The sequence below is a fragment of the Ruegeria sp. YTSC002 genome (assembly GCF_059609845.1).
In genome coordinates this window covers 1-56673 of the sequence record NZ_JBXWML010000013.1, presented here as the reverse complement: position 1 = coordinate 56673, position 56673 = coordinate 1, and the positions used below count along the sequence as shown (strand labels likewise).

At 58.8% G+C, this 56673-nt stretch carries 53 protein-coding genes and 4 tRNA genes (1 of these 57 only partly in view); 31 read left to right on the top strand and 26 right to left on the bottom strand.

Translation table 11 applies throughout. The features are described 5' to 3' along the window. Together AC2FFD_RS19280 and AC2FFD_RS19275 are read left to right on the top strand one after the other, a co-directional pair. Positions 1-667 carry the 3' portion of an ABC transporter permease gene (locus tag AC2FFD_RS19280; RefSeq protein WP_496873868.1) on the top strand. 1748 nt of this gene lie to the left of the window's left edge, so the window shows 667 of its 2415 coding nt (coding positions 1749-2415); the start codon falls outside the window, past its left edge; it ends in the stop codon at positions 665-667. Beyond that, positions 657-1697, top strand: a complete 1041-nt coding sequence (locus tag AC2FFD_RS19275; protein ID WP_496873867.1) for a lipocalin-like domain-containing protein — start codon at positions 657-659, stop codon at positions 1695-1697. Before AC2FFD_RS19280 ends, AC2FFD_RS19275 begins: the two co-directional genes overlap by 11 nt. Positions 1698-1791: 94 nt before the next feature. Here AC2FFD_RS19275 and AC2FFD_RS19270 read toward each other — a convergent pair whose 3' ends face one another. From AC2FFD_RS19270 to AC2FFD_RS19255, 4 genes are all read right to left on the bottom strand, one after another. Then, positions 1792-2223, bottom strand: coding sequence for a universal stress protein (locus AC2FFD_RS19270; protein ID WP_170344175.1), 432 nt, complete (start codon positions 2221-2223; stop codon positions 1792-1794). After that, the gene (locus AC2FFD_RS19265; RefSeq protein WP_170344174.1) at positions 2220-4829 is read right to left on the bottom strand and encodes a TRAP transporter permease; all 2610 of its coding nucleotides are present in this window, start codon (positions 4827-4829) and stop codon (positions 2220-2222) included. Before AC2FFD_RS19265 ends, AC2FFD_RS19270 begins: the two co-directional genes overlap by 4 nt. A 98-nt stretch (positions 4830-4927) precedes the next feature. Continuing rightward, entirely contained in the window at positions 4928-5896 is a 969-nt protein-coding gene (locus AC2FFD_RS19260; protein WP_170344173.1) for a TAXI family TRAP transporter solute-binding subunit, read from the bottom strand. A gap of 616 nt (positions 5897-6512) precedes the next feature. Then, positions 6513-6598, bottom strand: a tRNA-Leu gene (locus AC2FFD_RS19255). 147 nt (positions 6599-6745) lie between these two features. Between AC2FFD_RS19255 and AC2FFD_RS19250 the strand changes: the two genes are divergently transcribed. Then, positions 6746-7324, top strand: a complete 579-nt coding sequence (locus AC2FFD_RS19250; RefSeq protein ID WP_152458071.1) for a YqaA family protein — start codon at positions 6746-6748, stop codon at positions 7322-7324. Beyond that, the gene (locus tag AC2FFD_RS19245; RefSeq protein WP_496873866.1) at positions 7321-7791 is read left to right on the top strand and encodes a disulfide bond formation protein B; all 471 of its coding nucleotides are present in this window, start codon (positions 7321-7323) and stop codon (positions 7789-7791) included. The genes AC2FFD_RS19250 and AC2FFD_RS19245 overlap by 4 nt, the downstream gene beginning before the upstream one ends. On the opposite strand, the gene AC2FFD_RS19240 is transcribed toward AC2FFD_RS19245, so the two are convergent. After that, positions 7788-8375: an HNH endonuclease gene (locus tag AC2FFD_RS19240; protein WP_170344171.1), complete on the bottom strand. Its 588-nt coding sequence runs from the start codon at positions 8373-8375 to the stop codon at positions 7788-7790. The two genes, AC2FFD_RS19245 and AC2FFD_RS19240, sit on opposite strands and share 4 nt — an antisense overlap. A 213-nt stretch (positions 8376-8588) precedes the next feature. Here AC2FFD_RS19240 and AC2FFD_RS19235 point away from each other — a divergent pair, with 213 nt between their 5' ends. Together AC2FFD_RS19235 and AC2FFD_RS19230 are read left to right on the top strand one after the other, a co-directional pair. Further along, positions 8589-9194 (top strand): rRNA large subunit pseudouridine synthase E, encoded by a 606-nt coding sequence (locus AC2FFD_RS19235; RefSeq protein ID WP_496873890.1) that lies wholly within the window; start codon positions 8589-8591, stop codon positions 9192-9194. Between the two features lie 32 nt (positions 9195-9226). After that, on the top strand, positions 9227-9652 hold the full coding sequence (locus tag AC2FFD_RS19230) for a VOC family protein (RefSeq protein WP_496873865.1): 426 nt from the start codon (positions 9227-9229) through the stop codon (positions 9650-9652). A 40-nt stretch (positions 9653-9692) separates the two neighbouring features. On the opposite strand, the gene AC2FFD_RS19225 is transcribed toward AC2FFD_RS19230, so the two are convergent. Continuing rightward, on the bottom strand, positions 9693-10358 hold the full coding sequence (locus tag AC2FFD_RS19225) for an alpha/beta hydrolase (protein ID WP_170344169.1): 666 nt from the start codon (positions 10356-10358) through the stop codon (positions 9693-9695). Further along, entirely contained in the window at positions 10355-10987 is a 633-nt protein-coding gene (locus AC2FFD_RS19220; protein ID WP_496873864.1) for a DNA-3-methyladenine glycosylase family protein, read from the bottom strand. The genes AC2FFD_RS19225 and AC2FFD_RS19220 overlap by 4 nt, the downstream gene beginning before the upstream one ends. Positions 10988-11084: 97 nt before the next feature. Between AC2FFD_RS19220 and AC2FFD_RS19215 the strand changes: the two genes are divergently transcribed. Further along, positions 11085-12311 (top strand): MFS transporter, encoded by a 1227-nt coding sequence (locus tag AC2FFD_RS19215; protein ID WP_480684242.1) that lies wholly within the window; start codon positions 11085-11087, stop codon positions 12309-12311. On the opposite strand, the gene AC2FFD_RS19210 is transcribed toward AC2FFD_RS19215, so the two are convergent. From AC2FFD_RS19210 to cysS, 3 genes are read right to left on the bottom strand one after another with little or no spacing between them, the layout of a single operon-like run. Further along, complete coding sequence (locus AC2FFD_RS19210; RefSeq protein ID WP_257600848.1) at positions 12312-13088, bottom strand: phytoene/squalene synthase family protein; 777 nt, start codon at positions 13086-13088, stop codon at positions 12312-12314. It lies immediately after the preceding gene. Between the two features lie 2 nt (positions 13089-13090). Further along, entirely contained in the window at positions 13091-14725 is a 1635-nt protein-coding gene (cimA, locus tag AC2FFD_RS19205; protein WP_170344166.1) for a citramalate synthase, read from the bottom strand. Then, the gene (cysS, locus tag AC2FFD_RS19200; RefSeq protein ID WP_496873863.1) at positions 14725-16122 is read right to left on the bottom strand and encodes a cysteine--tRNA ligase; all 1398 of its coding nucleotides are present in this window, start codon (positions 16120-16122) and stop codon (positions 14725-14727) included. The genes cimA and cysS overlap by 1 nt, the downstream gene beginning before the upstream one ends. Positions 16123-16340: 218 nt before the next feature. On the opposite strand from cysS, the gene AC2FFD_RS19195 reads away from it, so the two are divergent. Both AC2FFD_RS19195 and AC2FFD_RS19190 read left to right on the top strand, forming a co-directional pair. Beyond that, positions 16341-16685 carry an MmcQ/YjbR family DNA-binding protein gene (locus tag AC2FFD_RS19195; protein WP_170344164.1) on the top strand — a complete coding sequence of 115 codons (345 nt, stop codon included), beginning with the start codon at positions 16341-16343 and terminating at the stop codon, positions 16683-16685. Between the two features lie 56 nt (positions 16686-16741). Beyond that, a complete protein-coding gene (locus AC2FFD_RS19190; protein WP_496873862.1) occupies positions 16742-17929 on the top strand; it encodes a pyridoxal phosphate-dependent aminotransferase in 1188 nt (395 codons plus the stop codon). An 8-nt stretch (positions 17930-17937) separates the two neighbouring features. Here AC2FFD_RS19190 and AC2FFD_RS19185 read toward each other — a convergent pair whose 3' ends face one another. Then, complete coding sequence (locus AC2FFD_RS19185; protein WP_257600797.1) at positions 17938-18468, bottom strand: outer membrane protein; 531 nt, start codon at positions 18466-18468, stop codon at positions 17938-17940. A gap of 400 nt (positions 18469-18868) precedes the next feature. On the opposite strand from AC2FFD_RS19185, the gene AC2FFD_RS19180 reads away from it, so the two are divergent. After that, complete coding sequence (locus AC2FFD_RS19180) at positions 18869-20413, top strand: trimethylamine methyltransferase family protein (RefSeq protein WP_496873861.1); 1545 nt, start codon at positions 18869-18871, stop codon at positions 20411-20413. A 45-nt stretch (positions 20414-20458) separates the two neighbouring features. Here AC2FFD_RS19180 and AC2FFD_RS19175 read toward each other — a convergent pair whose 3' ends face one another. Beyond that, on the bottom strand, positions 20459-20704 hold the full coding sequence (locus AC2FFD_RS19175) for an EF-hand domain-containing protein (protein WP_117868858.1): 246 nt from the start codon (positions 20702-20704) through the stop codon (positions 20459-20461). 539 nt (positions 20705-21243) lie between these two features. Continuing rightward, a complete protein-coding gene (locus tag AC2FFD_RS19170) occupies positions 21244-24864 on the bottom strand; it encodes a vitamin B12-dependent ribonucleotide reductase (RefSeq protein WP_496873860.1) in 3621 nt (1206 codons plus the stop codon). A 542-nt stretch (positions 24865-25406) separates the two neighbouring features. On the opposite strand from AC2FFD_RS19170, the gene AC2FFD_RS19165 reads away from it, so the two are divergent. Further along, positions 25407-25841 carry a hypothetical protein gene (locus AC2FFD_RS19165; protein WP_496873859.1) on the top strand — a complete coding sequence of 145 codons (435 nt, stop codon included), beginning with the start codon at positions 25407-25409 and terminating at the stop codon, positions 25839-25841. Positions 25842-25852: 11 nt separating this feature from the next. On the opposite strand, the gene AC2FFD_RS19160 is transcribed toward AC2FFD_RS19165, so the two are convergent. The 4 genes from AC2FFD_RS19160 to pdxH all read right to left on the bottom strand — a co-directional run bounded on the left by AC2FFD_RS19160 (position 25853) and on the right by pdxH (position 27700). After that, positions 25853-25929 (bottom strand) — tRNA-Pro (locus tag AC2FFD_RS19160). Positions 25930-25972: 43 nt separating this feature from the next. Next, positions 25973-26440 (bottom strand): DUF192 domain-containing protein, encoded by a 468-nt coding sequence (locus tag AC2FFD_RS19155; protein ID WP_496873858.1) that lies wholly within the window; start codon positions 26438-26440, stop codon positions 25973-25975. A 5-nt stretch (positions 26441-26445) separates the two neighbouring features. After that, complete coding sequence (locus AC2FFD_RS19150) at positions 26446-26952, bottom strand: cold-shock protein (RefSeq protein ID WP_174818371.1); 507 nt, start codon at positions 26950-26952, stop codon at positions 26446-26448. 142 nt (positions 26953-27094) lie between these two features. Then, positions 27095-27700 carry a pyridoxamine 5'-phosphate oxidase gene (pdxH, locus tag AC2FFD_RS19145; protein ID WP_170344157.1) on the bottom strand — a complete coding sequence of 202 codons (606 nt, stop codon included), beginning with the start codon at positions 27698-27700 and terminating at the stop codon, positions 27095-27097. A gap of 135 nt (positions 27701-27835) precedes the next feature. On the opposite strand from pdxH, the gene fabI reads away from it, so the two are divergent. The 5 genes from fabI (at position 27836) to trpE (ending at position 33798) form a co-directional block, all read left to right on the top strand. After that, a complete protein-coding gene (fabI, locus tag AC2FFD_RS19140) occupies positions 27836-28642 on the top strand; it encodes an enoyl-ACP reductase FabI (RefSeq protein WP_170344156.1) in 807 nt (268 codons plus the stop codon). Between the two features lie 4 nt (positions 28643-28646). Then, positions 28647-29156, top strand: a complete 510-nt coding sequence (gpt, locus tag AC2FFD_RS19135) for a xanthine phosphoribosyltransferase (RefSeq protein ID WP_170344155.1) — start codon at positions 28647-28649, stop codon at positions 29154-29156. Positions 29157-29177: 21 nt separating this feature from the next. Next, the gene (locus tag AC2FFD_RS19130; protein WP_496873857.1) at positions 29178-30353 is read left to right on the top strand and encodes an aminotransferase; all 1176 of its coding nucleotides are present in this window, start codon (positions 29178-29180) and stop codon (positions 30351-30353) included. Positions 30354-30433: 80 nt separating this feature from the next. Continuing rightward, positions 30434-32275, top strand: coding sequence for a peptidylprolyl isomerase (locus tag AC2FFD_RS19125; protein ID WP_496873856.1), 1842 nt, complete (start codon positions 30434-30436; stop codon positions 32273-32275). 11 nt (positions 32276-32286) lie between these two features. Continuing rightward, positions 32287-33798: an anthranilate synthase component I gene (gene trpE / locus AC2FFD_RS19120; protein WP_480684224.1), complete on the top strand. Its 1512-nt coding sequence runs from the start codon at positions 32287-32289 to the stop codon at positions 33796-33798. Between the two features lie 60 nt (positions 33799-33858). On the opposite strand, the gene AC2FFD_RS19115 is transcribed toward trpE, so the two are convergent. Then, positions 33859-35292: a divergent polysaccharide deacetylase family protein gene (locus tag AC2FFD_RS19115; protein ID WP_496873855.1), complete on the bottom strand. Its 1434-nt coding sequence runs from the start codon at positions 35290-35292 to the stop codon at positions 33859-33861. 198 nt (positions 35293-35490) lie between these two features. Here AC2FFD_RS19115 and AC2FFD_RS19110 point away from each other — a divergent pair, with 198 nt between their 5' ends. The 6 genes from AC2FFD_RS19110 (at position 35491) to lexA (ending at position 40316) form a co-directional block, all read left to right on the top strand. Continuing rightward, positions 35491-36072 (top strand): anthranilate synthase component II, encoded by a 582-nt coding sequence (locus AC2FFD_RS19110; protein ID WP_170344150.1) that lies wholly within the window; start codon positions 35491-35493, stop codon positions 36070-36072. Continuing rightward, a complete protein-coding gene (trpD, locus tag AC2FFD_RS19105) occupies positions 36069-37088 on the top strand; it encodes an anthranilate phosphoribosyltransferase (RefSeq protein ID WP_170344149.1) in 1020 nt (339 codons plus the stop codon). The genes AC2FFD_RS19110 and trpD overlap by 4 nt, the downstream gene beginning before the upstream one ends. Beyond that, the gene (gene trpC, locus AC2FFD_RS19100; RefSeq protein ID WP_257600809.1) at positions 37085-37897 is read left to right on the top strand and encodes an indole-3-glycerol phosphate synthase TrpC; all 813 of its coding nucleotides are present in this window, start codon (positions 37085-37087) and stop codon (positions 37895-37897) included. Before trpD ends, trpC begins: the two co-directional genes overlap by 4 nt. Continuing rightward, the gene (gene moaC / locus AC2FFD_RS19095) at positions 37897-38370 is read left to right on the top strand and encodes a cyclic pyranopterin monophosphate synthase MoaC (protein ID WP_425078324.1); all 474 of its coding nucleotides are present in this window, start codon (positions 37897-37899) and stop codon (positions 38368-38370) included. The genes trpC and moaC overlap by 1 nt, the downstream gene beginning before the upstream one ends. Next, entirely contained in the window at positions 38367-39539 is a 1173-nt protein-coding gene (locus AC2FFD_RS19090; protein ID WP_496873854.1) for a molybdopterin molybdotransferase MoeA, read from the top strand. The genes moaC and AC2FFD_RS19090 overlap by 4 nt, the downstream gene beginning before the upstream one ends. Before the next feature lie 78 nt (positions 39540-39617). After that, positions 39618-40316, top strand: a complete 699-nt coding sequence (gene lexA / locus AC2FFD_RS19085; protein WP_152458099.1) for a transcriptional repressor LexA — start codon at positions 39618-39620, stop codon at positions 40314-40316. Here the strand turns inward: lexA and AC2FFD_RS19080 are convergent. After that, on the bottom strand, positions 40310-42358 hold the full coding sequence (locus tag AC2FFD_RS19080; RefSeq protein ID WP_496873853.1) for a ComEC/Rec2 family competence protein: 2049 nt from the start codon (positions 42356-42358) through the stop codon (positions 40310-40312). The genes lexA and AC2FFD_RS19080 overlap by 7 nt on opposite strands. A gap of 78 nt (positions 42359-42436) precedes the next feature. Between AC2FFD_RS19080 and gltX the strand changes: the two genes are divergently transcribed. Together gltX and gltA are read left to right on the top strand one after the other, a co-directional pair. Continuing rightward, positions 42437-43837 carry a glutamate--tRNA ligase gene (gene gltX, locus AC2FFD_RS19075; RefSeq protein WP_496873852.1) on the top strand — a complete coding sequence of 467 codons (1401 nt, stop codon included), beginning with the start codon at positions 42437-42439 and terminating at the stop codon, positions 43835-43837. A 121-nt stretch (positions 43838-43958) separates the two neighbouring features. Then, on the top strand, positions 43959-45254 hold the full coding sequence (gene gltA / locus AC2FFD_RS19070; RefSeq protein ID WP_171115733.1) for a citrate synthase: 1296 nt from the start codon (positions 43959-43961) through the stop codon (positions 45252-45254). A 136-nt stretch (positions 45255-45390) separates the two neighbouring features. Here the strand turns inward: gltA and AC2FFD_RS19065 are convergent, their stop codons facing one another. Then, entirely contained in the window at positions 45391-46458 is a 1068-nt protein-coding gene (locus AC2FFD_RS19065) for a PA0069 family radical SAM protein (RefSeq protein ID WP_425078329.1), read from the bottom strand. A gap of 270 nt (positions 46459-46728) precedes the next feature. Here AC2FFD_RS19065 and AC2FFD_RS19060 point away from each other — a divergent pair, with 270 nt between their 5' ends. From AC2FFD_RS19060 to AC2FFD_RS19050, 3 genes are all read left to right on the top strand, one after another. Next, entirely contained in the window at positions 46729-47427 is a 699-nt protein-coding gene (locus tag AC2FFD_RS19060) for a corrinoid protein (RefSeq protein WP_152458104.1), read from the top strand. A 146-nt stretch (positions 47428-47573) separates the two neighbouring features. Continuing rightward, entirely contained in the window at positions 47574-48611 is a 1038-nt protein-coding gene (locus tag AC2FFD_RS19055; RefSeq protein ID WP_496873851.1) for a Hint domain-containing protein, read from the top strand. A 77-nt stretch (positions 48612-48688) separates the two neighbouring features. Beyond that, positions 48689-49348 carry a DUF1638 domain-containing protein gene (locus AC2FFD_RS19050; RefSeq protein WP_170344139.1) on the top strand — a complete coding sequence of 220 codons (660 nt, stop codon included), beginning with the start codon at positions 48689-48691 and terminating at the stop codon, positions 49346-49348. 2 nt (positions 49349-49350) lie between these two features. Here AC2FFD_RS19050 and AC2FFD_RS19045 read toward each other — a convergent pair whose 3' ends face one another. Beyond that, positions 49351-49761 (bottom strand): SufE family protein, encoded by a 411-nt coding sequence (locus tag AC2FFD_RS19045; RefSeq protein WP_496873850.1) that lies wholly within the window; start codon positions 49759-49761, stop codon positions 49351-49353. 139 nt (positions 49762-49900) lie between these two features. Between AC2FFD_RS19045 and AC2FFD_RS19040 the strand changes: the two genes are divergently transcribed. Then, complete coding sequence (locus AC2FFD_RS19040; protein ID WP_170344137.1) at positions 49901-50431, top strand: hypothetical protein; 531 nt, start codon at positions 49901-49903, stop codon at positions 50429-50431. 6 nt (positions 50432-50437) lie between these two features. Here AC2FFD_RS19040 and rnd read toward each other — a convergent pair whose 3' ends face one another. The 3 genes from rnd to purM all read right to left on the bottom strand — a co-directional run bounded on the left by rnd (position 50438) and on the right by purM (position 53349). Continuing rightward, positions 50438-51595, bottom strand: coding sequence for a ribonuclease D (gene rnd / locus AC2FFD_RS19035; RefSeq protein ID WP_170344136.1), 1158 nt, complete (start codon positions 51593-51595; stop codon positions 50438-50440). A gap of 114 nt (positions 51596-51709) precedes the next feature. Further along, positions 51710-52306 (bottom strand): phosphoribosylglycinamide formyltransferase, encoded by a 597-nt coding sequence (purN, locus tag AC2FFD_RS19030; protein WP_496873849.1) that lies wholly within the window; start codon positions 52304-52306, stop codon positions 51710-51712. Beyond that, complete coding sequence (purM, locus tag AC2FFD_RS19025) at positions 52303-53349, bottom strand: phosphoribosylformylglycinamidine cyclo-ligase (protein WP_257598794.1); 1047 nt, start codon at positions 53347-53349, stop codon at positions 52303-52305. The genes purN and purM overlap by 4 nt, the downstream gene beginning before the upstream one ends. A 108-nt stretch (positions 53350-53457) precedes the next feature. On the opposite strand from purM, the gene AC2FFD_RS19020 reads away from it, so the two are divergent. Next, a tRNA-Ile gene (locus AC2FFD_RS19020) sits at positions 53458-53534 on the top strand. A 53-nt stretch (positions 53535-53587) separates the two neighbouring features. Here the strand turns inward: AC2FFD_RS19020 and AC2FFD_RS19015 are convergent. After that, on the bottom strand, positions 53588-54145 hold the full coding sequence (locus AC2FFD_RS19015; RefSeq protein WP_170344133.1) for a hypothetical protein: 558 nt from the start codon (positions 54143-54145) through the stop codon (positions 53588-53590). Positions 54146-54243: 98 nt separating this feature from the next. Further along, on the bottom strand, positions 54244-55563 hold the full coding sequence (locus tag AC2FFD_RS19010) for an ATP-binding protein (protein WP_257598795.1): 1320 nt from the start codon (positions 55561-55563) through the stop codon (positions 54244-54246). Positions 55564-55607: 44 nt separating this feature from the next. On the opposite strand from AC2FFD_RS19010, the gene AC2FFD_RS19005 reads away from it, so the two are divergent. Together AC2FFD_RS19005 and AC2FFD_RS19000 are read left to right on the top strand one after the other, a co-directional pair. After that, a complete protein-coding gene (locus AC2FFD_RS19005; protein ID WP_496873848.1) occupies positions 55608-56522 on the top strand; it encodes an MBL fold metallo-hydrolase in 915 nt (304 codons plus the stop codon). Between the two features lie 76 nt (positions 56523-56598). Further along, positions 56599-56673 (top strand) — tRNA-Asn (locus AC2FFD_RS19000).

The following is a 56673-nucleotide window of genomic DNA, read 5'->3' as shown; positions in this document are numbered from 1 at the left end:
CCCGGATCATGCGTTGGCCATAGCCGGGGTGTATTCGGATTACGGAAACCCGACCGGGCAAGCCATTGTCTCGATGGCCCAGCTTGACCGCATCGCGCCGGGGGCAGAGACCCGACGGTTTGGCATCCGTTTGAACCCCGAACAGGCGACTGAAATGGCGCAAACCTTGCGCGAGCGGTTCGCCCTGCCGCGTCAGGCCGTGGTTCAGCAGGCCGCCATGAAGGCGCAATCATTGGCAATCTTCGAAAAGACCTTTGTCGTGACCTCGGCACTCAACGTTCTGACCCTCGGCGTGGCGGGATTTGCCATACTTACCAGCCTGCTGACCCTGTGGACCCAGCGCTTGCCTCAGATTGCTCCGGTTTGGGCACTGGGGCTGAACCGGGCGCAACTGGCGCGGCTGGAACTGCTGCGCAGCGTGCTGCTCGCGGCTCTGACCGCGTGTCTGGCGTTGCCGCTTGGTCTGATCCTCGCCTGGGTTCTGTTGGCAGTGATCAACGTACAGGCCTTTGGCTGGCGATTGCCGATGTTCGTGTTTCCCTGGGATTGGTTGTGGCTGTTCCTGTTGACCCTGCTGGCCGCCCTGGTTGCCGCGGCCCTGCCCGCGCTGCGCATGGTGCGTCTGCCCCCTGCCGATCTGCTGAAGGTGTTCGCCAATGAACGTTAAAGCCCTTTTGGCCGCTCTTGTGTTTTTGTGCCCATCGCCGCTGTGGGCGCAGGGCTATGCTGGCCTTGGAGGATCAGCCGAAGGATTCGAGATTCCGCAGTCGGGGATCGAGTTCGACTTTCCCAAAGACCACGGGCCACATCCCGCCTATCGGATCGAATGGTGGTATCTGACGGCCAACCTCAAAGGCGAGGACGGGCGTGACTATGGCATCCAATGGACCCTTTTCCGGTCGGCCCTGAAGCCATTTGAAACAGATGGATGGCAAAGCCCGCAGATCTGGATGGGCCATGCGGCTGTCACCACGCCTGACACCCACTATTTTGCCGAACGCCTGTCGCGTGGGGGGATCGGACAGGCAGGTGTTGCGGTACAACCGTTCGAAGCCTGGATCGACGAATGGCGCATGGCCGGACCGGACATGGACACCCTGACCCTGACGGCAAACGGGGCTGATTTCGGGTATGATCTTGCGCTGAGCGCACAAGGCCCGTTGGTGTTTCATGGCCAAGCGGGCTATTCCGTCAAATCCGCCGACGGGCAAGCCAGCTATTACTATTCACAACCCTTCTATTCAGTTGAAGGCATACTGCACCTGCCGGACGGCGATATGCGCGTCACTGGTCAGGGCTGGCTGGACCGGGAATGGTCATCGCAACCCCTGGCCGAGGATCAAACCGGCTGGGACTGGTTTTCGCTCAGCTTCGAAGGCGGAGACAAACTGATGGCCTTTCGCCTGCGCGGTGGTCGCGGCGATTTCACGTCGGCCACATGGATCAATTCAGACGGCAGCACCGATGCCATCCCCGACGGATCCGTCAGGCTAGAGCCGCTTGCGACCGATCAGGTGGCAGGCCGCGACGTCCCGACGCAATGGCGCGTCGTGCTTGCGGACCGAGGCATCGACGTCAAGGTATCCGCCCTGACGCCAGATGCCTGGATGGGGACGCGTTTCGAATACTGGGAAGGCCCGGTTACAGTCACTGGCAGCCACGAAGGCGTTGGTTATCTGGAAATGACAGGCTACTGAAACAGCTGCCGCACAAATGCTTCCTGAATGATCCGACGGCAGCGGACTGCCGTCGGCGTTTCAACACATTTGCGTACTGGATCTGCTTTTCGCGTCAGCGCACCACGTAGACCGAGACGTTGGAATGTCGCACCACACGTGCCGCATTCGGGCCCAGCAGGTAATCCTTCAAATCCGGCTTGTGGGCTCCGATTACGATCAAATCAGAGCCGGCACTTTCGGCCGTCTTCAAAATCTCCTGATAAGCTGTTCCTGTCGCAACCACATGGCGGATGGTTTCATTGCGCTCGGCCCCCAGGGTCGATACGCACAGCGCCGTCAGCTTGGCCTGCGCTTCCTCCAACGCCTTGTCGTGAAAACCGGATTCAAAAAACCCCGACACCCAGCTTTCCCCGAAATCGGGCAGCACCGTCACCACGTCAAGTTGCGCCCCTTCCATATCCGCCAGCGCGGCTGCTTTTTTCAGAACCGGTGCATCAATCTCGCCGTTGCTGATATCAACGGCACACAGAACAGAGCGTGTCATGCGGGCACTCCTTGTCTTGCGGCACGACCGCGTTGCAGGAAAGCGATAAGGCCGAGAAGGATCATCGCCGGGATATAGACCAGTTGCTTCGGAGGCTGGCTGGACGGCAGGCTGACCGAGCTCAGGCGCACAGCCTCGTCACCGTAATAGTCAAAGTTGGCCAGATCATCGGCAACCGGTGAACCAAACATCGGCTCATCTAGTTTCACAAGACCATCCTCTTCGAGCAACAGCAGCCCCATGGCATCGACGCGCGCGTCACCGCCCTCTTCTGATCCGACTGGCACGACAACCGTGGTGTCCACCATCTTGCCGGTATCAAAATCCGGCCCGCTGATCACCATGCGAACCTCGGTTCCGGGTGGAGTTTGGCCGATGGTTTCGACAAACGCCGCAGGCTCGACCGAAGTGTATGGAGGTGCGATGCGATCCATGAAGAAATCCGGCCTGAACAGCGCGAATGCCACGGCGATCAGCGCGATGCTTTCATAGATCCGGCTGCGGGTCAGGAAATACCCCATGGTGCCTGCCGTGAAGACAAGGATCGCTATGGTCGCGAAAATCGCCACTGTGATCCCTTCGACCCATGTCACATCGATCAGCAGAAGATCGGTGTTGAAAATGAAGACGAAGGGCAGCGCCACGGTGCGCAGGCTGTAGAAGAAGGCCGTGAAACCGGTTTTGATCGCATCACCGCCCGACACAGCCGCGGCGGCAAAACTGGCAAGCCCGACCGGAGGTGTCACGTCGGCCATGATCCCGAAGTAGAAAACGAACAGATGGACGGCGATCAGGGGAACGATCAGCCCGCTTTGCGCACCCAGTTCAACAACCACCCCGGCCATCAACGAGCTGACAACGATATAGTTCGCGGTTGTCGGCAAGCCCATGCCCAGGATCAGGCTGAGCAGCCCGACCATGACCAGCATCAGGATCAGATTGCCGCCCGACAGGAACTCGACCAGATCGGCCATCACCTGACCAACACCCGTCAACGTGACGGTTCCCACGATCACGCCCGCGGTTGCCGTGGCAAGCGCAATGCCGATCATGTTGCGTGCCCCGTCGATCAGCCCTTGCCACAGGTCGGCAACACCATCGATGAAAGTGTTGTACAGGTTGCTCTGCCCCCGGAACATCGCCTTCAGCGGCTTCTGCGTCAGCAGGATGACAAACAGCAGCGATGTCGCCCAGAACGCGGACAGGCCCGGTGACTTCTGTTCAATCATCAGGAAATAGACCAGAACGATGATCGGCAGCAGGTAATGCAGACCTGCCTTGTAGATATCGGCGATGACCGGCAGCGTAACCTCTTTTGCGTTCGGGTCATCCGGTTCCAAATCAGGCACCTGGGCCGCCAGATACAGCAGGGCAACATATACCGCGCAGATAATCAGGCTCAGCACCAGACCGGCCGCCGACGGCACCCAGCTTGTCACGGCATCCACCGGGAATTGTGACCCATAGCAAAGACCTGCAAACACCAGGAAGAATGCAAGCATCCCCACCACGGTCCGCGCCAGATGCACATCGCGGTCGCCCAGCGTGGGCATGTTCCGCTTCACCGCCTCAAGGTGCACAATATAGACCAGCGCGATGTAGGAAATCGCGGCTGGCAGGAAGGCGTGGGTGATCACCTCAACGTAAGAAATACCCACATATTCCACCATCAGGAAGGCAGCGGCCCCCATCACCGGCGGCATGATCTGCCCGTTCACGGAACTGGCGACCTCGACCGAGCCGGCTTGTTCGCTGCTGAATCCGACGCGTTTCATCAGTGGGATGGTGAATGTACCCGTGGTGACAACGTTGGCAATCGACGAGCCCGAGATCAGGCCGGTCGCAGCCGAGCCCACGACAGCCGCCTTGGCCGGACCACCGCGCAGGTGGCCAAGCGCCCCAAAGGCCATCTTGATGAAATAGTTCCCTGCCCCGGCTTTATCCAGCAATGCGCCGAACAGCACGAACAGGAAGACGAATTTCGTGGAAACACCCAGTGCGATACCAAACACGCCTTCTGACGTGATCCACATGTGGCTCATCGCCTTTTTCAGGCTCGCGCCCTTCCAGCGGATAACTTCAGGCACCCACTCTGAAGCACCGAAGAAGACATAGGCCAAAAATATCGTCGCAATGATTGCCATGGCCGGGCCAAGCGCACGGCGCGCGGCCTCGAACAGCAGGATCAAGCCAAGCAACGCAACCCATTTGTCGGTGTCGTCGGCCAAACCGCCCGCATTGACGATCTTGTCATAGAAGAAATAGCCGTACAGCGCGACAAACGCGCCCACCAATCCCATGATCCAATCCTGAACCGGGATGAAATCCCGCGGGCTGGATTTCAGCGCGGGATAGGCTGCAAAAGCCAGAAACAGGGCAAAAGCCAGGTGGAATTGCCGTGCATTGTTCACGACGCTTCCGGGCAAGACATAATTCGCCAGGGGCGAAGCCAGAACAACTTGAAATATCGACCAGATCGCGGCCACGACCGCCAGGAAAACGCCCACGTTCCCGACCGGATTGCGCCCTCCTGCGTCAGAAGACGCAACCAGATCCTGAAGCTCTTCTTCGGAAAGCGGACGATTGGATTGAGTGTCGGAATTCATCAAATGTCTCCCCGTCGCGGCCATTTTTCGGCCATCTGAACCCCGTTTCTTACGGGTTTTGTGCAGGGCGCCCTTGGGCACCCTGCGTCAGGTCTGGTTTACTGAATCCAGCCTTTTTCTTTGTAGTACTTCTCGGCACCCGGATGCAGCGGAGCCGACAGGCCGTCCGCAATCATCTCTTCCGGCTTCAGGTTTGCAAATGCCGGGTGCAGCTTTTTGAAATCATCGAAGTTTTCAAAGACCGAGCTGACGACCGCGTAAACCGCATCTTCCGATACATCGGCCGAGGTCACGAAGGTCGCGCCCACACCAAAGGTCGCGGTGTCTTCGTCGGATCCACGGTACATGCCACCGGGAATGGTTGCCTTGCGGTAGAACGAGTTTTCGTTGACCAGCTTGTCCACGGCCTCACCGCTGACGTTCACCAGAACCGAGTCACATGCGGTAGTGGCTTCCTGAATCGAACCCGAGGGGTGGCCAACGGTGTATACCATCGCGTCGATCTGGTTGTCGCACAAGGCTGCTGACTGTTCAGCCGCTTTCAGCTCGGTTGCCAGTTCGAAATCGTCGGTGGTCCAGCCCATTTCGCCCAGCAGGACTTCCATGGTGCCGCGCTGACCGGAACCGGGGTTGCCGATGTTGACGCGCTTGCCCTTCAGGTCTTCAAAGTTGGTGATGCCGGAATCGGCGCGGGCCACGACGGTGAAGGGTTCGGGGTGCACCGAGAACACGGCGCGCAGGCCTTCGAACGGGCCGGCCTCTTCGAATTTCGAGGTGCCGTTATAGGCGTGGTACTGCCAGTCGGACTGGGCCACACCAAACTCCAGTTCGCCTTCGCGGATGGTGTTGATGTTGTAAACCGAACCACCGGTCGATTCGACCGAGCAGCGCACGCCGTGCTCTTTCCGGCCTTTGTTGACCAGACGACAGATCGCGCCGCCGGTCGGATAGTAAACGCCGGTGACACCGCCGGTACCGATTGTAATGAACTCTTCGGCATATGCCGCCGGAGCCAGAAGGGCTGCGGTGACGAAGGCGCCGACGCTCAGTTTGCTGCTGTTTTTCATCTGTTAACTCCCACTTTTTTTGTCTGGCAGTTGGAAATCAAGTTTGATCACCTGCTCAGGGAAGCGTGCCGATAATACAAACCGGCCCGCATCGCAACGGCTACAAATCTTTGAATTTCCCAATTTCTCCCAACCCTTTCGAGGTTTCATTCAGATACCCACAATGTCAAGGCCGGCACCGGTCGGACCTGCGCCAATTCGCATATATGAGCACAAATCACGAACTTTCCCCATCAGTTCACAGCGAACAGTCTGGGGTCACACGATCAATCGAAGCCCAACACTCCGTTTCATCCTCGATGCAATGAACCGGCACGAGTCGGCGCGAAAAAGAGCGATCCGCGTTTTCGAACATGGACGCAGGGCATGTCACGTTTTTGCGTTCGGGCGAATCTGACAAAAGCCCCCCAATACCAACCCGGTTCACGATTCACACCGCCGGGGACCTGATGACCTGACTGCTGATGCAAGCCCGGAACGTTGTGGCATTTGCGGCCCGCTACAGAAGGCCTCGAACAAGACATGAAGACCAAGGTTGCGGGTCAGCACCTTGATCACGGCACCAGCACGGAACCCCGCCATAAGGACGGACGGTATTCTGAATTCGTCGGGAATGTGGTGCCCAAGGAGAGACTCGAACTCTCACGCCCGTGAAGGCGGGGGATTTTGAATCCCCTGCGTCTACCATTCCGCCACTTGGGCCACGAACACTGGATTAGCGCCCATCCGAGCGAAGGTCCAGAGGCAAAAACCATCCAATAATCCATTTGTTTCGCCCTCGACTGTTGACGGTCCGTCAGGCGCATGGTTTGGCTTGGCTTCAGACCGGGAACTGGATTTGAGTGCTTTATGTTACGATCGCTTTATGACTGGACTATTCGTCTGGCCGAACACCCTCACGCGCTGTGGGCGCTGGCCATCGTGGCTTTCATCGAGAGTTCGTTTTTTCCGATTCCCCCGGATGTGTTGATGATTCCGATGATTCTGGCTCGCCCGTCCCGGGCATGGCTGATCGCAACCGTGGCGCTGGTGGCGTCGGTTCTGGGTGGCATGCTGGGCTATGCGATCGGCGCGTTTTTCTATGAAAGCATCGGACAGCCCATTCTGGAATCCATGGGGAAAGCCCATGCCATGGAAGAATTCAATACCCGGTTCAACGACTTCGGGTTCTGGGCCGTTCTGGCCGCGGGTGTGACCCCCTTCCCCTACAAGGTCATCACCATTATGTCCGGCTGGACCGGCATGCCGCTTGGAACTTTCATCGCGACCTCGATTCTGGCCCGCGCGCTGAGGTTCTTCCTGGTTGCCGGCCTGCTCTGGGGATTCGGTGAGCCAATACGCGACTTCATCGAAAAGCGCCTGGGGCTAATGTTCACTTTGTTCATCATCCTCCTGTTTGGCGGATTCCTGGTGGTGAAATACTTATGACGAGACGTTCGCAACTTGTCGCGGTGGCAAGTCTAGGATCGCTGGCCCTTCTTCTGGCCGCTTTTGGCTTTCAGCATCTCGGCGGGCTTGCGCCATGCAAGATGTGCATCTGGCAGCGCTATCCACATGCAGTGGCCATCGCGATCGGCGCCGCGGCGCTGGCATTGCCAAGGCTGACCTTTCTTCCTTTGCTGGGCGCAGCGGCGGCCGCGACGACATCGGCGTTGGGTGCATTTCACGCCGGCGTTGAACAAGGCTGGTGGGAAGGCCCAAGCAGCTGCACATCCGGCAGCATCAGCGGTCTGTCCGCTGACGATCTGTTCGATCAAATCATGTCCGCGCCTTTGGTGCGGTGCGATGATATCCCCTGGGAGATGTTCGGCATCTCGATGGCAGGTTGGAACGCCATTGCTTCTGCCATTCTGGTACTGATCTGGATGGCCGCGTGGAGATCCCGCCCGGCTTAGAACTGATCCAGCTCTGCATCCCAGTACAGGAAATCGATCCAGCTTTCATGCAGGTGGTTCGGCGGGAATTTCCGACCGATATTGCGCAACGCTTCGGCATCGGGTTGGCGCGGTGGCTTGCGCAAGGTCATCCGAGCCTGGCGCAGCGATTTTGAACCTTTGCGCAAATTGCACGGGCTGCACGCGGCCACCACGTTCTGCCAGCTGGTCACACCACCGGCGGCCCGCGGCACCACATGATCAAAGGTCAGGTTGTCCCGGCTGCCGCAATACTGGCAGCGGAATTCATCCCGCAGAAATAAATTAAAGCGCGTGAAGGCCACGCGCTTTCTGGGTTTTACATAGTCTTTCAAAACAACGACCGAGGGTATTCGGATCTCGGTGCTCGGGCTGCGGACGACCTCGTCATATTCAGCCACGATATCGACCCGATCCAGCCAGGCGGCCTTGATCGCTTCTTGCCAGGGCCACAGTGACAGCGGGTAATAGGACAAGGGGCGATAATCGGCGTTCAAAACCAGGGCCGGGTGTTGTTTGAGCGCACCCGGCTCCCTTACAAATTCGGTCCTGAAGTCTCCGTCCATCACAGAATCGCTCCTCGCTCTCAGCTGCCCGTTTGTGACACCAGAGCGGGGAGCACCCGCCCCGGTCTTTTGATAACTATATATCGTGTTAAAACTCTGACAAGCCCTGAGTTTCCACAATATGTCGCAGACGGGGTAACGCGAATCGGTAACAGGCATGTGACAGTTATCCACAGCTTGCACCGGGGGCACCGTTCGGGCTATGCGCAGGTCATGTCCTGGTTCATCCGCTTCAACAAACCTTATGATGTTCTGCCGCAGTTCACCGACCGCGCCAACGCAGACAGCCCACGCAGCACGCTGTCTGATTTCATTGATCTGCCCGGCGTCTATCCGGCAGGCAGGCTGGACCGTGACAGTGAAGGTTTGATGCTGCTGACGGATCATGGAAAGCTGCAATCCCAGATCTCTGACCCAAAGCACAAGATGGCCAAAACCTATTGGGTTCAAGTCGAAGGCACCCCCGACGAGGCTGCCCTGAAAACGCTTCGCAACGGGGTCGAATTGAAGGATGGTCTGACCCGCCCCGCCAAGGCCCGCCAGATCGACGAGCCCGAGGCGCTCTGGCCCCGAACCCCACCGATCCGCGAACGCAAGTCAGTCCCGGACAGTTGGCTTGAACTGACCATACGTGAAGGCAAAAACCGACAGGTGCGCCGGATGACTGCTGCCGTGGGCCTGCCGACGCTGCGCCTGATCCGGTACCGCATCGGAGAGTGGACCCTGGATGATCTGGAGCCCGGGCACTGGGACAGTCTGCCAATGCCGACACTGAACGCGTCCCCCCAACGCAAGCGCGACCGTCGCCCGCGACGGTGACAGACCCTGCCCCGATCTGCTAAACTGGGGTCATGAAGAAAACGCCTGACATCCCGGCCCCTTCGGCCATTCTGGAAGCGGCGCTCTATGTTGATGACCTGGACGCGGCAGAACAGTTTTACGGCGAAGTTCTTGGGCTCGAACGGATACAACGAGTCGCTGACCGCCATGTTTTCTATCGCATCGGCGGATCGGTCCTGCTGATTTTCAATCCCGACCAGACCGAACAACCGCCCCTCAGCCCCGACATGCCCGTTCCGCCCCACGGCGCGCGCGGCCCCGGACATGTGTGTCTTGTGCTGTCACGAGAGGACATCGCGGCGATGCGCAAACACCTTCTGGACTGGAATATTCCGGTAGACGCCGAGTTTGACTGGCCCGCAGGCGCACGGTCTTTGTATGTGCGCGACCCGGCCGGAAACTCGGTCGAATTCGCCGAAGGTCACTTGTGGGATTGAACCGGTGCGGAACGCATGGGCGCTCCGCAGGTTCCAAACACTAAAGACTCAGCTTGTCGCGCATGAAGGCCAGCGCAACGCTCAGCCCATCCGGGGCGATACCGTGCCCGGTGCCTTTCATGACATGGGCATAGACCTCTTTGAAACCGGCAGCTTGCAAGGCTTCGGCCGCTTCCGGCAGGGATTGTGGCGGGACAACGTCATCAGCGTCGCCATGCACCAGCAAGACAGGCATCCGGCTGACGGTTTCATCCGCCAGCAGATCGGGTTCCAGCAAACGGCCAGAAAAGGCTACGATCCCGGCCACGGGATCTTCCCGGCGTGGTGCGACATGCAGGCTCATCATCGTGCCCTGGCTGAAACCAAACAGAACAACCTGTTCGGGCAGGACATCTTCGTCCACCATCAGCGCGTCCAGAAAGGCGTTGAAGTCCTCGACCGCCATTTCCATGCCCCGGCGGGCCTCTTCCTCGGAAGATCCATCGATCCACGGAATTGGGAACCACTGATACCCGTTGGGCATTCCGGGGATCTGCTCGGGGGCGTCGGGGGCCACGAACAACGTGTCAGGCAGGTGTTCGCCCAGCGGATCGGCCAAGCCCAGCAGATCGGCACCGTTTGCGCCATAGCCATGCACGAACACCACGACCGAGCGCGTGTCGCCCGAAACAGGCTCTTTCCGGAGCGCATTCAAAACCCGTGTCATCTGATCCCTTCTCTTTGCTTTGCAACCCGGTAATAGGCCCACAGAACCCGCGCCGCAACCGAACGCCAGGGCGACCAGGCCTCGGCCATTTTGCGCAATTCCTTGTCTGTCGGACGTTCAGGCAGGTCATAGAGGATGCGCGCCGCCTCTTGCAGGGCCAGATCACCGGGTGCGATGACATCTGCGCGACCCAGCGAGAACATGGCATAGATTTCGGCTGTCCAGACACCGATTCCCGATACTTGCGTCAAAGTAGCGACGACATCTGCGTCAGTTGCATCGCGCAACGCGTTATAGTCGATACGTGCCTCGGCCAGAGCCCGCGCATATCGGATCTTCTGACGGCTCAGGCCAACGGCCCGAAGATCATCATCCGTCGCCCACAGGATCTTGCGCGGACCGGTCAACCTGGCATCCTGAAGCCGTTTCCAGATCGCATTGGCCGAAGCCACACTGACTTGCTGACTGACAATTGCACTCAATAATTGCGCAAACCCATCGGGGCGGCGGCGCAGCGGCAAGGGGCCGGTCTGATCCATCGCATACGCCATGCGTGGACAGGTTTGGGCCAGCCATTCGGCCCCTTCGGCAACACAGTCCGGTGTTTCGATGATGCGGCCTGCGGACATGCGGCCTCCCTGCTCTGCTATCTCGGGCACGTTAGGCGCATGTGACGCAGATGCAACCCGGTTGTGCCTCAAACACTTAGCCGATAACCATTCGCCCATGACCATGATTTCAACCCTTCCGGACGACCGACGGGCCAAACGCAATGTGGCCGTGCTGGTGGCTGCCCAAGCCATACTGGGCGCGCAGATGCCGATGATGTTCATCGTCGGCGGGCTTGCAGGTCAGTCGCTGGCTTCGAACCCCTGTTTGGCGACCCTGCCGATATCCCTGATCGTTCTGGGATCGATGCTGGCGGCCACGCCGATCTCGGCCATCATGCAAAAATGGGGCCGCCGCGTGGGGTTTCTTGTCGGGGCAACCGCCGGCGCTTTGGGCGGATTGATCGGAGCTTATGGCCTGTTCCTTGGTTCCTTCCCCATCTTTCTGGTCGGCAGCCTGCTGACCGGCATCTATATGAGCGCACACGGGTTCTATCGCTTTGCAGCAGCAGACACCGCTTCAGACGATTTCCGCCCCAAGGCGATTTCATATGTCATGGCGGGCGGATTGGCGGCCGCCATCATTGGGCCTCAGATCGTGAAGCTGACGTCTGAAGCTTACGTCATCCCTTTTCTGGGTACATATATGGCCGTAATCGGCATCAACGTTCTGGGTTCGGTGCTGTTCTTCTTTCTCGACATTCCGACGCCTGCGAAACCTGCGGCTGATGAACCCAAGGGGCGGTCACGGATCGAGCTGTTGAAAACGCCCCGCATTGCCGTCGCGATCATCTGCGCCATGGTGTCTTATGCGCTGATGAATCTTGTCATGACCTCGACACCGCTTGCGGTTGTCGGATGTGGGTTTTCGGCCAATGACGCGGCGGATATCGTGACAAGTCACGTGCTGGCAATGTATGTTCCCAGCTTCTTCACCGGGCACCTGATCGCCCGGTTTGGCGTTGAAAAGATCGTCGCTCTGGGCCTGGCCATACTTGCCGCATCAGGAGTGGTTGCGCTGCAAGGCGTTGAATTGGGGAACTTTTTTGTTGCCCTCGTCCTTCTGGGCATTGGTTGGAATTTCGGCTTCATCGGCGCGACCACGATGCTGGCCGCATCTCATGAACCGCAAGAGCGTGGTCGGATGCAGGGCCTCAATGACCTGCTGGTGTTTGGCGGTGTGACACTTGCATCGCTGGCCTCGGGTGGGTTGATGAACTGCTCGGGCGGATCCGCGATCGAGGGGTGGAATGCCGTTAACCTTGCCATGATCCCCTTGCTGACACTGGCAGGTGGCGCATTGCTGTGGCTGGTTCTGCGCCCGGCCGATCCCGAAAGCGTCTGATCACCAGCGCCCGCTGCCGACGGTCCACATCAGGGACAGGCGCTGACGCATTTCGCTTGGGTCAAGCGTTCCTGCCGCCACCCGCTGGGGCTGGGCGATGGCCTGCTTCAGAACCCGTTCCGCCAGCCAGCCCGCATACAGCGCGGGACGCGCCTCAGGCGCTATGTCGCCTCGGTTTGATCGTGCGTTGCGCAATCGATCCAAAGCGGTTTGGGCCAATTGCTGAACGCCACCCGTCGTGCCATCAAGCAAAGGTACACGACCCCGCTTTTCCAGTTCGGGAATGGCGCGGAACCAATTTGCCACACCGACTCCGTACCCGAAATCGCGCAGCACGCTTTCCTCCGCCGCACCCAACGCCTGCGCTGAGGCCACGAAAAGCGACCCGGAACTGTGTTGGATATAGGCGTCAAAATGCTCCTGATCCTCAAACGGGTCCTTATATATATCCCAACGCCTTACGGCGACAAATTCATCCAGAATACCTGCCAGATGCGGCGACAGGACCCGAGACAGAGGCGTCACCACCTCATGCCGCCGCACAGGGGCGCCTTCTGCAATCTCCTGCAACGCGTCGCGCCACCATTGCAGCCGCATTTCGGCAATCATGGGTTCTTGCGTCACCCACGGAGCGCGGGCGACTTCAACATTCAGCGCATAGACCGGAAACAACACCGACCGAGCCGACACCGGAGCCGCCATCGTCGCGCGGAATCGGTCAGGATCAGCCCGCTGCACCAGCGCGGCGCAGGCTTTGACATCGTCATCAAAAACCACGCTCACTCGGCCGCTGCCTTTTGCGGATCACAATCACGGACCAGTTTCCACTGGATCGCATCCAGCAGCGCCTCAAAGGACGCATCAACTATGTTCGCACTCACGCCAACGGTCGACCAGCGCCGCCCCTGACCGTCTTCGCTGTCGATGATGACGCGGGTCACCGCCTCGGTCCCGCCCTGGGTGATACGGACCTTGAAATCGACAAGGCGCATGTCTGACAGGACCTGCGAGTATTGACCCAGATCCTTCGCCAACGCTTTGGCCAGCGCGTTCACAGGCCCCCTGTCGTTGCCGGACTCGTCCATGGATTCGCTGACCGACAGTTTCTTTTCACCGTCCACTTTCACCACGACGACAGCCTCGGACAGGCTGACCATCTTGTTGTATTTGTTCTTCCGACGCTCAACAGTGACCTTGTAGCGCTTGACCTCGAAGAATTCTGGCAGTTGCCCCAGTTCATCCCGCGCCAACAGTTCGAAACTGGCCTGTGCGGTGTCATAGGAATACCCTTCAGCTTCACGGAGCTTGATCCGTTCAAGGATGCGGCCCAATGCGGGATCGCCGGATTCAACGCTCAGCCCTGCTTCGGTCAGACGTTTGCGCAAGTTCGACTGGCCAGCCTGGTTCGACATCGGAATGATGCGTTCATTGCCAACGCTCGCCGGGTCCACGTGTTCATAAGTCGACGGGTCCTTGAGGATCGCGCTGGCGTGCAACCCAGCCTTATGCGCGAAGGCCGATGCGCCTACATAAGCCGCCTGCTTGCTGGGCACCCGGTTCAGAACATCATCCAACATGCGGCTGGTTCGGGTCAGCCCGGCCAACGCATCAAGGCTGACGCCTGTTGCAAACTGCGAGGCGTAGGGTTCTTTCAGCAGCAATGTCGGGATCAGCGCCGTCAGGTTTGCGTTGCCACAACGTTCACCCAGACCATTCAGCGTTCCCTGAATTTGCCGCGCACCTGCTTCGACAGCCGCCAGAGAACAGGCCACTGCGTTCTCGGTGTCGTTATGGGTGTGGATACCCAACCGTTCACCCGGCAGGCCTGCCGCGATCACTTCGGACACGATCCGCCCGACCTCGGACGGCAACGCGCCACCGTTGGTATCGCATAGCACAACCCATCTCGCACCCGCCTCCAGTGCCGCACGGCAAACTTCGGTCGCGTATTCCGGGTTGTCCTTGTACCCGTCAAAGAAATGTTCCGCATCGAACAGCGCCTCGCGCCCTTGCGCAACGATATGTGCCACCGAAGCACGAACGTTTTCCGTGTTCTCTTCAAGCGAAATACCAAGCGCATCGGTCACGTGATAGTCATGAGACTTGCCAACCAGACAAACGGCCTGCGTTCCCGCATTCATCACCGCAGCCAGCACATCGTCATTCTCGGCCGAGCGCCCCGCCCGCTTGGTCATGCCAAAGGCCGTCAACCGGGCCGCAGTCTTTGGGGCGGCGTCAAAAAACGCGCTGTCGGTGGGGTTGGCGCCGGGCCAACCGCCTTCGATGTAATCCACCCCCAATGCGTCCAGCGCCTGTGCGATCTGCACCTTTTCAGCGGTCGAGAACTGCACGCCCTGCGTCTGCTGCCCGTCGCGCAGAGTGGTGTCATAGAGGTAGAGGCGTTCCCTGGTCATCAAACCTCCTCCAGCTTGGCGGCATCAAACCCCGCGCCCGGCACCAGTTCGACACCTTCCTTGCTCATTCGAACCTCAAGCCCTGCCGCTACATACGCAGCCTTGAGTCGATCGACCTCCGAGAAATCCTTGTTTTGCATTGCAGCTACGCGCGCCTTCGCCAAGCGATCTGCATAGGCACTAAGGTCTATGGACGCCGTGTCCGCCCACGACGGGACATCTTTGCCCAACAAGCCCAAAAATTGCAGAGAATGTCGCAACCCCACGACTTCGTCAGCGATGGATAGCTGGTGGAGCTCGGCGATAGCACCGGCTGTGTTCAGGTCGTCGGCCAAAAAGTTAACGATTTGAGGATGCGGCTCGCCATAACCAACCCCTTGCGCGGCCTGCGCGTAGAATTTGCGCAAGGTTCGCTCCGCCTCACGGGCCTTCTTCTCGGTCCAGTCCATCGGCTTGCGATAATGCGTCTGCAAGAAGACAAAGCGGATCACTTCGCCCGGAACGCCCTGTTCCAGCAGATCATGCACGGTAAAGAAATTGCCCAGCGATTTGGACATCTTCTTGCCTTCGACCTGCAACATCTCGTTATGCAGCCAGACCCGCGCGAATTCACCCTGCGGGTGCGCGCATTTGCTCTGGGCGATCTCGTTTTCGTGATGCGGGAACATCAGGTCGTTGCCGCCGCCATGGATGTCGAAACTCTCGCCCAGTAACTCATAGCTCATGGCCGAGCATTCGATATGCCAGCCCGGACGCCCCCGTCCCCACGGCGACTCCCAACCGGGCAGTTCATCGTCCGAGGGTTTCCACAAGACGAAATCCATCGGGTTCTTCTTGTAGGGCGCCACCTCGACCCTCGCGCCCGCGATCATGTCATCGACCGAGCGCCCCGACAGCTTGCCGTAGCTCTCTTTCCAGCTGTCCACCGCAAACAGAACATGGCCTTCGGCGGCATAGGCATGGCCCTTGGCGATCAGATCCTCGATCATTGCGATCATCTGAGCGATATACTGGGTCGCACGCGGCATCTCGTTCGGCTCCAACGTGCCCAAAGCACCCATATCATGCAGGTACCAGCCGATGGTTTCATCCGACCGTTCCTGCACCAATTGTTCCAGCGTACCTTCCGCACCCGCCTGTTTGCGGGCCAGCGCCGTGGCGTTGATCTTGTCGTCTACGTCGGTGAAGTTGCGCACATAGGTCACGTGCTCTGCGCCATAGACATGGCGCAACAGACGATACAGCACATCGAACACCACCACCGGCCGTGCGTTGCCCAGATGCGCGCGGTCATAGACCGTCGGACCACAGACATACATCCGCACGTTATCAGGGTCGATCGGTACGAAATCTTCCTTCGTCCGCGTCCGCGTGTTGTGCAGCTTGATCGTCGTCATCGGTCGGGCTCCTAGAAAACAGCAAAGGCTTGCGCGTTGGCGCGGGCTTAGCAACTTGTCTCAGGGATGAAAACGAAAGAAACCGGCCCGCTTGATAAATCAGCAGGTAATGCAGCAGATAATGATGCAGGTCACCGGGTTCATGCCTCTCGGTTAGCACGGGAACCCCGCCAAGCCAAGCGTTGAGTTTGCTCACCCGGTCCGGCAGAGTGCCAGTCATGGATCGAGACTTCATCAATTCCATCTGCAAGGAATTTCCTGGAGCCGAGCTGTCAGACCCGTGGGGCGGCGGTCATGACGCGTGGAAGGTTGGCGGCAAGATGTTTGCCTGTATCGGAACTGCAAATGACGGCGTGTCGGTCAAAACACCCGACGTGGAAACGGCTCAGATGGTGATTGATGCCGGTGTCGCGGTGAAAGCCCCCTATTTTCACCGCAGCTGGGTCCGCCTGCCGTTTGATGCCGAGACCGAGGAGCTGCGCCATCGTTTGACGGTTTCCTATGATCTCGTTCGCGCTTCGTTGACTAAAAAGCTTCAGGCGAAGCTGCCACCGCGAAGCTGATTGACAAACGGCCACTGCTCTGCCCCATTCAGCGCAAGGCAAGCAGGGGCGATGGGATGAAACTGTCTGAACGCATCACGCAGATCACCGGCGGCGGCAGCGATGGCTGGGACGTGTTTTATCGCGCCCGCCGGATGCAGAGCGAAGGACAAGCCGTAACAGAACTGACGATCGGTGAACATGACACCCGAACCGACCCTTCGATTCTTCAGGCGATGGAGCTGTCGGCCCGCAACGGCCACACAGGTTACGCGATGGTGCCCGGCACGGAACTGCTGCGCGACACGGTCGCCGCTCGGGTTCAGACCCGCACAGGTGTTCCGACCTCTCGGAACAATGTTCTGATCACCCCCGGCGGGCAAGCCGCCCTGTTCGCGGCACATATGGCCGTGTGCGATCCCGGTGATGTCGGATTGTATCTCGACCCCTACTACGCCACCTATCCCGGCACGATTCGGGGCGTTGGCGCCGTGGCCCGCGCGGTTCAAACCACCGCTGAAGGCGCTTTCCAGCCCAAAGCCGAGCGGATCGATGCCGCTGCTGAAGGCGCGGTTTCGCTGTTGATCAACACGCCGAACAATCCGACCGGCGTGGTCTATTCCCGTCAATCGCTCGAGGCGGTCGCTGATGTTTGCAAACGGCGCGATCTTTGGCTGATTTCGGATGAGGTGTACGACACCCAGGTCTGGGACGGCGAGCACATTTCGCCGCGTGCGCTGCCCGACATGGCAGAGCGAACGCTTGTGGTTGGATCCATGTCCAAGTCCCATGCCATGACCGGGTCTCGGTGTGGATGGGTCGTCGGCCCCGAGGATGTCATCGCCCATCTGATCAATCTGGCGACCCACACCACCTACGGCGTTCCCGGGTTCGTACAGGACGCCTCCAGCTTTGCGCTGACCGCGGGTGTTGAACTGGAAGAAAAAATCGCCGCCCCGTTCCGCCGCCGGCGTGCCCTGGCAATGGATATTCTGGCCTCGCAAAACACCGTAGGCCTCGTCCCCGCGCAGGGTGCCATGTATCTGATGCTGGATATCCGCGCGACCGGGTTGTCGGGGGACGCGTTTGCCAACGCGCTGCTGGACGCACACAGAATTGCCGTCATGCCCGGCGAAAGCTTCGGCAAGGCCGCTGCCGGGCACGTACGGGTGGCCATGACCGTGGCGGATGAACGCTTTGCGGATGCGCTGAAAACGCTGTGCAAATTCGCGTCGCAACTTGCGAGGAAGCACGCAGCTGAATAAGCCTGTTGTCAGAAACGGAACGTTGTACGCAGGTTGAAGACGTTGGATTCCAGACCACCGGTGGATCGGGTCACATCATCGAAGTCTTGCCGCAGCGCTTCACCGCTGATGACAAAATTCTCGCCAATCGGATAAGCGATGCCGATTCCGTAAACGGCGGCGGTATCGCTGTCGACGGATGTTTCGGCCCGTGCCGCGCCAACGACGACATACCCCAGCGCACTGCCGAAATCGTACCCGCCACGCAGTTTCAAACGCGTCATGCTGTCCAAGCTTCCCTGAGATTGGCTGAGGTTCAGGGACAGGCGGTTGTATTCAAGTTCACCGCCCAGAACGAAAGCCCCGAAATCCTGGTCATAGCCTACATGCGCACCAAAGGCGGTGTCGTCCCCGCTTGATCCACCCGGTCCATCCGCATCCGCGTACCCAAAGCTGAGCCCAACGTAACCTCCTGTCCAATCCTCTGCCATAACCGGGCTGGCGCTGGCCGTCAGAGCCACGACAATCAGGACAGAAAAAAGTTCAAAAGTCTGTTTCAACGCGATTTCACTCGGGATTCAGATCATGTCTAGCTTTGAATTCAACTGGGATCGCTTTTGTCAGAGTTCAATTCCTTGCACGCAAAGCTCAAGAGTAAGTGAATGCAGTATAACAGATTTCTGTCACCGCGGGAGAAAATCTGCCTCAGAATTCCGTCAGTGGACCGTTGGGCAGATATTTGCTGAAGTTAATTCCGTTGAGGTCGCAAACAGAACAGATTGCGTCGCCGTGTTTTGGAACTCTTGCGCCAAACGTTGAGAGGCGGAATGACTGACCACGACTGGAAAATCAGCCTGATCAGCCGCACCATTGGTGCGGACCGGGGGCGTGCAGCGAGAGGGCGGCCGTAAGCGGCCATTTGCCAGTTCCCCAAACACCTCTCACAGATCGGAAAGACAAATGAACGACCAATCCCGCAACACATCGCGCAGCGGCGGTCGCGCTGCGCGTCGCGCTGCCCGTGCAACCGCATTGCCTGAACATCTGCGCCCCGTGCGCCCCGGTATGGAAGGCGGTGTCCTGAATGTCCTGACCCAGGCACAGATCGAACGTATCCACGAGGCCGCCCTGACCGCATTGGAAACCATTGGTCTGGCGGACGCGCCGCAAAGCGGGATCGACTATCTGGTCGGTGCAGGCTGCATACTGGGCGACGATGGCCGCATCCGCTTTCCCCGTGCCCTTGTCGAAGACACGATCGCAAAAGCGAACCGCAAGGTCACATTGTACAGCCGCGATGGAAAAACCGATCTGGACCTGACCGGTACCAAAGTACATTACGGCACGGCTGGTGCCGCCGTTTCCATGGTCGACGTGCATGGTCGCGAGTATCGCGATTCAACCGTTCAGGATTTGCACGATGCCGCACGCATCTGCCAACAGCTTGACAATATTCACTTTGTTCAACGCCCCATGGTCTGTCGCGATATCGCCGACAACCTGGAAATGGACCTGAACACGATCTACGCAAGTTGTTCGGGAACGTTCAAACATATCGGCACGTCCTTCACGGAACCCAGCCACGTCGCCCCCGCGATGGAGATGATCTACATGATCGCGGGCGGCGAGGACAAATATCGCGAGCGACCTTTCGTGTCGAACTCGAACTGCTTCGTCGTCCCTCCGATGAAATTCGCCACTGAAAGCTGCGAAGTGATGGAGGAGTGCATCAAGGCCGGGATGCCGGTGCTGTTGCTGTCAGCCGGTATGGCCGGTGCCACCGCGCCATCAACCATCGCCGGAGCAATCACCCAAGCCACGGCGGAATGCTTTGCGGGATTGGTTTATGTAAACGCCGTAAGTCCCTGCGCACCCGCAGTTTTCGGCACCTGGCCCTTTGGTCTTGATCTGCGGACCGGCGCAATGTCCATCGGTTCCGGAGAACAAGCCCTGCTGACGGCAGGCTGCGCCCAGATGCACCGTTTCTACGACTTGCCTGGGGGTGCGGCGGCCGGTGCATCAGATTCGAAGCTGCCCGACATGCAGGCCGGGTGGGAACAGATGTGCTCGAACGTGATGGCGGGGCTGTCCGGGTTGAACATGGTTTATGAAGCCGCTGGCATGCACGCCTCGCTGCTGGGTTTCTGCTTTGAAAGCCTCATTCTCAGCGACGACCTGATCGGTCAGGCACTGCGCTGTGTGCGCGGGATCGAAGTGACCGATGAAACCCTGGCTTTGGATCAGATCGCATCCGTGTGCATGGGCGGCCCCGGTCATTATCTGGGCACCGATGCGACCCTCAGCCGGATGCAGGCCGACTATGTCTATCCGACCTTTGGTGACCGCTCGTCCCCCAAGGAGTGGGTGGAGCTTGGCAAACCGGATCTGGTTGAAAAGGCAGTGGCCCGAAAGAATGAAATCCTGTCCACCCCGTCGGCGGCCCGGTTCGACCCGCTTCTGGACGCAGAGATTCGGGAAAAATTCAACATTCACTTGCCGTTATAGCATCTGAAAAAGCGGCCCGATGAGTGTCGGGCCGCCCTTTCTTGTTTACCCGTTGCTGGGTGGAAGCAAACCTGCCTCTTGCGCAACGGCCACTTCATCAGCATCCAGCGCCCCGTCGCCGTTTGCGTCCATCGCCGAGAAAGTGTCGGCGTCGACGTCGGGCAACACGGCCTGGATTTCTTCGATGGTCAGAACGCCATCGCCATTGGCATCGGTTGAGGACTGCGCCGAGAGCACTCCCGGCAGGGTCAGAGCAGCGATGGAAATCCCAATCAAGTACTGCGGTTTCATTTTGGTGCCTCCTGGATAGATTGATTATGTCTTCGTCCGGACAGGCCCCAGAAACACCGCAACAGCCGCAGGCGTCACCCGTTTTGCGCGATCGGGAGGAAATCGCGCCAATCCTTGCGTGTTTGACCGAGTCGGAGTCGCGAAGCACCGCCGGGCAAAACCTTGCCAGACCCATTTCGGCGGGACATGCCCGAAAGGCCTTGTCTGATCCGGCAAGACTGCGCTTATCCGGGCAACCACGCAAAAAAAGAAAGGGGGCCGAAGCCCCCTGTCAGTTTCGCCATCCAGGCTCATTTCGTTGACCGCCCGGTGTTTTTTTGCCTGCGGCCTGGACGTCGCATGGAACGAGCGCACCCGTTCCGTGAAAGAGTGGGAGGGAGCAAATATTCCGCCCCACCCTGTTCCCGGCCAACACGGGCATGTCGGCCGAGTGAAGAAAGGACATCCGGTAAGTCTTGTGCCCTTTCTTCGTATTCGTCGGGGTCGGTTACCTAGGGCAGCGTCCGACCCCTACGCCCCGGGGTGCCGGGGCGCTGTCCTTAGCTACACCCGCTTGTCGCGCCACAGGTGTTGCATTTCATGCAGGTGCCGTTGCGCACCAGCGTGTAGTTTCCGCATTCGCCGCAGGGATCGCCCTCGTACCCCTGCATCTTGGCCTTCGTGCGGGCGTCCATGCCGGTGGCCACCGCCGTTTCGGCTGCCGGTGCTTCGAAGGAAGCTGCCGGTTCAGCCATGCCGTTCACCTCGACCTGACCGGAGTTGAACACCGCCAGATCTTGCGGCAAGCGCTTGCGCAGATAGCCGGTGGAGCTGATTTGTTTCAGCACTTCCAACGACTTAGACGCGGCTGTTTCGCTGATTTCCGAAACGTTCGAGACACCCTCGTCTTCGCCCCGGCCCAGATCATCGAAGGTTGCGCCTTCGGGTTTCACATGGGCCAGATCGGTACGATCCAGATAAGACACGGCCAATTCGCGGAAGATGTAATCCAGGATCGACGTCGCGTTCTTGATCGAGTCGTTGCCCTGCACCATCCCCGCGGGTTCGAACTTGGTGAAGGTGAAGGCGTCCACGAATTCTTCCAGCGGCACGCCGTATTGCAGACCAACCGACACGGCGATGGCAAAGTTGTTCATCATCGCCCGGAAGCCAGCGCCTTCCTTGTGCATGTCGATGAAAATCTCGCCCAACTGGCCGTCTTCGAACTCACCGGTGCGCAGATAGACCTTGTGGCCACCGACGATTGCCTTCTGGGTATAGCCCTTGCGGCGATGCGGCAGTTTCTCGCGATGGCTGCGGATGATTTCCTTGACCACAACCTTCTCGATCACCTTCTCGGCCAGAACGACGGCCTTTTCCTGCGCCGAGCCGCTTTCCAGCACCTCTGCCGCCTCGTCGTCATCCTCGACCAGTGCTGCCGCCAGCGGTTGCGACAGTTTCGAGCCGTCACGATAAAGCGCGTTGGCCTTCACACCCAGCGACCAGCTGAGTTCATAGGCTTTCTGACAGTCTTCGATGGTCGCGTCATTCGGCATGTTGATCGTCTTCGAGATCGCACCCGAAATGAAGCTCTGTGCCGCCGCCATCATGGTGATATGGCTGTCAACACCAAGGAAACGCTTGCCTTTTTTTCCGCACGGGTTGGCACAATCGAAGATTGCGTAGTGTTCTTCCTTCAGATGCGGCGCACCTTCCAGTGTCATGGTTCCGCAGACGTGATCGTTGGCCGCGTCGATATCCGCCTTGGTAAAGCCCAGATGGCGCAGCAGGTCGAATGTCGGATCGTTCAGCTTGGTCGCCGGGATGCCAAGAACGCCGGTGCAGAAATCCTCGCCCAGCGTCCACTGGTTGAAGACGAACCGGATATCGAAGGCGCTTTCCAGCGCCGCGTCCACCTTTGCCAGTTCATTCGGGCCAAAGCCGTGACCGGTCAGCGAGGTGTGGTTGATCCCCGGCGCGTTGCCGATTGTGCCGTGACCAACGGCATAGGACACGATCTCTTCGATCTGCGACGAGGAATAGCCCAGCTTTTCCAGCGCCGAAGGCACCGAGCGGTTGATGATCTTGAAGTAACCGCCACCGGCCAGCTTCTTGAACTTTACCAGCGCAAAGTCAGGCTCGATCCCGGTGGTGTCGCAATCCATCACCAGACCAATGGTGCCGGTTGGCGCGATCACGGTGGCCTGCGCGTTGCGATAGCCGTTTTTCTCACCAAGGCTCAGCGCCTCATCCCAGGCTGACATGGCCAGATCGACCAGACGCTTGTCCGGGCAGTTGCCGTGATCCAGCGGCACCGGCTTGACCGCCAGTTTCTCGTATCCGTCTGTCACGCCCTGCGCCGCACGGCGGTGGTTGCGGATGACGCGCAGCATATGCTCGGCGTTGCGTTCATAGCCTTTGAACGGGCCAAGCTCTCCGGCAATCTCAGCCGATGTCGCATAGGCCACGCCGGTCATGATCGCGGTCAGCGCGCCACAGATCGCCCGGCCTTCGTCCGAGTCATAGCTGTATCCCATGTTCATCAGCAGACCGCCGATATTGGCATAACCCAGTCCCAGGGTGCGGAAGTCATAGGACAACTGCGCGATTTCCTTCGATGGGAATTGCGCCATCGTTACCGAGATTTCCAGCGTCAGGGTCCACAGGCGCGAGGCATGCATGTAATCCGCCGCCTGGAACTCACCATCCTTGAGGAAGGTCAGCAGGTTCATCGAGGCCAGGTTACAGGCCGTGTCATCCAGGAACATGTATTCCGAGCACGGGTTCGAGCCGCGGATCTCGCCATCTTCGGGGCATGTGTGCCACTCGTTGACCGTATCATGGAACTGGATGCCCGGATCGGCGCAGGCCCATGCCGCATGACCGACCTTTTCCCACAGATCACGCGCCTTGACCACCTTGGCCACCTTGCCGTCGGTGCGGTTGATCAACTCCCAATCGGCATCCTTTTCAACCGCCTTGAGGAACGCATTGGTCACGCGGATCGAGTTGTTCGAGTTCTGGCCCGAAACCGAGCTGTACGCCTCTGAATCCCAGTCTGTATCATAGGTCGGGAACTCGATGCTGTCGTGGCCCTGCTTGGCATAATCCAAGACGCGCTTGATGTAAGTTTCTGGGATCGCGACCTTTTTCGCTCCACGAACCGCCTTCTTCAGCGCGTCGTTCTTGTTCGGATCATAGGCGTCATCGGCAGATCCATCCCAAGATCGGATGGCCTCGAAAATGCCGTTCAGCATCTTCTTGTGCATCTTCGATCCGGCAACGATCGAGGCCACCTTCTGTTCTTCGATCACCTTCCATTGGATGAATTGCTCGATGTCCGGGTGATCCGCATCGACGATGACCATCTTTGCTGCCCGACGGGTCGTTCCGCCTGATTTGATCGCGCCGGCGGCGCGGTCGCCGATCTTGAGAAAGCCCATGAGGCCCGAGGACTTGCCGCCGCCCGACAGCGCCTCGCCCTCTGCGCGCAGATGGCTGAAATTGGTCCCGGTTCCCGAGCCGTATTTGAACAGGCGCGCCTCGCGCACCCACAGATCCATGATGCCGCCTTCGTTCACCAGATCATCATCGACCGACTGGATGAAGCACGCGTGCGGCTGCGGATGTTCGTAGGCCGATTTGGATTTGGTCAGTTTGCCGGTCTTGTAATCGACATAATGGTGCCCCTGCGCCGGGCCATCGATCCCGTAAGCCCAGTGCAGGCCCGTGTTGAACCACTGCGGTGAGTTCGGCGCCGCGCGCTGGGTCGCCAGCATAAAGCGCATCTCGTCGAAATAGGCGCGCGCGTCTTCCTCGGTCGAGAAATAGCCGCCCTTCCAGCCCCAATAGGCCCAGGCTCCGGCCAGACGGTCGAACACTTGCTTCGAGGAAGTTTCTCCTACGAACTCGGCGCCTTCAGCGGGAACCGAGCGCCACAGAAACTCGGGAACATCTTTTTCCTTCACTTTCTTGAGCTTGGTGGGCACGCCCGCCTTGCGAAAGTATTTCTGCGCAATCACATCACTTGCGACCTGCGACCAGCTGGAGGGGACTTCGATGTCATCCAGACGAAAAACGATTGTGCCGTCCGGATTTCTGATTTCAGACGTTGCAGACACAAAATTCAGTTCCGCATAGGCGTCCTGATCCGGTTTGGTGAATTTTCTTTCAATCTTCATGTCCGCAGCCCTGGTTAATACAGCTCAATTTCCGATTCCCGACACCAAATCTTGTGTTGCGGGGTGTCGCCCACAACGCCCTGAGACGCACGCAAAAAGGTACTGTTCGCTGTCTGAGACAGCGCAAAGCCGCAAATGCGACCGCACGTAAAACGATTGTGCTTTTCCGACCCTCGCCCGCTGCCTTTTCCGGATTATACACCAGATATTGTGGCAATCTCGTTGGCCCATACAATTTGACGTATGTTCCCATAGAAGGTCAACGCCCTTTTTCGGTCATTTTCCAAATCTTTTTTGTTGACCTGATGGTTGCGTAAAGTCTTCTGCGCGCAGGCCGCGATTCCTCCACAGCTTCATCCACGGCGTATTTCCGCCGATGTTTTGAATTCTCAAAATGAATTCCCGTTTTTACCAGCATAGTTATCGGTATTTGATCAACCAATGACATGCTGGTTACCCTGAAGGGGAATCAATACCGCCCAGGCAAACTGTCCCGCACCGTGTGCCGAACGGTCTACCCACGAGCGAGGGAGTTCAAGCGAATGAAGTTGTTTCATTTTATCCCGGCCACAGCCTGCATCGTGGCGTGCGCACCACAGGATGTGCCCATCCCATCACGCAGCGCACAGTTCGACTCCTTCCCTCAACGACTGTTCGATACGTTCGAAACCAGTTGCTCGGGCCCAGGCGAGTCTTTCAGTAAAACCGGGAACCAAATCTTTGAATGCAGTGAGTTCCTGCCCCCAAAGGCCACAGCTTATTTGATTCTGAACTATGACGGTCATCCGCAGGACCTGCCCCAAAGCGTCATGCGCCTGACGTCGACGAAGACAAGCGCAGGGTATCGCGTGGACGCGCGTGTTTTCTTTCACGTCCCGCAAAAATCCGGTGCGGCGGTCGAAGTTCCGGTTGAAAGCAAGGTTCTGAACCAAGCCATCAGCGAGCTCTACCAGTCAATGGGTGGCTCGCCGAATTAGCTTGATGGAAATGGTCGGGGCGGCAGGATTCGAACCTACGACCCCCTGTACCCAAAACAGGTGCGCTACCAGACTGCGCCACGCCCCGGACCGTGCGCCTTCCTAACGATGCCGTTCTGATTTGAAAAGCCCTAACAGGGCCAAATTGCAGGTCCTTGCGAAAAAATTTCGTGCTTCATCTGTGTCCCGGGCCCGATGGAGTAGCGCGCGGACAATCCTGCATTGATTTCCAGCACCGCAAATACGGAATCGCCCCCTTCAATCGGCGTAAGATCACCCGGAATCGCCCCTTCATGCACACGAGTCACCAAACCGGTGCGATCCAGAAAAATCATATCCAGCGGGATCAGGGTGTTCTTCATCCAGAAGGCAACAGGCTGCGGCGGGTCAAAGACGAACAACATTCCGGATCGAGCCGGCAACGATTCGCGAAACATCAAACCGCGGGATCGCTCTTGCGGTGTAACGGCGATTTCCACGTCAAATTGCACCGTCGCACTGTCATTTCTGAGCGTGACACGGTCGGATCTGCATGCGGCAGCGGCAACTCCTGCCCACAACGTTAAGAATATGGTCAAGAGTATCCGAAGCCGTTTCATCCGGTTCAGCTGTCCAAAGCCGCTTCCCAGGCCAGAACCTGCGCGGCCATCCGACCCCGCTTGCCGTCGATCACCCTCATGGCCAGTGCTTCACCTGGTTGCAGATCGGCAAGCCCCGAACGGCGCAACACCTCGATATGAAGGAATACGTCTTCGCCGCGCCCGAAGACATTTGCAAATCCGAAACCTTTGCCCTTGTCGAACCATTTTACCCGTGCGGCTTCCAGCGGCGCTTCTGCGATGACCTCCGGATCCAGCTCGGCGAAATCAGCAAGCATCATCGAGTCGGTCCGCGCCGGCGGATCAATCGCGATGACCTCGACCGCCTGAACCCCCCGGTCCGTGCGATGTGTCATGATTTCAATGCTGGCACCGTCTGCGACCGAGCTCTGGCCGTAGTTGCGCAGAACATTCACGTGCAACAGAATATCCGGGCCGCCCTCTTCGGACACAACAAAGCCATACCCCTTGGCAGGGTCGAACCATTTTACGTGTCCACGGACGCGGTACATGTTGTTCAGGTCTTCTGGCACGGTTTTCCCATCGCGAATATCAACAGTTCGTTAAGGGTTTGTTGTTTAGGGGAATGGCAGGCAAATTCAAGCTGAAAAAATCGTTTGTTTTCTGCTTGTTGCATTTCACGACACGTGAACGTCATGGATTCAACCTTTCAACATGCCATGCCGATCCCGGCTCAATTCGTTGCCATCTGAACCGATCATGCAAGCGGAACGCTCCATCGGCCCAGAACTCAATCTCGGTGGGCGTCAATCTGTACCCGCCCCAAAATGGCGGACGCGGCGGATTTGGCCCTAGTTTCGCCGTCACTTTCGCGACTTCTGCCATCAAAGCTGTCCGGCTCGAAAGCGGTTGCGACTGCTTTGAAGCCCACGCGCCCAGCCGGCTTTTCAATGACCTTGATGCATAATACTCATCTGCCTGGGGCCCGTTTTCACGACTTATTGTACCACGAACGCGAAGTTGACGCCGCAAAGATTTCCAATGCATCACAAATGCAGCTTTTCCGGCGGTGTCCAGTTCCCTGGCCTTGGCGCTTTCGTAGTTTGTATAGAAAACAAACGAGTCCGCTTCGATTTCCTTTAGCAACACCATGCGTGCATTGGGCAAGCCATCCGGGTCAACGGTTGCAAGCGCAATCGCATTCGGGTCGTTCATTTCGGTTTCTTCAGCCTCAGCCAACCACCGGGCCGCTATTTCAAACGGATCGGAGCCAGCAAAGATGCCATCACGCTCGGTCATTTCCATCCCCTGGAAAGTATTAACGACGAACCTAAGGCGAGAACCCGCTGCGGGCAAGAGCGCACGGCCTTGATGCAACGCAACCAATGGCATAAACCAACTCAACATAACGCGAAGACAGGCGGAGAACCGAACATGTCAAATCAGTTGATGGCCGGCAAACGCGGCCTCATCATGGGACTGGCCAATGACAAATCAATCGCATGGGGAATCGCCCGCGCCTTGTCGAATGCCGGGGCCGAGCTGGCCTTTTCCTATCAGGGCGAGGCTTTGAAAAAGCGTGTCGACCCGCTGGCGGCGCAATTGGGCAGCGAAATCGTTCTGCCCTGCGACGTCAGTGACGAAGCATCCATCGACGCGCTCTTTGCAGCGCTGGAAGAGAAATGGGGCAAGCTGGACTTCATCGTCCACGCCATTGGCTTTTCCGACAAGAACGAGCTGCGCGGTCGCTATGTCGACACCAGTCGCGCGAATTTCAAACTGACGATGGATGTGTCGGTCTATTCTTTCACGGCCGTGATGCAGCGTGCTGAAAAGATGATGTCCGAGGGCGGCAGCGCTGTGACCCTGACCTATTACGGCGCTGAACAGGTCATGCCGCATTACAATGTCATGGGCGTCGCCAAGGCCGCGCTCGAGGCCTCGGTCAAATACCTGGCTGAGGATCTGGGCAAGGATGGCATCCGCGTGAACTCGATCTCGGCCGGTCCGATCAAAACCCTGGCCGCCAGCGGCATCGGCGATTTCCGCTATATCATGAAGTGGAACGAATATAACTCTCCCTTGCGTCGGAACGTGACCATTGACGATGTCGGAAACTCGGCGCTGTATCTTCTGTCGGATCTGTCCAGCGGCGTAACCGGTGAAAACCTGCATGTGGATTCCGGGTATCACATCGTCGGCATGAAGGCCGTTGACGCCCCGGACATGGAAAAAGGTTAAGAACATGAGCGCCAAGGACCGCCTGCCCCACGAAAAAGGCTTTCACATCAGCTGGGACCAGATTCATCGCGATTCGCGTGCACTGGCCTGGCGTCTTGACGGGCAAGGGCCCGATGATGGCAACTGGCGGGGTGTTGTCGCGATCACCCGCGGCGGCATGGCGCCTGCGATGATCGTCAGCCGCGAACTGGACATCCGTACGGTGGATACGATCAGTGTGCGTTCGTACCACCATCAGGAACAGGGTGAAGCAGAGGTGTTGAAATCTCCGGACGCCGACCTGATGGGCGACGGAACCGGTATTCTGATCATCGACGATCTGGTCGACAGTGGAAAGACGCTGGAACTGGTGCGGGAAATGTACCCGAACGCGCATTTCGCAACGGTTTACGCCAAACCCAAGGGCCGTCCGATGGTGGATACCTTCATCACCGAGGTCAGCCAGGACACATGGATCTTCTTCCCATGGGATATGGCCCTTCAATATGTCGAGCCGTATCGCGGCACCGATTGATTCCAGAACAGTAGACCGCACATGACGCTCAGCCGTACCGCCGCAACGTTCGCACCTCCGGTGATGGAGGCGCGCCGATGGGTCGAGGGCGTTTCCTTCCCATCCGACCGCCCGTTGATCAACGTAAGCCAGGCGGCCCCGGTCGATCCGCCGCCGCTGGCCTTGCGGCAGGCCATGGCCGAGTTCGCCGTTCGGGAAGACAGCGCGCATCTTTATGGCCCGGTTTTGGGCAATGACGATCTGCGCGCTGAACTGGCGGCGCAGATCAGTTCTCACTATGCAGCGCAGGTAGATTCACCCCGGATCGCCATCACATCAGGCTGCAATCAGGCGTTTTCGGCCGTGATATCGGCGATCACCGGCGAAGCCGATGAGGTCATTCTGCCAACCCCATGGTATTTCAACCATAAAATGTGGCTGGACATGGCAGGAGTACAAGCCGTGGACCTGCCGACCGGCGATGACCTTCTACCCGATCCAGAGCGTGCGCGCGGTTTGATTACGGAAAAGACCCGCGCCATTGCACTGGTCACGCCCAACAATCCGGGCGGCATCGAATACCCTGCCGAACTTGTCAGGGCCTTTTACAACCTGGCCCGTGAAACCGGGATTCGCCTGATCGTCGATGAAACCTATCGCGATTTCGACAGCCGCAGCGGCCCTCCGCATGATCTGTTTCAACAACCCGGATGGGACGAAACGCTTGTCCACCTGTACTCTTTTTCCAAGGCTTATCGTCTGACGGGCCACAGGGTTGGCGCCATCGCGACAAGCCCGGAGCTGTTGTCCGAGGTCGAGAAATTTTTGGATACTGTCGCCATTTGCCCCGGCCAGATCGGCCAGTTCGCTGCGTTGTGGGGTATGCAAAACCTGTCGCAATGGCTGGCCGGCGAGCGCGATGAAATTCTTGACCGCCGCGCAGCCATTGCAGAAGGGATGCCGGCGCTTGAAACCCGGGGTTGGCGGCTTTTGGGACTTGGCGCCTATTTTGCCTATCTCGAACATCCGTTCGACCTGTCGTCAGACGAGCTTGCGCGCCGTCTGGTCAGCGAAGCCGGTGTGCTGCTGTTGCCCGGAACCATGTTCATGCCCGATCATGACCCGGCTGGAAAACGGCAGGTACGCATTGCTTTTGCCAATCTGGATCGGGCCGGGCTGGGCCAATTGTTCGACCGGTTGCAGGACCTGTCCTTCTAAGCTTGCCCCTCGGCGGTGTGCGTCGTATTCAGGGCCGCAACCGACAGGGCAGAACTCTGCCAAAAAAACAAGAGGGCATCATGGCCGCAGGCGCTAAAAGTCTTTCGAAAACCTTTGTCTGGATTCTGATGGGCCTGCTGATGCTGGGCCTTGCGGGATTTGGCGCGGTCAACCTCAGCGGGACGATCCGCACAGTTGCGCAAGTCGGCGACGAAAGCATCTCGGTCGATGACTATGTGCGCGAATTGCAGCGCGAAATCCGAGCGGTCGAAGCACAATCCGGGCAGCCTTTGCAGATGTCGCAAGCGCGCGAGCTGGGTCTGGATCGAAACGCCCTTGCCCGCCTGACCGCTTTGGCAGCGCTGGACAACGAGGTCCGTCAGCTTGGGATTTCCATCGGCGATGAGAACCTTCAGCAAGAGATCATCTCGATCCCGGCGTTTCAGGGTGTCAACGGAACTTTTGACCGTGAATCCTATCGATTTCAGCTGGAACAGGTCGGCATGACCGATTCCGAATTCGAATCCGATCTGCGCAAGGAATCCGCCCGAACCATCGTGCAGGGCGCTATCATGGGCGGCGTGAAAATGCCCGCAACGATGACGGACACGATGGTCGACTACATCGGCGCGCGGCGCAGCTTTACGGTCGCAACTGTCGGGGCGGAAGCACTGGACACACCTGTGGCCGAACCAACGGACGCGCAGATCCAGGCATTCTACGATGACAACGGAGATCAGTTTACCCTGCCCCGCACCAAGCAGCTGACTTATGCGATTCTGTCGCCTGCAATGTTGGTGGACACGGTCGAAATCGACGAAGACGCGTTGCGGAAGCTTTATGAAGAACGGTCCGACGAATACAACCAACCCGAACGCCGTCTGGTTGAACGTCTGAACTTCCCAAGCGAACAGGCCGCCAAGGACGCTTTGGCGCAGCTCGAGGTTGGCGGCACGACCTTTGAACAGTTGGTTCGGGATCGCGATCTGGAACTGAACGACATCGATCTGGGCGACGTGACGCGTGAGGATCTGGGCGAAGCTGCGGACGCCGTTTTTGCGGCCGAGCTTGACGCTGTCGTGGGCCCGTTGCCTTCGGTGTTCGGTCCGGCCCTGTTCCGTGTCAACGGATCACTGGCCGCGAACAGTGTTCCATATGACGAGGCCGAGCCGGCACTTCGGGAAGAGTTGGCGACTGAACGCGCCCGCCGTCTGATCGAGGCGCAATCCGAAGATATCAACGACATGCTGGCGGGCGGTGCCACTCTGGAAGAACTGGCGGAAGAAACCGAAATGGAACTGGGTCAGATCGACTGGACCCGTGACAGCGACGAAGGCGTTGCGGCCTATGACGGGTTCCGAGCGGCCGCAGAAGCCGTGCAGGAAGGGGATTTCCCTGAAATTGCCTTCCTCGAAGACGGGTCAATTTTTGCCCTGCGCCTGGACGAGGTTCTGCCGCGCCGCCCGGAACCGCTGGAGAGCGCGCGCGACCGTGTCGCCGCGGCCTGGCAACAGGCCGAGACCAACAAAGCCCTGCGGGAAAAGGCGGATGCCATTCTGAACCAACTGGCAACTGACGGTGATTTTGCCGCGACCGGTCTGCCCTTCCGCGTCGAAAACGCCCTGACCCGCACCGCGTTTCTGGATGACGTTCCCGCCGATTTCATGACCGAAGTATTCGCCATGGAACCGGGCGAGTTGCGCGTTATTGGCGGCAACGGTGCGGCCTGGATTGTGCGTCTGGACGAAATCCTGCCGCCGGCGGATACGGATGAACTGCGCCAGTTGCATGATGCCCTGAGCACACAGATGGATCAGGCTCTGGCACAGAATATTTTCAACGCCTACGTACGTGATGCCCAGACCCGGGCGCGCCCCGTCGTGGATCAGCAGGCTCTGAACGCCGTGCAGGCGAGCTTTTAAACGAGACCGATATGGCCCTGACACCCGATTTCGAAACCTTCGCGCGCGCCTATGAAGCGGGCGAAAACCAGGTTGTTTACACCCGTCTGGCCGCCGATCTGGACACACCTGTGTCACTGATGCTCAAGCTGACGGGCGCGCAGAAAGACGCGTTCATGCTGGAATCGGTGACAGGCGGTGAGGTGCGTGGCCGCTATTCGATCATCGGTATGAAACCTGATCTGGTCTGGCGCTGTCGCGGCGAAACATCTGAGCTGAACCGCTCGGCCCGTTTCGATTCCGAGGCGTTCTCGCCTCAGGATGGTAACCCGATGGACAACCTGCGGGCGCTTCTGGCCGAAAGCCGTATAGAATTGCCCGATGACTTGCCGCAGGCCGCTGCCGGGCTGTTCGGGTATCTGGGATATGACATGGTTCGGCTGGTGGAACACCTTCCGAATGTGAACCCCGATCCCCTGGGTCTGCCCGATGCAATCATGCTGCGCCCGTCTGTCATCGCGGTGCTGGATGGGGTCAAGGGTGAGGTAACAGTGGTGTCACCCGCCTGGGCCAGTGACGGTCAATCGGCCAAAGCTGCGTATGCGCAGGCGGCTGAGCGTGTAATGGATGCGGTCCGCGATCTGGAACGTGCCATGCCCGCAGAAACCCGCGATCTGGGTGACGCACGCGAAGTCGCCCCACCGGTGTCGAACTTCACCAAGTCCGGCTATATGAAGGCGGTTGAAAAGGCCAAGGAATACATCCGCGCGGGTGACATTTTCCAAGTTGTTCCGGCTCAGCGCTGGACGCAGGATTTTCCGCTGCCGCCATTTGCTCTCTACCGGTCCTTGCGGCGCACGAATCCGTCACCCTTCATGTTCTATTTCAACTTCGGCGGTTTCCAGGTCGTGGGCGCAAGCCCCGAGATTTTGGTGCGTGTGTTCGGCAATGAAGTCACCATTCGCCCCATCGCAGGCACCCGCCCCCGAGGCGCGACGCCAGAAGAAGACAAGGCGAATGAGCTTGATCTGCTGGCCGACAAGAAAGAACTGGCCGAGCATCTGATGCTGCTGGATCTGGGTCGCAACGATACCGGTCGCGTATCAAAGATCGGAACAGTACGCCCGACCGAAGAGTTCATCATCGAACGCTACAGCCACGTGATGCACATTGTGTCGAACGTGGTGGGCGAACTGGCCGAAGACAAAGACGCGCTGGACGCTTTCTTTGCCGGGATGCCTGCGGGCACCGTCTCGGGCGCGCCCAAAGTGCGCGCGATGGAGATCATCGACGAGCTGGAGCCTGAAAAACGCGGCGTTTATGGCGGCGGCGTCGGCTATTTCAGCGCGGGCGGCGACATGGACATGTGCATCGCCCTGCGCACGGCCATCGTGAAAGATCAGAAACTCTATATCCAAGCCGGCGGTGGCGTCGTTTACGACAGCGATCCCGAAGCCGAGTTTATGGAAACCGTTCATAAATCCAACGCCATACGGCGCGCAGCAGCTGACGCCGCCCGGTTCACCGGGAACGGAAACGGCTAAAAAAAAACAGGGGCGGCCGATCAGATGATCACCGCCCCTTTTCGTTGCTTTCTGCACTGGTCACTGCACGTTTTTCATCATGACTGCCGAGATCGGAGCCATTGCCACGCGGTTGCCCCGATCTTCCAGCCCCCACAGCAACAGGGCTGAAATCGTCTCGGGACGCACGCGCCCCAGCATGACCACTGTCCCTTCCTGACCGGCACGGAAAGCGGCCTGATCCAGGAACCTGCGCATGATTTTGGGGTCCTGCCGTGCGCCGTCGATATCGCGGAAAACGACACTGGACGGAATTCCGTTTCGCGCCGCCAGTTTCTGCACGGTGTTGAGCCCATTGTCCTGCGTAATCAGCCCACGACCGGTTCCCGCAGCAATCGCGGCGACCTGATCGGCCAGTTTGCGATTGCCCTGAATCCCGCTGTTCACACCTTCCAGAATACCAACCGTTTCCGGCAGGGTATCCAGCCAAACCGACAGCGACACCTCGGCGTCCTGTGCACTTGCCGCCTCGGGCAGATCCGCCAGTGCCAGCACCTCGAACCCGGCCTTGCGATGACGTGCCATCTTTTCTGCCGCATCAGGGTCCGATGGGTTCACGGCGAAGCTGATCGGATACGGAAAGTCCTGCAACGCCTCGGACCCGAATGAACCCTCGTCATCAATCAGAATGATCGACATCAGCGGTTTGGATTCGGGGTTTTCGAACTTTGCCGCAAAACGCTCGATCGGCTTGGCCGATTTCGGCTGTTCTGCCGAGGCCTGTTCCACGACGGGTTCATCATCGCGTTCCGTCAACGGTACGACGCGTTTCCCGATGATCGAGCTGGCACTTGCTTTCTGCTCACCCCCGATCTGGGGCAGCGCAGCGATGCGCGGCAGTTCACGTGGCATGGTGTCTTCATCGCCTTCCACGGCAATCGGGCTGTTTTCAAAGGGGTTCTGTTCTTCGGCCTCTGTCGACTCTGCCTTCGGTTCTGGCGCTGCCTGTGGCAGAGGATCCGGTTCGGGCGCAAGCGCGGCCATCTCGGTGTTTTCGGGCTCTGCTGGCGGGGCCGGTGTTTCATCAATGACCGCAGGCAGCACATCGTCTGGCTGAATCGCGGGAACCTGACTTGGCTCTGGCAGGGCGGCGGGTGCTTCGATCACGAATGACACTTCATTTGCATCTGCTGATTCCGGTTGGATCAATTCGTCCGTTGCGGCGCCGACAACTGGCTGGGAATCGACTGATGTTTCCAGACTCGACAGATCGGCAAGATCCTCGCTGGCGTCATCGGCGGCTTCTGGCGCACGCGGGGCCAGTTCCACCAGATCGGCGTCAGAACCGGCCTCAGCCACTTCAGCCGGAGCTTCGGGCGTTTCAGAAATCGTCGGTGCCGGTGCTTCGGTTGCGACAACCGGGGTATTCACCATCGGCGTCTTGAGAGACACGACCGCGCCCAAGATCAAAACAACGATCGCGCCCGCGACCATTCCTCCGAAAAATCCGCCCATTTTCCTGCCTTTCGCCTCTTTCCTCTGCCTCGTCCAGCTCTGCGCCATCTGGTGTGGCGCTCGGCCAATTGAACGCGTCAGAAACGGTATGTCCTCTTGACGCTGCCGCTCAAGCCTGAGCATGTATGTGCGGACATTATACCGTGGCCCGGGGCTGCATCGCCAGCCCGAAATGCCCAAGCGAAGATAAGTGCCCAAATGCTGCTGCTGATCGACAACTACGACTCGTTTACCTACAATTTGGTACATTATTTAGGCGAACTTGGTGCCGAAATGGTCATTCGCCGAAATGATGCGCTGGATGTGCAGGAAGCGATTGCCATGAACCCTGCCGGCATCCTACTGAGCCCTGGCCCCTGCGATCCGGATCAGGCGGGGATTTGCCTGGCACTGACACAAGCTGCGGCCGAAACCAAAACGCCGCTTTTGGGGGTTTGCCTGGGCCATCAGACCATAGGTCAGGTGTTTGGCGGCAAGGTGGTTCGATGCCATGAGATCGTTCATGGCAAGATGGGCACGGTGAAGCACACCGGCAAAGGCCTGTTTGCCGGACTGCCCTCACCCTTTGAAGCAACCCGATACCATTCGCTGGTGGTCGAGCGCGAGACCCTGCCCGATTGCCTCGAGATCACGGCCGAGCTGGACGACGGCACCATCATGGGGCTGCAACACAAGGAATTGCCGATCCACGGTGTGCAGTTCCATCCGGAATCCATCGCATCCGAGCACGGCCACGCCCTTCTCAAGAACTTCCTGCAAGAACTGAAAGTCCCGGCATGAGCGACGCGCTTAAACCGCTGATCGGAGCCGCAGCCGATCGTCCTTTGACACGTGCCGAGGCCGAAAAGGCCTTTGCCATATTGTTCGATGGTGAAGCCACGCCCAGCCAGATCGGCGGTTTGCTCATGGCCATGCGGACACGCGGCGAGACGGTCGATGAATACGCCGCGGCGGCGGCCGTGATGCGCGCGAAATGCAATGCCGTGAACGCACCCGAGGGGGCGATGGATATCGTCGGCACCGGTGGCGATGGCAAAGGCACCCTGAATATTTCGACCGCGACCGCTTTTGTCGTGGCCGGTGCCGGAGTCACGGTCGCGAAACACGGCAATCGCAACCTGAGCTCCAAATCCGGCGCGGCGGATGCATTGGGCCAGATGGGAATCAACGTCATGGTTGGCCCGCAAGTCGTTGAAAATGCTCTGAAAGACGTTGGAATCGGCTTCATGATGGCGCCAATGCACCACCCTGCCATCGCCCATGTGATGCCGTCCCGGCAAGAACTGGGAACGCGCACGATCTTCAATATTCTCGGCCCCCTGACCAACCCAGCTGGCGTCAAACGGCAATTGACCGGTGCCTTCAGCCGCGACCTGATCCGCCCGATGGCCGAAACGCTTGGCCTGCTGGGCTCGGACCGGGCCTGGCTGGTGCATGGCTCGGACGGGACGGACGAGCTCACGATTACCGGCATCAGCTGGGTCGCCGCTCTGGAAGACGAGATGGTGAAAGAGGTCGAACTGCACCCCGAAGACGCTGGTCTTCCCGTGCATCCTTTCGAGGACATCATCGGAGGCACGCCCGAGGAAAACGCCGTTGCGTTCCGGGCTTTGCTGGACGGTGCCCCGTCAGCGTATCGTGACGCGGTGCTGCTGAATTCGGCCGCCGCTCTGGTCGTCGCCGAAGCGGCAAATGATCTGCGCGAAGGCGTGGCCATGGCTGCTGAAAGCATCGACAGTGGCAATGCCAAAAACAAAATCACGGCCTTGGCCGCCAAGACACAGGAAGCCGCATGACCGAAACCGTTCTGGACAGAATCAAAGCCTACAAACTGGAAGAGGTCGCGGCGGACAAGGCCCGGAAATCTTTGGAAACACTGGAAGGTGAGGCACGGGCCGCCTCGGAGCCCCGTGGCTTTGCCAATGCGCTGCAACACGCCTCGCGGCAAGGCTATGGCCTGATCGCCGAGATCAAGAAAGCCAGCCCGTCCAAGGGGCTGATCCGGCCGGATTTCGACCCGCCCGTTCTTGCAAAGGCTTATGAAGATGGTGGCGCGACATGTTTGTCCGTCCTGACCGACACCCCCAGTTTTCAGGGCAAGAAAGAGTATTTGACGCAAGCACGCGAGGCGACATCCCTGCCCGCTTTGCGCAAGGATTTCATGTACGACCCGTACCAGGTGGTCGAAGCTCGCGCCCTGGGGGCGGACTGTATTCTGATCATCATGGCCTCGGTCAGTGATGATCAGGCGGCTGAACTGGAAAACACTGCATTCGATTGGGAGATGGACGTTCTGATCGAAGTCCACGACGAAGCAGAGCTTGAACGCGCGGCACAGCTGAAAAGCCCGTTGATCGGTATCAACAACCGCAATCTGAAGACCTTCGAGACAACGCTCGACACGACGCGCCGCCTGTCCAAGCTGGTGCCCGCCGATCGCACCATCGTTTGCGAAAGCGGATTGGGCACGCCAGACGATCTGAGGGACATAGCGCGGTATGGGGCCCGCTGCTTCTTGATCGGAGAAAGCCTGATGCGCCAGGACGATGTCGAAGCCGCAACGCGCCATATCCTGTCCAACCCGCTGATCCCCGGAGTGATGTGATGCCGCTGACCCATTTCGATGCCCAAGGTCAGGCGCATATGGTCGATGTCTCGGACAAGGACGTGACAGATCGTGTCGCCGTCGCCGCAGGTCACATCAAGATGGCGTCAGAAACCTTTGAAATCATTTCGGAAGGCCGCGCTAAAAAAGGCGATGTTCTGGGCATTGCCCGTTTGGCCGGCATCATGGGTGCAAAGAAAACGCCGGACCTCATTCCGCTGTGTCATCCTTTGCCGGTGACCAAAGTGGCGGTCGAGCTTACACTTGACCCGGACCTGCCGGGTGTTCGGATCCAGGCCACCGTCAAGACCTCGGGCCAGACCGGGGTCGAGATGGAAGCGCTGACCGCCGTATCGACAGCCGCGTTGACGGTATACGACATGACCAAGGCCGTAGATAAGGCGATGGAGATAGGCGGCATTCGCGTTCTGCTTAAAGATGGCGGCAAATCAGGGCGTTACGAGGCGAAATGATTACTGTCGAAGAGGCGCGCGCCCTGTTGTTCGATCTTTTGGGGCCATTGCCGGCGGAAGAGGTTCCACTGGCCCAGTCTGCGGGGCGTGTTCTGTCGCGGGACGTCACGGCCACGCGGGATCAACCGCCTTTTGCCGCCTCTTCCATGGATGGCTATGCGGTCAAATCTGACGAGGTCGAACTGCACGCCATGTTCAAAATCGTGGGCGAGTCAGCGGCCGGGCGTCGTTTTGAGGGCGCTGTAGGCCCCGGGCAGGCCGTTCGCATCTATACCGGCGCCCCTGTACCCGAGGGTGCGGATTTCGTTGTGATTCAAGAAGATACGGACCGCCGCGGCGATCTTCTGACAATCACGGACACACCCGGCGCCAAAACCAACATTCGGCCCGCTGGCGTGGATTTCAAGGCTGGCACGTCCATATCGGCCCCGCGTTTGATCCGCGCGGAAGATGTGGCCTTGATGGCCGCTATGAACATCCCCCGCGTCCCGGTTTCGCGCAAACCCGTGATCGCCCTCATCTCGACAGGAGACGAGTTGGTCATGCCCGGGGAAGAACCCGGCCCGGATCAGATCATTGCCTCGAACACGTTTGGCCTGAAGGCAATGCTCGAAGGATTGGGGGCTGTGGTGCGCGTGCTTCCGATCGCGCGGGACACTGTTTCGTCGCTCGAAACGGCCTTTGGCCTTGCGCAGGGGGCGGATCTGGTTGTGACGATCGGCGGGGCGTCGGTTGGCGATTATGACCTCGTGTCGGACGTCTCGCAGGGGTTGGGAATGAAGCAATCCTTCTACAAGATCCGAATGCGCCCCGGAAAACCCCTGATGGCCGGTCGTATCGGCAACGCGGCGATGGTCGGGTTACCGGGCAATCCGGTCAGCGCCATGGTCTGCGGCTATCTGTTTCTGGCTCCGATGGTGCGCCGGATGCTGGGGCTTGAACAGGTGCTGCCCCCCTTCCGCACGGCCCGGCTGAGTGGTCCTTTGCCCGAGAATGGCCCGCGTGAGCATTATATGCGCGCCGTGGTGACGGATGCCGGTATCGAGGCTTGCGCAGATCAGGACAGTTCGCTTCTCAGTGTACTGGCCCAGTCCAACGCGCTGTTGGTCCGCGCCCCACACGATCCGGCGCGCGACATCGGGGAAATGGTCGAATACCTGCCGATCTGACCTGCCCTCAAATTCGTTGACACAAAACGTGAACATGCGTAGAACAAAAGAAAACGCATGAGCGACGAGGTGTGAGCGATGCTGACCAAGAAGCAATTGGATTTGCTGGAATTCATCCACAAACGCGTGCAGGCGGACGGTGTTCCGCCCAGTTTTGATGAAATGAAGGCTGCTCTCGACCTGCGGTCGAAATCCGGCATTCACAGGTTGATCACCGCATTGGAGGAACGCGGGTTTATCCGCCGCCTTGCCCATCGCGCTCGGGCCATTGAGATTGTGAAACTGCCCGAAAGCCTTGGCGGCGAGCCAACGGCCGGCTTTACACCCCGCGTTATCGAAGGTGACAGGCCCAAGGGTCCCCGCCCTGCGAACGTGGAGCCTGTATCGGTGGACGCGCTGGAGCTGCCAGTCATGGGCCGGATCGCAGCCGGTGTTCCCATCGAAGCAATCAGCCATGTTTCGCATCACGTGGCCGTCCCCGGCCCCATGGTTTCGGGACAGGGTCAGCATTATGCATTGGAAGTTCGCGGTGACTCGATGATCGATGCCGGCATCAATGACGGTGATGTGGTCGTCATCCGGGAAACCTCGACCGCGGATAACGGCGACATCGTGGTTGCTCTGGTCGAAGATCAGGAAGCGACCCTCAAGCGGTACTTCCGCCGCGGCAATGCAATCGCGCTGGAGGCTGCAAACCCGGCCTATGAAACGCGCGTCCTGCCCGAAGAGAAGGTCAAGGTTCAGGGCCGGTTGGTCGGACTGATCCGCACCTATTGAGCCTGCTTGGAATGACGGTCCCCGGCAGGTTTCGGGGACCAAAGCCGATGGCCGGTCATGTCTGCGCTTGAGGTCAGCTTTCCGTTCGAAACCGACAGGCTGCCGGTTTCGTACAACCGTTCCGGATCGAACACCCCGCACGGACCTTGCAGGGCAAGCGCAACAGCCGAGATGATGATCTGGTTGTCCCGACATTCGTCAAACGCGCGCGCCGCCCTTTTTCCGGTGATATGGATGATCTCATAGTCCTTCAGCGGGTAACGTTGAACGATGCTGCCGTCCGGCCATCTGAGCGCCGCCTCGATCTGATCAACGCCGTCTCCGTCATTTTCAAGCCAGACACCGGCGACAAACCCACTGCCTTTGCTTTTGCTGAGAGCCCTGCCCTTGTCGGTCATCACGCCGACCAACCCGCCGTTTTCAGCGATCAGAACATCCGGTCTGTGACCCGAGTTCCAAAGCATAAATGCCAGGGCAACAGGTACTGCTCCGGCCCATCGTGCTTGTCCCTGCCACAAGGCCATCCACAAGGCGCCGAATGCGACCAGTGGCAGGATGTACCATGGCGGGCTGACCACAAAACCCTGCGCCCCCTCAAGGTGCGACACCCAGTCGGAAACCGTAAGGATCCAATGCAATGCCCACCCCATGACGGTCAGGGCAAGTGCCTCCAGTCCAAACGGGGCCAGAAATGCAGCGACGACGGCAGAGGGTACGACGAGAAGCCCCATGACGGGAACGGAAAGCAGGTTTGCCAGCAGACCGTAATGGGACATCGTATTGAAATGCGCCGCACCAATGGGGGCTGTCGCAAGACCTGCAATTGCGGATGACATCACCACGCCAACGACCGGTTTCAACCAGTTTGGGCCGGGTAACGGGCCTACCTCTCGCAACGCTCCGAAGACGGCGACCAAGGCTGTGGTTGCGGCGAACGACATTTGAAATCCGGGGCTCAGCAGCGACTCGGGTCGAAGAACCAGAACGATCACGGCGGCAACAGCAACCGCACGCAGCGAAATCGCGCGTCGGTCGATCAACACGGCCCCCAGCATGACGCTGACCATGACAAAGGCCCGTTCGGTTGCAACGTTCCCCCCGGACAACAACAGATAAAGGGTTGCGGCACAAAGCGCGAGCACAGCGGCCACTTTCCGAACCGGAAGTCGCAACGCCACAGGAGGGCACAGCGACAGACCCAATCGGCAAGCCACGAACACGAAACCGGTCAGAAGCCCCATGTGAAGCCCGGAAATGGCCAACAGATGCGCAAGGTTGGACGCCCGCAAGGATGAAAGCGTCTCCTGCCCCATCCCGCTGCGATCTCCGGTGGTGACGGCCGCGGCAAATCCACCGATTTCTCCGGGCAGGATCTGCCTGACCCGCTGCGAAATGGCCATGCGGATCGCAGTGACCCGAATGCCGGCGATCCCCTCTGTCGCGGGTGCGATGGTCATGACCGGGACGCGGGTATAGCCGACCGCGCCCAATCGTTGAAACCAGGCATGGCGGCGAAAGTCGAACCCTCCGGGCTCGACCGGGCCTTGCGGCGGCGAAAGATGACCGGTGGTCATAATGCGCTGCCCCGGTGCGATAGTGCCCGCCGGACCATGAACGGAAAGACGGATGCGCTGCGGCCTGCGCTCCTGAGGCACATCCCCTATGCGTACCTGATCAAGCGTCAACCGCAACGCATCCGAGGCAGACCGATCCATGGCGACGACCCTCCCCTCGACAGGGCCATAATATCGCCACGACAGAACCGGTTCCGCCACCATATGGGCGCGAACGCCTGCCAGAATGAAACCGGCAGCGATCAGCGCCCCCCCGATTGCCAACGTTCCCACCCCCGGTGGCAGCCGGCGGCGCAAGGCGACTAGAGCAATTCCAAGACAGACAAGACCGGCATAAACTGACCGATCCGGCTCGACGCGGACGCCGAAATAAAGACCAATCCCCGTCGCCAGCAAAACCGGCGTCCAGGGGAAAAGGTAGCCTGTCTGGTGCAGCAGCGCGGCCTCGACCCGTGCAAGAACACGCATGGTTGCCCCCGTCCTTCGGGCTCGTTAGACAGGCGTCAAACTATGCCAGATACGGTTACCAAAAGGTTAATCCTCACCATGACTGAACAGGTCGTCACTCGTTTTGCCCCCTCGCCCACCGGTTTCCTGCATATCGGCGGCGCGCGCACTGCATTGTTCAATTGGCTGTATGCGCGTGGTCGGGGTGGCAAATTCCTGCTGCGGATCGAAGACACCGATCGCGAACGTTCGACACCCGAGGCGACCGCCGCGATCCTTCAGGGCATGGCCTGGCTTGGCCTTGATCACGACGGTGATGTGATCAGCCAGTTCGAAGGGGCCGCCCGTCACGCCGAAGTCGCGCATCAGTTGCTGGCCGAGGGCAAAGCATACAAATGTTTCTCGTCTCAGGAAGAAATCGCGGCTTTCCGGGACCAAGCGCGCAGCGAAGGGAAATCAACCCTGTTCCGCAGCCCATGGCGGGACGCCGATCCCTCGACACATCCGGACACACCTTTTGCCATACGCATCAAGGCACCTCAGGACGGGGTGACCGTGATCCACGATCAGGTTCAGGGCGATGTGAGCATCCGCAACGACCAGTTGGACGACATGATTCTTCTGCGCTCGGACGGAACACCCGTCTACATGCTGGCAGTCGTCGTCGACGATCACGACATGGGCGTCACCCATGTCATCCGCGGCGACGATCACCTCAACAATGCCGCGCGGCAAATGATGATCTACGAAGCCATGGGGTGGGACGTTCCGGTCTGGGCGCATATCCCGCTGATTCACGGGCCTGATGGCAAGAAGCTGTCCAAACGCCATGGTGCGCTTGGAGCGCAGGAGTATCAGGCCATGGGCTATCCCGCAGCCGGGATGCGCAATTACCTGGCCCGGCTGGGCTGGAGCCATGGCGACGATGAGTTTTTCACGGACGCGCAGGCAAAGGACTGGTTCGATCTGGATGGGATCGGCAAAAGCCCTGCACGGTTCGATCTGAAAAAGCTTGAAAACCTGTGTGGACAACATATCGCAATCTCGGACGATGCTGCATTGCGGCAAGAGATCGAAGCATATCTGGCCGCAGCAGACCTTCTGCCCCTTACTGAGACACAATCCAGTGATCTGGAACGTGCGATGTATTGCCTCAAGGACCGGGCGCGCACCTTCCCTGAACTGCTTGAAAAGGCTCATTTTGCACTGACAAGCCGCCCGATCGCTCCGGATGAAAAAGCCGCAAAGGCGCTGGCAACTGTATCCGATGGTATACTGACGGAATTGACGCCGCATCTGCAAAATGTTAGCTGGTCGCGGAACGAACTGGAGGAGGCACTGAATTCCTTTGCCGAGTCAAAGGAGCTCAAGTTCGGCAAGCTGGCCGGTCCGCTGAGGGCCGCTCTGGCGGGTCGTGCCGTTACGCCTTCGGTTTTTGACATGATGCTTGTGCTGGGACGGGAAGAAACCCTGGCGCGGCTTTCTGAAGCAGCGAAATAACCCAAGCTTCATAAACGGGTAACGCTGCTCCGCTAACACCCGGACTGCGCGTTCACGCGCAGTCATTGCCCGTATCACCGGAGGTATCTCTGGCGTGCGCATGAATGAAGAAGGGACAACCATGACTGAAAGCAACAAAACTGCCACTCTGACCGTTCACGGCAAAGAGTACGAGTTGCCTGTTCATTCTCCGACCGCTGGTCCGGATGTCATTGATATCCGCAAGCTTTATGGTCAGGCCGGCGTCTTCACCTACGATCCCGGATTCACTTCGACCGCAAGCTGCGACAGCACCATCACCTATATCGACGGCGAAAAAGGCGAGCTGCTGCACCGGGGCTATCCGATCGACCAACTGGCCGAGAAATCGCATTTCCTCGAGGTTTGCTATCTTCTGCTGTACGGAGAACTGCCGGCGGCAAAGGATCTTGAGAAGTTCGAGACCACGATCACACGCCACACCATGCTGCACGAGCAGATGCAGTATTTCTATCGCGGTTTCCGCCGTGACGCGCACCCGATGGCCATCATGGTCGGCGTTGTCGGCGCGATGTCGGCCTTCTATCACGATTCAACGGATATCTCGGACCCGCAGCAGCGTGAAATCGCATCGCATCGCCTGATCGCCAAGATGCCGACAATTGCTGCATGGGCCTACAAGTACCACACCGGTCAGCCTTTCGTGTATCCGCGCAACGATCTGGACTATGCGTCGAACTTCCTGCGCATGTGTTTCAGCGTCCCTGCCGAGGAATATGAGGTCAACCCGATCCTCAGCCGCGCCATGGACCGTATCTTTACGCTGCATGCGGATCACGAACAGAATGCCTCGACATCGACCGTGCGTCTGGCGTCGTCCTCGGGGGCAAACCCGTTTGCCTGTATCGCCGCCGGCATCGCCTGCCTTTGGGGTCCGGCTCATGGCGGCGCAAATCAGGCCTGCCTGGAAATGCTGGAAGAAATCGGCACCGTTGATCGCATTCCCGAGTTCATTGCCCGCGCCAAAGACAAGAACGATCCGTTCCGCCTGATGGGCTTTGGTCACCGCGTTTACAAGAATTTCGACCCGCGCGCCAAAGTGATGAAGCAATCGGCAGACGAGGTTCTTGATCTGCTGGGCGTTGAAGACAACCCGAAATTGCAGGTTGCCAAGGAACTGGAACGCGAAGCGCTGGAAGACCCGTACTTCGCCGATAAAAAGCTGTTCCCGAATGTCGACTTCTACTCGGGCATCATCCTCGAAGCGATGGGTTTCCCGACCTCGATGTTCACGCCGATCTTCGCCCTGTCACGCACTGTTGGCTGGGTCAGCCAGTGGAAAGAGATGATCGCCGATCCGCAAAACAAAATCGGCCGCCCGCGTCAGCTGTACCTGGGCGAAACGCTGCGCGATTACGTGGACATCGAAAATCGCTGATACGCGCCTCACGAAGATCTGTTCCGAAGGCCCCGGTACTGCCGGGGTCTTTTTGTTTTGGGTTGAAGCAATGAGAGCGCGAAGACCCGGTATTTTCCCGCGCAAGACAGCAGCGGACATGCCGGGGCGCATGACCTCAGAACAGGCTCAGTTGGTCTCCGGGCTGCGGCGGCACCGCAAACAAGTCGCAACGCAACGGGGCCGATCTTACGGACAGCCCCAGACGTTTGCAGGACTTCAAAAACCTTTGAGCGATGATCCCGGCATACTCACCCTCGCCCCGCATTCTGTGCCCCCAACGCGGATCGTAATCCCGCCCCCCATGCATTTCCCGCAGTTTGGACATGACCTTTTCCGCCCGCGAAGGCTCATGATCGGCAAGCCAGCCCTGCCAAAGCTGCGAAACCTCGCGCGGCAGGCGCAACATGATCCAGCTAGCGGCATCCGCGCCAGCCTCTTTCCCGGCTTCCAGCAGGCTTTCAAGTTCATGATCCGTCAGCCCCGGCACGATGGGTGACGTCATAACGCGCACCGGAATGCCCGCTTCCGTCAACGCTCGGATCACGCGCAGCCGCCGAAGTGGCGACGGTGCCCTTGGTTCCATCCGGCGGGACAAATCCGCATCCAGCGTGGTCAGCGAAATGCCAACACGTACCAGCCCCCGGCCTGCCATGTCTGCAAGCAACTCCAGATCCCGCTCTATCAGAGTACCCTTGGTGACGATTGCGACCGGGTGATTGAACGCACTCAAAACCTCAAGGCATGACTTTGTAATCATGTGCTTTTTCTCAATCGGCTGATACGGGTCCGTATTCGTACCCATTGCAATCGGCGCGACTTTGTAGGATCTGGCGGACAATTCCTTGCGCAGAACATGTCCCATGTTGGGTCGTGCGATCAGGCGGGTTTCGAAATCCAACCCTGCCGATAACCCAAGATACGCGTGGCTGGGCCGCGCAAAACAGTAAACGCAGCCATGTTCACATCCCCGGTACGGGTTGATCGACCGATCGAAGGGCAAGTCAGGGGATCGGTTGTAAGCAATAGCGCTGCGCGCAACCTCTTCACGTGTCTCGGTACGCAGCGGCGGCAATTCTTCTTCAATGTCCCACCCGTCTTCGGTTGCCGTGGTGACAAAACGTTCAAACCGACCAGCTTCGTTCGTCGTTGTTCCTCTTGCCTTGATCGTCCGCGCGATGTTCATGTCAGCTTGTTCTTCTTTTGTTCCTCCCCGAACATAGAGGGGGCGCCAATTTGGCGCAAGCCCCGCCAAATCACCAACGGATTGAACCGAGTTGAAAACTCCGCAGGATGATCTTGCAGACTTTTCTATCGAGCCCCCGCTTTTTTTGTCTTATAGGTCGGTCCCGAAACGACCGACGTCGCAATCGTCACAGTCAGGATGCGACGTTTTGGCCAAAACGGAAAAAATGCCACCACGGGCCGATTGCCCGCCCAGCACAGGGAACACCCCATGTCCGACGAAGAAGACATCGTCCTGTCCGAACTGAATGATGACGAACTGGTCGAGCAGATGTTCGACGATCTCTACGATGGCCTGAAGGAAGAGATCGAAGAAGGCACCAACATCCTGCTGGAACGCGGATGGACACCTTATGACATCCTGACCAAGGCTCTGGTTGGCGGTATGACCATCGTGGGCCATGACTTCCGCGACGGCATCCTGTTCGTCCCCGAAGTTCTGCTGGCCGCAAACGCGATGAAGGGCGGCATGTCCATTCTCAAGCCGCTGCTGGCCGAAACCGGTGCACCGCGCGTCGGCAAGATGGTCATCGGCACCGTGAAGGGCGACATCCACGACATCGGCAAGAACCTTGTTTCTATGATGATGGAAGGCGCTGGCTTCGAAGTTGTCGATCTGGGCATCAACAACCCGGTCGAAAACTACCTGGAAGCGCTGGAAAACGAACAACCCGACATTCTGGGCATGTCGGCCCTGCTGACCACTACGATGCCTTACATGAAAGTGGTCATCGACACGATGGTCGAACAGGGCGTCCGCGACGATTACATCGTTCTGGTCGGCGGCGCGCCCCTGAATGAAGAGTTCGGCAAGGCCATCGGCGCGGATGCTTATTGCCGCGACGCAGCTGTTGCAGTGGAAACCGCCAAGGAATTCGTGGGCCGCAAGCACAATCAACTGGCTGGCTAAGACCCGGAAAATACTGATAGAAAGGCCGTCCAATCCGGGCGGCCTTTTCGATTCTGAAGCGCTTTGTCACCGGAAGATCCGGATTATCCAATTGTAAACCAAAGCAGGTCTAAAAGAACGAGGCATCCACATCGCAAGGGGGTCTCGTGCCGACTACGTTCACAGCCATCTCGCTCGGCAAGCTTGCCGATATCGACAGTTTCGAAGGCAACAACACAGCTGAAAACGCTTCGGCGCTTGTGGGGAAAACCTTTGGCGGGTCCGACGATCCGCTGGCTCACAACAGCGTCACCTGGAGCGCAGTCGGCAATCCGGGTTCGTACTACAACATGAACAACATGTCGGCCAATGATCGGTTTTCGATCGATGGCGGGCCGCCTCAGACATTCGATGGCACTTCGGTCTACAACGCCACGATCACCTATTTTGACGGATCAACTGCCAGGATTACCGCAGTTGTGGCGCAGGATGTGGATGGCAACACCTATCTGATGCCGGAATTCTCGGACAATTCGGACCAAGCCGCTTTGGAGGCTGGCCCTGTCCGCTCGATCACACTCAACAGCCTTGCCGGAAACCGGTATTCAGGCCTGACATCCCGCCGTGAGGATTGGGATCTGGTTCCCTGCTTTACCCCCGGAACGATAATCCGCACCGAGCAAGGCGCACGACCGATTGAAACCCTGTCCGTCGGCGACCGGATCGAAACCCATGATCATGGGCTGCAAACCCTGCGTTGGATGGGGCGGCGAACCGTCAAGGCAACGGGTCCGCATGCGCCTGTTCTTTTCAAAGCGGGCGCCATCGGAAACACGCGCGACCTTATGGTGTCACAACAGCACCGCATGCTGATTGGGGATTGGCGTCTCGAGCTGCACACCGGACATAGCGAAGCCCTGGCGCCTGCCAAACATCTCGTGAACGGGTCCGACATCATGCTGCGGCCCGGAGGGGTGGTGACCTACATCCACCTGCTGTTCGACCGCCACGAGCTGCTCTGGGCCGAAGATTGCCTGAGCGAGAGCTTTCATCCCGGCGCGCAAATCTGGGACAGTCTCGGTTCCGCCGCACGGCAGGAAATCCAGTCGCTGTTTCCGGAACTGACGTTGAATGGGCTTGCCGCGTACGGCCCGCTGGCCCGGCCCCTGTTGACCGTGTTCGAAGCGCATGCGTCGGCAGCCTGACATGAGATGTCGGATCGGGGCTTGCCCAATGGCCGCAATCATCCTCCTATGGGAACAGCCCCGTAGGATACCAAGTGATGTCAAACGAATCCCTGCCAGATGATGCAAGCCTGACCACGAAAGGTTATGACGATACAGGCAAGGGAAGCATCCTGTTGATTGCCTGCGGCGCTCTTGCGCGCGAAATACTGGATATCAAAACACGGAATGGCTGGGATCACATGGCTCTGACCTGCCTGCCGGCGATCCTGCACGTTCACCCGGAACGGATCACCCAGGCCGTGGAAGACGCAGTGGCCAGGCATCAGGGCAATTTTGACAAGATCTACATCGTTTACGCCGATTGCGGGACCGGGGGGCTGCTTCAGGCCGCCTGCGAAAAACTTGGGGTCGAAATGGTGAAGGGCCCCCATTGCTATTCCTTCTTCGAAGGAAACCAGGCCTTTGAGGACCGCAGAGAAGACGAAACAACCGCGTTCTATCTGACAGATTTCCTGGCCCGGCAATTCGACGCTTTTGTCTGGAAGCCTCTTGGCCTGGACCGCCACCCGGAACTGCGTGACATGTATTTCGGCAATTACACCAAACTTGTCTATCAGGCCCAGATCGACAGCCCAGAGCTGACGGAACGCGCGCGCGAGTGTGCAGACCGGATGGGGCTTGAATTCGAACGCCGGTTCACCGGTTACGGCGATCTGGAAAACACGCTGTCGGACTGGGCAAACCGCCCAAAATGAGGTCAGGCGTTTTCCTGTGCGACCTGTCGGATGCGTTCGATCATCGACCGCAGGCCGTTTGAGCGCTGAGCGGACAGGTGATCGTTCAGCCCAAGGCGTGCCAGTTCAGCCCCCGCATCGACTTTGGGAACTTCGGCCACGGGCAAACCGTTGTACAAGGACCGAAGAACAGCGATCAGGCCACGCACGATCAGTGCATCGCTGTCACCATCGAACTTGAAGACGCCGGAATCGATCATCGGATGCAGCCAGACCTGACTGGCGCATCCATGCACTTTTGTCGCCGGAACCTTGAATGCGTCGTCCAGCGGCTCCATCGCCTTGCCCTGCTCGATGACATGGCGATACCGATCTTCCCAATCCTCGAGAAACTCGAAATCCTCGACAATCTCTTCAAAGGCGGGCGTGGCCATGATGCGGTGATCCTTTGGTTGCATTCACAATTGTGACCTAAGCCGGTCGCTGGCCACTGTCCAGCCCCCGCGGTGGCTTTTCAACGCGAAGAAATTGCGCTAACCCATTGCCTGAACTCGTATGAAAGTCTGTGGGTCCATGCAAAAACCTCTGTCCGTTCTCATCATCGCCACGCTGACCCTGACTGCATGCAGCAGCTGGCGTGACTCTCGGGTGAACCCGTCAAACTGGTTCGGATCCAGCAGATCTGTCGAAGCCGAAACACCGCCCGACCCAAATGCCGCCGACGCGCTGGTTCCGAAGCAAAGCGAAGGTACCGGTCTGTTTTCACGCCCCGATGCCGAAGACACCAGCATTCCAATTGGTCAGATCGACGAATTGCGCATCGACCCGACCCCCTCCGGCGCGATCATCTATGCGTCCGGCACGGCTGTCCGACAGGGGGCGTACAATGCGCGTCTGGTTCCTGTTGAAAAGGAAGAAAACCAGAAGAACGGAACTTTGGAATTTGTGTTCCGCGTGAACTACCCCAGCTATGAGACACCGCAAGGGTCGGAACGTACTCGGATGGTATCGGACGCCATCAATATCTCGAATCAGGAACTGCAAGGTATTCGGCTGGTCCGCGTGGTCGGACAGCAGAACGCACTGGAATCACGGCGCCGGTAAGCGCCGTTACAGGGACACGACCTTGACCGACTGTCCTTTGGCCGCCAGGGCAATCTTGCCTTCGCACAGTTTGAGAGCATCCTCGCCAAAGACCTCGAACCGCCATCCCGACAAGGCTGGAACATCCCGCTCGCCGGCCGCAATCTGATCCAGGTCCGAACTTGTGGCGATCAATTTCGCCGCCACACCTGAACTTTCGGTCTTGGACTTCAGCAGAACCCTCAGCAGGTCAGCCAGCGCCGGATTGACCTTGAGCTTGTCACGCGAAGTGTCGACCTTGGGCAATTTGTCGGGCGGGCAATTCGCGCCACGCTGGACTGCGGCCAGAATACCTTCGGCGATCGCCCCTTTGCGGGCTTCGCGCAGCAACAGGCGGGATCCGCCCAAATCCGAATGTGTTTTGGGTTTGGTCGATGCCAGCTCGATCAGCGCGTCGTCTTTGAATACGCGGTTCCGGGGCACGTTGTTTTCCTGCGCATAGGCTTCGCGAAACTGCGCCAATTCCCGCACTACGGCCAGAAACTTGGCCGAGTTCGTACGCGTCTTTACCCGCTTCCATGCGTCCTCAGGGCGGATGTCATATGTGGCAGGCTGTGTCAGCGTCCGCAATTCTTCGGCAACCCAATGGCTGCGCTGCGTCTTTTCAAGTTCTGCGGCCAAGTATTCATAGATCCCGCGCAGATGCGTCACGTCTGCCAGAGCATAGTTTTTTTGAGCATCGGTGAGAGGACGACGGGACCAGTCGGTGAACCGAGAAGTCTTATCAACGCCTTGTTTGCAGATTTTCCGGACCAGAGTTTCATAGCCAACCTGTTCGCCGAACCCGCACACCATCGCTGCGACCTGTGTGTCAAACAGCGGCTTGGGAAAGACGCCGGCCTCGACCCAGAAAATCTCAAGGTCCTGGCGGGCGGCATGGAACACCTTGACCACGCTTTCGTTCCGGAAAAGATCGTAAAGCGGGTCAAGCGACAAGCCATCGGCAAGCGGATCAACCAGAACAGCGCTGTCTTCATCCTCGGACGGAACCGCCAGCTGCACCAGGCACAGCTTGGAGTAATACGTCCGCTCGCGCAGGAATTCGGTGTCGACCGTAATATAGGGATAGCCTTCGGCGGCCTTGCAGAAATCGGCCAGCTCTTGCGTCGTCGTCAGGGTTTTCATGCGCCGTACTAGTATCGCTCTTGTTTTTGTGCCTGCCCGTTTTTGTCCTCGTCCCGAGCGTTGTCGACGACCATAGGCCGATTATTGCACGGGTGTAAATCACCCACCGAGCGTTCACGGCAACAGGACGGGCGACCTGTTGCCTTCTGCAAAGCGCCGCAGCACCTCGGGGTAGAGTTTGTGTTCCCACACCAGCTCCCGCGCAGCCAGCGATTCCGGTGTATCATCGGCTTGGATCGGAACCCGTGCCTGGCCCAGAATCGGACCATCATCCAGTTCCGCCGTCACTTCGTGCACCGAGCAGCCGTGTTCGGAATCTCCGGCCTCAATCGCGCGCGCATGAGTGTGTAACCCTTTGTATTTTGGCAATAATGAAGGGTGGATATTCAGCATCCGCCCTTGAAACCGAGACACGAAATCCGCTGTCAGCACCCGCATGAAGCCAGCCAGGCAGACAATGTCGGGTTGCGCCTCTTGCAGGGGCTTCAAAAGCTCGACCTCAAAGGCGGCACGGTCCCCCTTGAAGGGGCGATGATCAACCACTGCGGTCGGAATGCCACGGTCCGCAGCTTTTTTCAGCCCGCCTGCCTGCGCATCATTGGACAGCACCAAACAGGGCCGCGCCGGATGATCTTTGGTCATGCTGTCAACCAGCGACACCATGTTCGATCCGCCCCCGGAGATCAGGATCGCGACGCGCTTGTGACTCACAGCAGTTTGCCCGAATAAGCAACGCCGGGCGTTTCCGTGACGGTACCGATCCGAGCGACGGTTTCACCGGCATCCGCCAGCAGGGCCGACAGGTCATCCGCCTTGTCTGCGGCGCACACGACGATAAGGCCGATTCCGCAATTGAAGGTCTTGAGCATTTCCGCCTCAACGATACTGCCGGTCTTCGCCATCCAGCCAAAGACAGGGGGCAGATTCCAGCTGTCCAGATCGATCCGGGCCCCCAGCCCTTGGGGCAGCACGCGCGGAAGATTTTCGGTCAACCCACCACCGGTGATATGCGCCAGCGCGTGCACACCACCCGCACGAACCGCTGCCAAAGCCGGTTTCACGTAGAGGCGTGTGGGCGTCAGCAACGCCTCACCCAGGTTGCCCTCACCAAAGGGTGATGGCGCGTCCCAGCCCAGACCGGACAGTTCGACCAGCTTGCGCACAAGCGAATAGCCGTTGGAATGCACCCCGTTCGAGGCCAGACCCAAAAGGACGTCGCCGGCTTGAACGCCCGCGGGCAGTTCTGCGCCGCGTTCCATCGCACCAACCGCAAAACCGGCCAGATCAAAATCGCCATCGGGATACATTCCCGGCATCTCGGCGGTTTCACCACCGATCAGGGCGCAGCCAGACTGCGCACAGCCTTCGGCAATCCCTTCGATGATCCGTGCCGCCGTATCGGTATCCAGCCTGCCGGTCGCGAAATAGTCGAGGAAGAACAGCGGCTCGGCCCCCTGGCAGATCAGGTCATTGACGCACATGGCCACCAGATCGACCCCGACCCCGTCCACGACACCGGTATCAATCGCGATCCGCAGCTTGGTGCCCACACCATCCGTCGCACCGACCAGGATCGGGTCCTGGTACCCGGCAGCCTTCAGATCGAACAGCGCGCCGAATCCACCCAGGCCACTCATCACACCGGGGCGGTTGGTCCGCTTGGCGGCGGGTTTGATCCGATCGACCAGGGCGTTGCCCGCGTCGATATCCACACCTGCATCGGCATAGGTGATTCCGTTTTTACCCGCTGTCATGTTCGGTCCCTCAAGAAAGCTTTGCGGGCGGGGTTAGTCGATTGTGGCGTTTGTTGCAACGGTCAGGCTTGACGCGGCTGTTCACCGTGATACCCAAGGCGCCGAGGCGGGCCTGTAGCTCAATTGGTTAGAGCAGAGCGCTCATAACGCTTTGGTTGGGGGTTCGAGTCCCTCCGGGCCTACCATTTCGCCGAAACATCCGGGAGGGTTGTTGCCGTCTGGACGTTGATGCGCTGGCTTATCCGTCCGAATCTTCCAACCCAAAATAGGCGTCGAGCTCCTCTTGGGTTACTTGCCATTCATAGGAATAGCCGTCGCGCCCACCAAAGCTGTAATCCTCGTAACTGCCGGACAGGCCCGGATCTTGATGCACCGCCTCCAAATACGTCTCGAATTCAGCAGGATCGACCCAGAACGAAGCATCCATGATCATCATGTAATAATCATAGGCGAGAGGCTCATCGAACTTGCCGAAATCATTCTGCAAATAGTCCAGCATTTCAGCGCAAAATATCGCCATATTGGCACGCACCTGAACCGGAAGAGGTGCCAGATCCTCGTCGCCATCCACCACGTCTTGCTGCGACGCATGCCACAACTCGGATGCCAACGACTCGATCAGGTCGGACCGCAACCATTTCAGACATGTATCGCCTGCCCCGATAAAACCGGTCAGACGCTCCACCCGTCTTTCATCGGTTTCGTCATACCACTGCCAAAGAGGCAGCAGGGCCGCAAGTGTCGCGCACCCGACAAACCCCCTTTCGGCCAATTTCACGAATCCTGCGATAACCATCCTATGCGCCCCCCAAAAAGCAAAAAACTATGGGGACAGGATGCCATGGCCAGACAAATTAACAAAATTGAACCCAATGCGAAGACATAACAGGGGGTCTATCGTCCGATAATAATGTCCGCGCAGAGCCCGCCGAGACGTTCGCTTTTGCCCAGACGCAAAGTACCGCCATGCGCGCGCGCGACATCCGCCACGATCGCAAGGCCCAAGCCCACGCCACTGCCCTTGTTCTGATTGCGTGCCGGGTCGAGTCGCGTGAAAGGCTTTACCGCCTCGGCGCGTTGGTCGGCAGGTATTCCGGGGCCGTCATCCTCAACGCGGATGCGCATCGATTTCGCGTTCAGAAACAGGCTCAGCTCGGCCCGGCTGCCATAGCGCATGGCATTACCAATCAGGTTTTCCACCGCCCGGCGTACAGCCATGGGGCGTATCATGACCGTCCCCTGCCCCTCGACCGCGATCAGCTCTGCCTGATGACCGGCCCGTTTTGCGTCATCCACGATCTGGCGGAGAAATTCATCCGGCTGGACCTCTTCCGCCGATCCTTCGGCAGCCCCACGCGAAAAATCCAGAAACGCATCCAGCAAGGACTGCATTTCCGTGACATCCTTTTGCAACGGTGCGGCCTCGTCTTCCGGCAACATCGACAGCCCAAGCTTCAGACGCGTCAGTGGGGTGCGCAGATCGTGGCTGACACCCGACAGCATCAACGTCCGCTGCTCGATCTGGCGTTCGATCCGGGACCGCATGTCCAGAAACGCATTTCCCGCCGCGCGCACCTCGATGGCTCCACCGGGTGAATACGGAACGATTCGTCCCCGCCCGAATGCCTGGGCCGCATCAGCAAGGCGCGTGATGGGGCGCAATTGATTCCGCATGTAAAGAAACGAGATCGTCGTCATGATGACCGCAAAGAACACCATGGTGACAATCAATTGATGCGGGGCCGCGGGCGACAACCTGCGCCGATCGAACGTCAATTGCAGCAGCCCCAGATGCGTCTTCAGATAGACCCGCGCCTCTTTGCTGCTGGGCAAAGCCACGGCGTCAAGATTGGGCAATCTGGCATACAGTTCGGATTCGACCTGCGGTGCGATGAAATCATACCATCGCCGCGCGCCGATCTCGGGCTGTTCGTTGACGCCCAGAAACCTGGCCTTTATTTCAAGGGCCTGCAAATCCGGGCGAATCGACGCCAGCGCCTGTTGTTGCGTTTCCGCGTCCTCGATCATTGTCGTGATCAGCATCACCTCGCGGGATGCCGCGCGCGTCATCTGGCCGGTGACATCCTCAAGATGCCTTTGAAGGAAAGCGTTTCCCACGACCAGCAACAGCACGATCACAGGTAAAACCAGGATCAGCGCTGCCCGGGCGTAGAGACTGCGAGGCATATAAGGTTTGAGCCAGTGCGAAGACATGCGCTAAACCTAACGGGCTGCCCGGACAAGAGAAAGAGCACAGAATGCAGGCATCAGATGATTTCGATCCGCCCGTCGGCAAACCAGAGGAACTGCATCCGGGTTTGCGGCGTATTCTGGCTCCGAATCCCTCTCCGATGACCTATCGTGGCACCAACACGTACCTGCTGGGTGATCGCGACCTTGCCGTCATCGATCCAGGCCCCGCAAGCGAGGCACATCTGAACGCAATTCTGGAGTCGTTGGCGCCAGATCAAAGGATCAGCCATATCATTGTCACGCATACGCATGTGGACCATTCACCTTTGGCCGCTCCGCTGGCGGCGCGCACAGGGGCGACGATTTATGCTTATGGTGGGCCTGAGGCGGGGCGCAGCGCCGTCATGACCGATCTTGCCGCGCAGGGGCTGACCGGCGGCGGCGAAGGCATCGACACCACGTTTCGCCCTGATGTCGAAGTGGCGGATGGTGAGTTTATCAATGGCGACGGGTGGCAGCTTGAGGTCATTCACACTCCGGGCCATCTGGGCAATCACATTGCTCTGGCCTGGCAGAACATCTGTTTCACTGCGGATCATGTCATGGGTTGGGCCAGCTCGTTGGTGTCTCCTCCGGATGGTGATCTGACCGACTTCATGGCTGCCTGCCATCGGCTGCGCGCGCGCGACTGGTCGGTTTTCCACGCCGGCCATGGCGCACCGATCACCAGCCCTGCAGAACGTTTGGACTGGCTGATTGCACATCGCCAGACCCGCGAGGCCCAGATCCTGAGCGCACTGGAAGATGCAGACGGCACGGCACGGCATCTGGCTGAGCGCATCTATACGGATACGCCATCGGCATTGCTGCCTGCGGCCGAGCGGAATGTTTTCGCTCATCTCGTTGATCTGACAGGAAAAAACAAAGTGGCGCCCATTGGCCCACTGTCAGTTTCATCTGTTTTTCGACGGGTTTGCTAAAACAGCAAAAAATTTTGATGGTTCTCGTACTTAACCACTGGACGTCCGGAATCGGGGTTGCTATATGCGCCTCAGTTCCGGCGTAGCTCAGCGGTAGAGCAGTTGACTGTTAATCAATTGGTCGTAGGTTCGATCCCTACCGCCGGAGCCA

Coding starts and splice junctions, on each gene's coding strand:
- AC2FFD_RS19275 (WP_496873867.1), top strand. CDS start 657: ATGAACGTTAAAGCCCTTTTGGCCGCTCTTGTGTTTTTGTGCCCATCG.
- AC2FFD_RS19270 (WP_170344175.1), bottom strand. CDS start 2,223: ATGACACGCTCTGTTCTGTGTGCCGTTGATATCAGCAACGGCGAGATT.
- AC2FFD_RS19265 (WP_170344174.1), bottom strand. CDS start 4,829: ATGAATTCCGACACTCAATCCAATCGTCCGCTTTCCGAAGAAGAGCTT.
- AC2FFD_RS19260 (WP_170344173.1), bottom strand. CDS start 5,896: ATGAAAAACAGCAGCAAACTGAGCGTCGGCGCCTTCGTCACCGCAGCC.
- AC2FFD_RS19250 (WP_152458071.1), top strand. CDS start 6,746: ATGTTACGATCGCTTTATGACTGGACTATTCGTCTGGCCGAACACCCT.
- AC2FFD_RS19245 (WP_496873866.1), top strand. CDS start 7,321: ATGACGAGACGTTCGCAACTTGTCGCGGTGGCAAGTCTAGGATCGCTG.
- AC2FFD_RS19240 (WP_170344171.1), bottom strand. CDS start 8,375: ATGGACGGAGACTTCAGGACCGAATTTGTAAGGGAGCCGGGTGCGCTC.
- AC2FFD_RS19235 (WP_496873890.1), top strand. CDS start 8,589: ATGTCCTGGTTCATCCGCTTCAACAAACCTTATGATGTTCTGCCGCAG.
- AC2FFD_RS19230 (WP_496873865.1), top strand. CDS start 9,227: ATGAAGAAAACGCCTGACATCCCGGCCCCTTCGGCCATTCTGGAAGCG.
- AC2FFD_RS19225 (WP_170344169.1), bottom strand. CDS start 10,358: ATGACACGGGTTTTGAATGCGCTCCGGAAAGAGCCTGTTTCGGGCGAC.
- AC2FFD_RS19220 (WP_496873864.1), bottom strand. CDS start 10,987: ATGTCCGCAGGCCGCATCATCGAAACACCGGACTGTGTTGCCGAAGGG.
- AC2FFD_RS19215 (WP_480684242.1), top strand. CDS start 11,085: ATGACCATGATTTCAACCCTTCCGGACGACCGACGGGCCAAACGCAAT.
- cimA (WP_170344166.1), bottom strand. CDS start 14,725: ATGACCAGGGAACGCCTCTACCTCTATGACACCACTCTGCGCGACGGG.
- cysS (WP_496873863.1), bottom strand. CDS start 16,122: ATGACGACGATCAAGCTGCACAACACGCGGACGCGGACGAAGGAAGAT.
- AC2FFD_RS19195 (WP_170344164.1), top strand. CDS start 16,341: ATGGATCGAGACTTCATCAATTCCATCTGCAAGGAATTTCCTGGAGCC.
- AC2FFD_RS19190 (WP_496873862.1), top strand. CDS start 16,742: ATGAAACTGTCTGAACGCATCACGCAGATCACCGGCGGCGGCAGCGAT.
- AC2FFD_RS19180 (WP_496873861.1), top strand. CDS start 18,869: ATGAACGACCAATCCCGCAACACATCGCGCAGCGGCGGTCGCGCTGCG.
- AC2FFD_RS19175 (WP_117868858.1), bottom strand. CDS start 20,704: ATGAAACCGCAGTACTTGATTGGGATTTCCATCGCTGCTCTGACCCTG.
- AC2FFD_RS19170 (WP_496873860.1), bottom strand. CDS start 24,864: ATGAAGATTGAAAGAAAATTCACCAAACCGGATCAGGACGCCTATGCG.
- AC2FFD_RS19165 (WP_496873859.1), top strand. CDS start 25,407: ATGAAGTTGTTTCATTTTATCCCGGCCACAGCCTGCATCGTGGCGTGC.
- AC2FFD_RS19155 (WP_496873858.1), bottom strand. CDS start 26,440: ATGAAACGGCTTCGGATACTCTTGACCATATTCTTAACGTTGTGGGCA.
- AC2FFD_RS19150 (WP_174818371.1), bottom strand. CDS start 26,952: ATGTACCGCGTCCGTGGACACGTAAAATGGTTCGACCCTGCCAAGGGG.
- pdxH (WP_170344157.1), bottom strand. CDS start 27,700: ATGACCGAGCGTGATGGCATCTTTGCTGGCTCCGATCCGTTTGAAATA.
- fabI (WP_170344156.1), top strand. CDS start 27,836: ATGTCAAATCAGTTGATGGCCGGCAAACGCGGCCTCATCATGGGACTG.
- gpt (WP_170344155.1), top strand. CDS start 28,647: ATGAGCGCCAAGGACCGCCTGCCCCACGAAAAAGGCTTTCACATCAGC.
- AC2FFD_RS19130 (WP_496873857.1), top strand. CDS start 29,178: ATGACGCTCAGCCGTACCGCCGCAACGTTCGCACCTCCGGTGATGGAG.
- AC2FFD_RS19125 (WP_496873856.1), top strand. CDS start 30,434: ATGGCCGCAGGCGCTAAAAGTCTTTCGAAAACCTTTGTCTGGATTCTG.
- trpE (WP_480684224.1), top strand. CDS start 32,287: ATGGCCCTGACACCCGATTTCGAAACCTTCGCGCGCGCCTATGAAGCG.
- AC2FFD_RS19115 (WP_496873855.1), bottom strand. CDS start 35,292: ATGGGCGGATTTTTCGGAGGAATGGTCGCGGGCGCGATCGTTGTTTTG.
- AC2FFD_RS19110 (WP_170344150.1), top strand. CDS start 35,491: ATGCTGCTGCTGATCGACAACTACGACTCGTTTACCTACAATTTGGTA.
- trpD (WP_170344149.1), top strand. CDS start 36,069: ATGAGCGACGCGCTTAAACCGCTGATCGGAGCCGCAGCCGATCGTCCT.
- trpC (WP_257600809.1), top strand. CDS start 37,085: ATGACCGAAACCGTTCTGGACAGAATCAAAGCCTACAAACTGGAAGAG.
- moaC (WP_425078324.1), top strand. CDS start 37,897: ATGCCGCTGACCCATTTCGATGCCCAAGGTCAGGCGCATATGGTCGAT.
- AC2FFD_RS19090 (WP_496873854.1), top strand. CDS start 38,367: ATGATTACTGTCGAAGAGGCGCGCGCCCTGTTGTTCGATCTTTTGGGG.
- lexA (WP_152458099.1), top strand. CDS start 39,618: ATGCTGACCAAGAAGCAATTGGATTTGCTGGAATTCATCCACAAACGC.
- AC2FFD_RS19080 (WP_496873853.1), bottom strand. CDS start 42,358: ATGCGTGTTCTTGCACGGGTCGAGGCCGCGCTGCTGCACCAGACAGGC.
- gltX (WP_496873852.1), top strand. CDS start 42,437: ATGACTGAACAGGTCGTCACTCGTTTTGCCCCCTCGCCCACCGGTTTC.
- gltA (WP_171115733.1), top strand. CDS start 43,959: ATGACTGAAAGCAACAAAACTGCCACTCTGACCGTTCACGGCAAAGAG.
- AC2FFD_RS19065 (WP_425078329.1), bottom strand. CDS start 46,458: ATGAACATCGCGCGGACGATCAAGGCAAGAGGAACAACGACGAACGAA.
- AC2FFD_RS19060 (WP_152458104.1), top strand. CDS start 46,729: ATGTCCGACGAAGAAGACATCGTCCTGTCCGAACTGAATGATGACGAA.
- AC2FFD_RS19050 (WP_170344139.1), top strand. CDS start 48,689: ATGTCAAACGAATCCCTGCCAGATGATGCAAGCCTGACCACGAAAGGT.
- AC2FFD_RS19045 (WP_496873850.1), bottom strand. CDS start 49,761: ATGGCCACGCCCGCCTTTGAAGAGATTGTCGAGGATTTCGAGTTTCTC.
- AC2FFD_RS19040 (WP_170344137.1), top strand. CDS start 49,901: ATGCAAAAACCTCTGTCCGTTCTCATCATCGCCACGCTGACCCTGACT.
- rnd (WP_170344136.1), bottom strand. CDS start 51,595: ATGAAAACCCTGACGACGACGCAAGAGCTGGCCGATTTCTGCAAGGCC.
- purM (WP_257598794.1), bottom strand. CDS start 53,349: ATGACAGCGGGTAAAAACGGAATCACCTATGCCGATGCAGGTGTGGAT.
- AC2FFD_RS19015 (WP_170344133.1), bottom strand. CDS start 54,145: ATGGTTATCGCAGGATTCGTGAAATTGGCCGAAAGGGGGTTTGTCGGG.
- AC2FFD_RS19010 (WP_257598795.1), bottom strand. CDS start 55,563: ATGTCTTCGCACTGGCTCAAACCTTATATGCCTCGCAGTCTCTACGCC.
- AC2FFD_RS19005 (WP_496873848.1), top strand. CDS start 55,608: ATGCAGGCATCAGATGATTTCGATCCGCCCGTCGGCAAACCAGAGGAA.